The 55,599-nt window shown below is 69.5% G+C and carries 60 protein-coding genes and 1 rRNA gene (1 of these 61 only partly in view); 16 read left to right on the top strand and 45 right to left on the bottom strand.

The genetic code is table 11. The features are described 5' to 3' along the window. On the bottom strand, positions 1–1,242 hold the 5' portion of the coding sequence (locus tag ABZ863_RS17615; protein ID WP_358536516.1) for a methane monooxygenase. It extends 411 nt beyond the left edge of the window; only the first 1,242 of its 1,653 coding nucleotides appear in the window; the start codon lies at positions 1,240–1,242; its stop codon lies off the left edge, out of view. Positions 1,243–1,339: 97 nt separating this feature from the next. Continuing rightward, complete coding sequence (locus tag ABZ863_RS17610) at positions 1,340–1,576, bottom strand: hypothetical protein (RefSeq protein ID WP_358536512.1); 237 nt, start codon at positions 1,574–1,576, stop codon at positions 1,340–1,342. 130 nt (positions 1,577–1,706) lie between these two features. Between ABZ863_RS17610 and ABZ863_RS17605 the strand changes: the two genes are divergently transcribed. Both ABZ863_RS17605 and ABZ863_RS17600 read left to right on the top strand, forming a co-directional pair. Beyond that, positions 1,707–3,530 (top strand): helix-turn-helix domain-containing protein, encoded by a 1,824-nt coding sequence (locus tag ABZ863_RS17605; protein ID WP_358536509.1) that lies wholly within the window; start codon positions 1,707–1,709, stop codon positions 3,528–3,530. Positions 3,531–3,685: 155 nt separating this feature from the next. Then, a complete protein-coding gene (locus ABZ863_RS17600; RefSeq protein ID WP_358536507.1) occupies positions 3,686–4,891 on the top strand; it encodes a lytic transglycosylase domain-containing protein in 1,206 nt (401 codons plus the stop codon). Positions 4,892–4,964: 73 nt separating this feature from the next. Here ABZ863_RS17600 and ABZ863_RS17595 read toward each other — a convergent pair whose 3' ends face one another. Together ABZ863_RS17595 and ABZ863_RS17590 are read right to left on the bottom strand one after the other, a co-directional pair. Beyond that, on the bottom strand, positions 4,965–6,512 hold the full coding sequence (locus ABZ863_RS17595; protein WP_358536505.1) for a hypothetical protein: 1,548 nt from the start codon (positions 6,510–6,512) through the stop codon (positions 4,965–4,967). Then, a complete protein-coding gene (locus ABZ863_RS17590; protein WP_358536503.1) occupies positions 6,512–7,405 on the bottom strand; it encodes a septum formation family protein in 894 nt (297 codons plus the stop codon). The genes ABZ863_RS17595 and ABZ863_RS17590 overlap by 1 nt, the downstream gene beginning before the upstream one ends. Before the next feature lie 76 nt (positions 7,406–7,481). On the opposite strand from ABZ863_RS17590, the gene ABZ863_RS17585 reads away from it, so the two are divergent. Further along, positions 7,482–7,637, top strand: coding sequence for a hypothetical protein (locus ABZ863_RS17585; RefSeq protein ID WP_358536501.1), 156 nt, complete (start codon positions 7,482–7,484; stop codon positions 7,635–7,637). Positions 7,638–7,700: 63 nt separating this feature from the next. Here the strand turns inward: ABZ863_RS17585 and ABZ863_RS17580 are convergent, their stop codons facing one another. From ABZ863_RS17580 to ABZ863_RS17530, 11 genes are all read right to left on the bottom strand, one after another. Continuing rightward, a complete protein-coding gene (locus ABZ863_RS17580) occupies positions 7,701–8,282 on the bottom strand; it encodes an exosortase/archaeosortase family protein (protein ID WP_358536499.1) in 582 nt (193 codons plus the stop codon). A 1-nt stretch (position 8,283) separates the two neighbouring features. Beyond that, positions 8,284–9,627, bottom strand: a complete 1,344-nt coding sequence (locus tag ABZ863_RS17575) for a glycosyltransferase family 2 protein (RefSeq protein WP_358536497.1) — start codon at positions 9,625–9,627, stop codon at positions 8,284–8,286. Continuing rightward, a complete protein-coding gene (locus tag ABZ863_RS17570) occupies positions 9,627–10,547 on the bottom strand; it encodes a hypothetical protein (protein WP_358536494.1) in 921 nt (306 codons plus the stop codon). The genes ABZ863_RS17575 and ABZ863_RS17570 overlap by 1 nt, the downstream gene beginning before the upstream one ends. Positions 10,548–10,602: 55 nt before the next feature. Continuing rightward, entirely contained in the window at positions 10,603–11,136 is a 534-nt protein-coding gene (locus ABZ863_RS17565; RefSeq protein WP_358536492.1) for a hypothetical protein, read from the bottom strand. Then, positions 11,118–11,354 (bottom strand): twin-arginine translocation signal domain-containing protein, encoded by a 237-nt coding sequence (locus tag ABZ863_RS17560; protein WP_358536490.1) that lies wholly within the window; start codon positions 11,352–11,354, stop codon positions 11,118–11,120. Before ABZ863_RS17560 ends, ABZ863_RS17565 begins: the two co-directional genes overlap by 19 nt. 59 nt (positions 11,355–11,413) lie before the next feature. Beyond that, positions 11,414–12,181, bottom strand: a complete 768-nt coding sequence (locus ABZ863_RS17555) for a protein kinase (protein WP_358536486.1) — start codon at positions 12,179–12,181, stop codon at positions 11,414–11,416. Next, positions 12,174–12,776 carry a hypothetical protein gene (locus tag ABZ863_RS17550; RefSeq protein ID WP_358536483.1) on the bottom strand — a complete coding sequence of 201 codons (603 nt, stop codon included), beginning with the start codon at positions 12,774–12,776 and terminating at the stop codon, positions 12,174–12,176. Before ABZ863_RS17550 ends, ABZ863_RS17555 begins: the two co-directional genes overlap by 8 nt. Positions 12,777–12,837: 61 nt before the next feature. After that, complete coding sequence (locus ABZ863_RS17545) at positions 12,838–13,419, bottom strand: RNA polymerase sigma factor (protein WP_358536480.1); 582 nt, start codon at positions 13,417–13,419, stop codon at positions 12,838–12,840. Between the two features lie 432 nt (positions 13,420–13,851). Further along, a complete protein-coding gene (wecB, locus tag ABZ863_RS17540) occupies positions 13,852–14,985 on the bottom strand; it encodes a UDP-N-acetylglucosamine 2-epimerase (non-hydrolyzing) (protein WP_358536478.1) in 1,134 nt (377 codons plus the stop codon). Between the two features lie 83 nt (positions 14,986–15,068). Further along, positions 15,069–15,803 (bottom strand): class E sortase, encoded by a 735-nt coding sequence (locus tag ABZ863_RS17535; protein ID WP_358536475.1) that lies wholly within the window; start codon positions 15,801–15,803, stop codon positions 15,069–15,071. A gap of 94 nt (positions 15,804–15,897) precedes the next feature. Beyond that, positions 15,898–16,548, bottom strand: a complete 651-nt coding sequence (locus ABZ863_RS17530; protein ID WP_358536472.1) for a LuxR C-terminal-related transcriptional regulator — start codon at positions 16,546–16,548, stop codon at positions 15,898–15,900. 293 nt (positions 16,549–16,841) lie between these two features. Between ABZ863_RS17530 and ABZ863_RS17525 the strand changes: the two genes are divergently transcribed. From ABZ863_RS17525 to ABZ863_RS17515, 3 genes are all read left to right on the top strand, one after another. Beyond that, a complete protein-coding gene (locus ABZ863_RS17525) occupies positions 16,842–17,495 on the top strand; it encodes an NAD(P)-binding domain-containing protein (RefSeq protein WP_358536469.1) in 654 nt (217 codons plus the stop codon). 362 nt (positions 17,496–17,857) lie between these two features. After that, complete coding sequence (locus tag ABZ863_RS17520; RefSeq protein WP_358536466.1) at positions 17,858–18,625, top strand: hypothetical protein; 768 nt, start codon at positions 17,858–17,860, stop codon at positions 18,623–18,625. Between the two features lie 243 nt (positions 18,626–18,868). After that, on the top strand, positions 18,869–19,453 hold the full coding sequence (locus ABZ863_RS17515) for an RNA polymerase sigma factor (RefSeq protein WP_358536463.1): 585 nt from the start codon (positions 18,869–18,871) through the stop codon (positions 19,451–19,453). Here the strand turns inward: ABZ863_RS17515 and ABZ863_RS17510 are convergent. After that, a complete protein-coding gene (locus ABZ863_RS17510; RefSeq protein ID WP_358536461.1) occupies positions 19,450–19,599 on the bottom strand; it encodes a hypothetical protein in 150 nt (49 codons plus the stop codon). The genes ABZ863_RS17515 and ABZ863_RS17510 overlap by 4 nt on opposite strands. A 3-nt stretch (positions 19,600–19,602) precedes the next feature. Continuing rightward, complete coding sequence (locus ABZ863_RS17505) at positions 19,603–19,734, bottom strand: hypothetical protein (protein WP_358536458.1); 132 nt, start codon at positions 19,732–19,734, stop codon at positions 19,603–19,605. Between the two features lie 117 nt (positions 19,735–19,851). Here ABZ863_RS17505 and ABZ863_RS17500 point away from each other — a divergent pair, with 117 nt between their 5' ends. Both ABZ863_RS17500 and ABZ863_RS17495 read left to right on the top strand, forming a co-directional pair. Beyond that, a complete protein-coding gene (locus ABZ863_RS17500) occupies positions 19,852–20,955 on the top strand; it encodes a C40 family peptidase (RefSeq protein ID WP_358536455.1) in 1,104 nt (367 codons plus the stop codon). Positions 20,956–21,061: 106 nt separating this feature from the next. Beyond that, on the top strand, positions 21,062–22,663 hold the full coding sequence (locus ABZ863_RS17495; RefSeq protein WP_358536452.1) for a LuxR C-terminal-related transcriptional regulator: 1,602 nt from the start codon (positions 21,062–21,064) through the stop codon (positions 22,661–22,663). A 5-nt stretch (positions 22,664–22,668) separates the two neighbouring features. Here ABZ863_RS17495 and ABZ863_RS17490 read toward each other — a convergent pair whose 3' ends face one another. Then, positions 22,669–23,589, bottom strand: a complete 921-nt coding sequence (locus tag ABZ863_RS17490) for a PAC2 family protein (RefSeq protein ID WP_358536780.1) — start codon at positions 23,587–23,589, stop codon at positions 22,669–22,671. A 114-nt stretch (positions 23,590–23,703) separates the two neighbouring features. On the opposite strand from ABZ863_RS17490, the gene ABZ863_RS17485 reads away from it, so the two are divergent. Then, complete coding sequence (locus tag ABZ863_RS17485; RefSeq protein ID WP_358536450.1) at positions 23,704–25,014, top strand: ROK family protein; 1,311 nt, start codon at positions 23,704–23,706, stop codon at positions 25,012–25,014. A 9-nt stretch (positions 25,015–25,023) separates the two neighbouring features. After that, positions 25,024–25,647, top strand: coding sequence for a TetR/AcrR family transcriptional regulator (locus ABZ863_RS17480; RefSeq protein ID WP_358536448.1), 624 nt, complete (start codon positions 25,024–25,026; stop codon positions 25,645–25,647). 265 nt (positions 25,648–25,912) lie between these two features. Here ABZ863_RS17480 and der read toward each other — a convergent pair whose 3' ends face one another. From der to mbhE, 10 genes are all read right to left on the bottom strand, one after another. Further along, complete coding sequence (gene der / locus ABZ863_RS17475; RefSeq protein WP_358536445.1) at positions 25,913–27,331, bottom strand: ribosome biogenesis GTPase Der; 1,419 nt, start codon at positions 27,329–27,331, stop codon at positions 25,913–25,915. A 2-nt stretch (positions 27,332–27,333) separates the two neighbouring features. Next, positions 27,334–27,981 (bottom strand): lysophospholipid acyltransferase family protein, encoded by a 648-nt coding sequence (locus ABZ863_RS17470; RefSeq protein ID WP_358536442.1) that lies wholly within the window; start codon positions 27,979–27,981, stop codon positions 27,334–27,336. Then, positions 27,972–28,676: a (d)CMP kinase gene (cmk, locus tag ABZ863_RS17465; protein ID WP_358536777.1), complete on the bottom strand. Its 705-nt coding sequence runs from the start codon at positions 28,674–28,676 to the stop codon at positions 27,972–27,974. The genes ABZ863_RS17470 and cmk overlap by 10 nt, the downstream gene beginning before the upstream one ends. Positions 28,677–28,755: 79 nt before the next feature. After that, complete coding sequence (mnhG, locus tag ABZ863_RS17460) at positions 28,756–29,133, bottom strand: monovalent cation/H(+) antiporter subunit G (protein WP_358536439.1); 378 nt, start codon at positions 29,131–29,133, stop codon at positions 28,756–28,758. Continuing rightward, a complete protein-coding gene (locus ABZ863_RS17455; RefSeq protein ID WP_358536437.1) occupies positions 29,130–29,396 on the bottom strand; it encodes a monovalent cation/H+ antiporter complex subunit F in 267 nt (88 codons plus the stop codon). The genes mnhG and ABZ863_RS17455 overlap by 4 nt, the downstream gene beginning before the upstream one ends. Next, positions 29,393–29,965, bottom strand: a complete 573-nt coding sequence (locus ABZ863_RS17450) for a Na+/H+ antiporter subunit E (protein ID WP_358536434.1) — start codon at positions 29,963–29,965, stop codon at positions 29,393–29,395. Before ABZ863_RS17450 ends, ABZ863_RS17455 begins: the two co-directional genes overlap by 4 nt. Then, positions 29,965–31,500: a Na+/H+ antiporter subunit D gene (locus ABZ863_RS17445; RefSeq protein WP_358536431.1), complete on the bottom strand. Its 1,536-nt coding sequence runs from the start codon at positions 31,498–31,500 to the stop codon at positions 29,965–29,967. Before ABZ863_RS17445 ends, ABZ863_RS17450 begins: the two co-directional genes overlap by 1 nt. After that, the gene (locus ABZ863_RS17440) at positions 31,497–31,937 is read right to left on the bottom strand and encodes a Na(+)/H(+) antiporter subunit C (protein ID WP_358536428.1); all 441 of its coding nucleotides are present in this window, start codon (positions 31,935–31,937) and stop codon (positions 31,497–31,499) included. The genes ABZ863_RS17445 and ABZ863_RS17440 overlap by 4 nt, the downstream gene beginning before the upstream one ends. Next, positions 31,934–32,497, bottom strand: a complete 564-nt coding sequence (locus ABZ863_RS17435; protein ID WP_358536426.1) for an MnhB domain-containing protein — start codon at positions 32,495–32,497, stop codon at positions 31,934–31,936. Before ABZ863_RS17435 ends, ABZ863_RS17440 begins: the two co-directional genes overlap by 4 nt. Next, entirely contained in the window at positions 32,494–34,827 is a 2,334-nt protein-coding gene (gene mbhE, locus ABZ863_RS17430; protein ID WP_358536424.1) for a hydrogen gas-evolving membrane-bound hydrogenase subunit E, read from the bottom strand. The genes ABZ863_RS17435 and mbhE overlap by 4 nt, the downstream gene beginning before the upstream one ends. A 142-nt stretch (positions 34,828–34,969) precedes the next feature. Between mbhE and ABZ863_RS17425 the strand changes: the two genes are divergently transcribed. Together ABZ863_RS17425 and ABZ863_RS17420 are read left to right on the top strand one after the other, a co-directional pair. After that, positions 34,970–35,452: a cation:proton antiporter regulatory subunit gene (locus ABZ863_RS17425; RefSeq protein ID WP_358536422.1), complete on the top strand. Its 483-nt coding sequence runs from the start codon at positions 34,970–34,972 to the stop codon at positions 35,450–35,452. A gap of 5 nt (positions 35,453–35,457) precedes the next feature. Continuing rightward, on the top strand, positions 35,458–36,654 hold the full coding sequence (locus ABZ863_RS17420; RefSeq protein ID WP_358536420.1) for a cation:proton antiporter: 1,197 nt from the start codon (positions 35,458–35,460) through the stop codon (positions 36,652–36,654). A gap of 4 nt (positions 36,655–36,658) precedes the next feature. Here the strand turns inward: ABZ863_RS17420 and ABZ863_RS17415 are convergent, their stop codons facing one another. The 6 genes from ABZ863_RS17415 to xerD all read right to left on the bottom strand — a co-directional run bounded on the left by ABZ863_RS17415 (position 36,659) and on the right by xerD (position 41,395). Further along, positions 36,659–37,399, bottom strand: a complete 741-nt coding sequence (locus ABZ863_RS17415; protein ID WP_358536418.1) for a pseudouridine synthase — start codon at positions 37,397–37,399, stop codon at positions 36,659–36,661. Further along, on the bottom strand, positions 37,389–38,096 hold the full coding sequence (gene scpB, locus ABZ863_RS17410) for an SMC-Scp complex subunit ScpB (RefSeq protein WP_358536416.1): 708 nt from the start codon (positions 38,094–38,096) through the stop codon (positions 37,389–37,391). Before scpB ends, ABZ863_RS17415 begins: the two co-directional genes overlap by 11 nt. Continuing rightward, entirely contained in the window at positions 38,093–38,971 is an 879-nt protein-coding gene (locus tag ABZ863_RS17405; protein ID WP_358536414.1) for a segregation/condensation protein A, read from the bottom strand. Before ABZ863_RS17405 ends, scpB begins: the two co-directional genes overlap by 4 nt. Positions 38,972–39,000: 29 nt before the next feature. Beyond that, complete coding sequence (locus tag ABZ863_RS17400) at positions 39,001–39,426, bottom strand: cobyrinic acid a,c-diamide synthase (RefSeq protein ID WP_358536412.1); 426 nt, start codon at positions 39,424–39,426, stop codon at positions 39,001–39,003. Then, complete coding sequence (locus tag ABZ863_RS17395; RefSeq protein WP_358536409.1) at positions 39,423–40,388, bottom strand: AAA family ATPase; 966 nt, start codon at positions 40,386–40,388, stop codon at positions 39,423–39,425. The genes ABZ863_RS17400 and ABZ863_RS17395 overlap by 4 nt, the downstream gene beginning before the upstream one ends. Before the next feature lie 104 nt (positions 40,389–40,492). Further along, complete coding sequence (gene xerD / locus ABZ863_RS17390; RefSeq protein WP_358536775.1) at positions 40,493–41,395, bottom strand: site-specific tyrosine recombinase XerD; 903 nt, start codon at positions 41,393–41,395, stop codon at positions 40,493–40,495. 82 nt (positions 41,396–41,477) lie between these two features. Here xerD and ABZ863_RS17385 point away from each other — a divergent pair, with 82 nt between their 5' ends. Then, positions 41,478–41,975: a DUF1707 domain-containing protein gene (locus ABZ863_RS17385; RefSeq protein WP_358536406.1), complete on the top strand. Its 498-nt coding sequence runs from the start codon at positions 41,478–41,480 to the stop codon at positions 41,973–41,975. A gap of 9 nt (positions 41,976–41,984) precedes the next feature. Here the strand turns inward: ABZ863_RS17385 and ABZ863_RS17380 are convergent, their stop codons facing one another. Beyond that, positions 41,985–42,611 carry an NUDIX hydrolase gene (locus ABZ863_RS17380; protein WP_358536404.1) on the bottom strand — a complete coding sequence of 209 codons (627 nt, stop codon included), beginning with the start codon at positions 42,609–42,611 and terminating at the stop codon, positions 41,985–41,987. Then, a complete protein-coding gene (locus ABZ863_RS17375; RefSeq protein WP_358536401.1) occupies positions 42,608–44,308 on the bottom strand; it encodes a CTP synthase in 1,701 nt (566 codons plus the stop codon). The genes ABZ863_RS17380 and ABZ863_RS17375 overlap by 4 nt, the downstream gene beginning before the upstream one ends. An 86-nt stretch (positions 44,309–44,394) precedes the next feature. On the opposite strand from ABZ863_RS17375, the gene aroA reads away from it, so the two are divergent. From aroA to ABZ863_RS17360, 3 genes are read left to right on the top strand one after another with little or no spacing between them, the layout of a single operon-like run. Further along, positions 44,395–45,669, top strand: coding sequence for a 3-phosphoshikimate 1-carboxyvinyltransferase (gene aroA / locus ABZ863_RS17370; RefSeq protein ID WP_358536398.1), 1,275 nt, complete (start codon positions 44,395–44,397; stop codon positions 45,667–45,669). Positions 45,670–45,690: 21 nt separating this feature from the next. After that, on the top strand, positions 45,691–46,050 hold the full coding sequence (locus tag ABZ863_RS17365; RefSeq protein WP_358536395.1) for a metalloregulator ArsR/SmtB family transcription factor: 360 nt from the start codon (positions 45,691–45,693) through the stop codon (positions 46,048–46,050). Beyond that, positions 46,047–46,547: an SRPBCC family protein gene (locus ABZ863_RS17360; RefSeq protein WP_358536392.1), complete on the top strand. Its 501-nt coding sequence runs from the start codon at positions 46,047–46,049 to the stop codon at positions 46,545–46,547. Before ABZ863_RS17365 ends, ABZ863_RS17360 begins: the two co-directional genes overlap by 4 nt. A 15-nt stretch (positions 46,548–46,562) precedes the next feature. On the opposite strand, the gene ABZ863_RS17355 is transcribed toward ABZ863_RS17360, so the two are convergent. The 9 genes from ABZ863_RS17355 to rrf all read right to left on the bottom strand — a co-directional run. Then, a complete protein-coding gene (locus ABZ863_RS17355) occupies positions 46,563–47,510 on the bottom strand; it encodes a copper transporter (protein WP_358536388.1) in 948 nt (315 codons plus the stop codon). Further along, positions 47,507–48,691 carry a putative cytokinetic ring protein SteA gene (gene steA, locus ABZ863_RS17350; protein ID WP_358536385.1) on the bottom strand — a complete coding sequence of 395 codons (1,185 nt, stop codon included), beginning with the start codon at positions 48,689–48,691 and terminating at the stop codon, positions 47,507–47,509. Before steA ends, ABZ863_RS17355 begins: the two co-directional genes overlap by 4 nt. Before the next feature lie 97 nt (positions 48,692–48,788). Next, positions 48,789–50,597 carry a DNA repair protein RecN gene (recN, locus tag ABZ863_RS17345; protein ID WP_358536382.1) on the bottom strand — a complete coding sequence of 603 codons (1,809 nt, stop codon included), beginning with the start codon at positions 50,595–50,597 and terminating at the stop codon, positions 48,789–48,791. A gap of 46 nt (positions 50,598–50,643) precedes the next feature. Next, a complete protein-coding gene (locus tag ABZ863_RS17340) occupies positions 50,644–51,588 on the bottom strand; it encodes an NAD kinase (RefSeq protein WP_358536379.1) in 945 nt (314 codons plus the stop codon). After that, entirely contained in the window at positions 51,585–52,403 is an 819-nt protein-coding gene (locus tag ABZ863_RS17335; RefSeq protein ID WP_358536376.1) for a TlyA family RNA methyltransferase, read from the bottom strand. The genes ABZ863_RS17340 and ABZ863_RS17335 overlap by 4 nt, the downstream gene beginning before the upstream one ends. 2 nt (positions 52,404–52,405) lie before the next feature. Continuing rightward, positions 52,406–52,612: a hypothetical protein gene (locus ABZ863_RS17330; RefSeq protein WP_358536373.1), complete on the bottom strand. Its 207-nt coding sequence runs from the start codon at positions 52,610–52,612 to the stop codon at positions 52,406–52,408. 50 nt (positions 52,613–52,662) lie between these two features. After that, the gene (locus ABZ863_RS17325) at positions 52,663–53,661 is read right to left on the bottom strand and encodes an HAD-IIA family hydrolase (RefSeq protein ID WP_358536371.1); all 999 of its coding nucleotides are present in this window, start codon (positions 53,659–53,661) and stop codon (positions 52,663–52,665) included. Beyond that, positions 53,654–55,414: a hypothetical protein gene (locus ABZ863_RS17320; RefSeq protein ID WP_358536367.1), complete on the bottom strand. Its 1,761-nt coding sequence runs from the start codon at positions 55,412–55,414 to the stop codon at positions 53,654–53,656. Before ABZ863_RS17320 ends, ABZ863_RS17325 begins: the two co-directional genes overlap by 8 nt. A 97-nt stretch (positions 55,415–55,511) precedes the next feature. After that, positions 55,512–55,599: ribosomal RNA gene (gene rrf / locus ABZ863_RS17315) — 5S ribosomal RNA — on the bottom strand; the annotation flags it as partial.

Genomic DNA, 55,599 nt, shown 5'->3' with positions numbered 1-55,599 from the left:
GCGGATGAGGCACGGCACCATGCAGGTCCAGCAGCGGTGCGGGTACACGTAGTCGACGTCCTCGGCGACGATCGGGTGGTGCCCGTTCGGCCGCGACAGCCGCGCGTAGTTCTCCCACCACTTACCGTACTTGTCGTACCAGCCCGGGTACTTGTGCTCGAACCACTCGAAGTCCTCGTCGGTCATCGGGTCGATACGCCAGTAGTTGGCCAGCCAGCCGGTGGCGAAGAACTGCGCGACCTCATGCACGTAACCCTTGTTCCAGATGCGGTTCCACGCCTCCTCGATGAGGTCGTGCGGAATGACCAGCCCGTACTTCTCCAGTGGCACCAGGTAACTGCGGTAGTAGTCGTCGTAGATCCAACGGCGCCACATTTCCGCGTAGCTCTCCCGGTCCTTGCGGCGGTCCTTGGTGCCGTACTCGATGAACGTGCCGATGGCCGCGTCGACCACTGCGTGGTTGTTCCACCACGCGTAGCGAAGGTCGCGTTCGAGCAGCTGGTGGTTACGTTCGTCGGACAGCGCCATCAGCAGCGTCGCGTAGCCGTTGCTGATGTGCCGGGACTCATCGGACTGCACCGAGTGGAACACCGTCGGCAGCAGGTAATCGCCGTTCGCGGCCGCCTCGGCAGGCATGGCGACGAAAAGCGTGTTGGTGAAGGCCGTCTCCGCCACGATGGTGAGGTAAATGCTGGCGGCGGTGATGGCGTCACCGGTGATGAAACCTTCGGCGAACTGCCGGCCGATCGTGCCGCAGTAGTCGTTGTGGAACTGCCGCAAACTGGTGTTGAAGCCGGCGGGGTCGATGTAGTTGTGCATGTAGAGGCGCTTGAGGTTCTGCTGGATCGTCGAGTGCCGAACCTCGTCGATCATCTGGATCGCCTGCCCGTTGTGCAGCTCCGGGTTGGGTACCGTGCGGAACAGCAGCGGCATGGCACGGGCCGCCGAGATCTCCGGAAGCGGGATGATGCTCAGGAACAGCTTCTGCCATTCCAGCCAGCGTTCCTGTACCTGGCGGAACATATTGCCGCGGATCGCGCCGTCCTCGGCGCCGTATACGCGGTGGTCTTTTTCTTCCTGCATGGGGAAGTAGGAACGCAGGACCTGCTTGAGAGGGTCCTTTTTCTTGGCTTTACGGAACGTGTAGTCAGTTCCGTACTGCGAGACCGGCTCGTGATAAACCGGCTCCCAGGACAGTTCCTGGATCTTCTGGTGGGCTTTCGCCACGCTCTGACGGCTCATTGATCACTCCTTGCGTGGGCATGCGGTCTCTGCGCCGATTACACGCGCGTTACGCTTCGCCGCGGGTCTCAATATGAGACGCCGCTGACATGGGGTTTCAGGGGTCGTCGAGCATTCTCGACCGCAAGTCGGCGAGCTCGGCGCGAATGTCGTCGGTGATACGCGCATCTCCCTCGAGCCGGGGCGAGATTCCGAGCGCACGTAGTAACTCGGCGGCGGGTTCGCCCGGATGTCCGCTCTCACCGAGCACGGGATGCAGGCCCGCATCGACGAGATGCTGGAAGACGACGTTGACGATCGTCCACGGGTTGTATGACTCTGCAGGTTCCGGCATCGGCAACACCTCCCGCGCTCACCATGAGAACGCGATTCGCGCGCCAGGCGCGTCTCAATTTGAAACACCGGACCACAAGGGCGATGCTGGAAGCGGCGACACAACGACGTGCCGACGGCGGGAGGACATCGTGGTGGATATCGCCGACATATCGCGGCAGCGACCTGTCCAGCCCGACGATGTGCGACTCGCGCATACGCGCCTGCGCTTCCTCGCCCACGACGCCATCGAACCGGACGAGGTCAGGGAAGCGATCCTGGCCTCGTGGTGGCGCTCCCGCGAGTTCGAGGTGCCCGCCGACCGGATCGACCTGCCGTACACGCAGGATCGCGACCTGGACACGCCGTTTATTCACAGCGGGGAGCCGATCCTCGAACGCCTCGGCGACCAGCTCGCCGGCCAGCCCATCAGCCTCATCGTCACCGACCCCACCGGGCTCGTGCTCACGCAGCGCACCGGCGACACCGACCTGCACCGGCACCTGGAGTCGGTCGAGCTGGTTCCGGGTTTCAGTTACGGGGAGCGTTTCGTCGGCACCAACGGCATCGGCACGGCGCTGGAGGACGGCGGGCCGACCCACGTGTTCGGTCACGAGCACTACGCCGAGAACCTGGAGAACCTCGCGTGCGCCGGGGTTCCGATCCACCATCCGATCTCCGGCAAGACGATCGGCGCGGTCGACCTCACCTGCTGGCGCAAGGACGCGGGCGGGCTGCTCGTGGCACTCGCACGCTCGACGGCCGAACAGGTCCGCCAGGCCCTGCTCACCCACAGCAACGTGCGCGAGCTAGTACTGTTCCAGGCTTACCTGCAGGCGTGCCGGCGCACCACCGGCATTGTGCTCGCCTTCAACGACGACATCGTGATGATGAACGACTCCGGCCGGAAACTGCTGCAGCCGGCCGACCAGTCGATCCTGCTGAGCCACGCCAGCCAGGAGCTCGCCGACAACAGGCGCGCCACAGCCGTTCTCGAGCTGTCCACGGGCAGCAAGGTGCGGATGCACTGCCGTCAGGTGCCTGGCAGCAGGGAAGGCGATGTCGCGGGTGGCGTGCTGTCGGTGAAGCTCATCGACAACGACGAGGAGAGCCTGGGGGGCTCCGTGCCGATCCTGCCGATGTACCTGCCCGGCGTCGTCGGCTCGGCGCCGCAGTGGTTGCGTTGTGAGCACGAGGTCGACGCCGCCTACGCCAGGGGTGAGTGGATTGCGCTGGCCGGTGAGCCCGGAACGGGCCGCTGCACACTGGCGCGGGGCGTGCACCTGCGCCGGCACCCCGCCGGGCGGTTGCGCAGTCTCGACGCCGCGCAGGCGGGCGGGGACTGGGAGAGCGTGCTGCGCGGTGAACTCTTCGCCGACCACGTGGACACGGTGGTCATCCGCGACATCGACCGGCTCGATGAGCGCAAGGCCGCGAGCCTTGCGGCCTTGCTGGGCGAGCTTCGGCGGCACGACGGCGACCACGCTCCATGGGTGGCCATCACACTGGCACCCGACGCCGAGACCAACCCAGAGCTGGCCGAACTGATGGCGTTCGTCCCGCACACCGTGTCCGTGCCGCCCTTGCGCCGGCATGCCGAGGACCTCAACGAGCTGGTGCCGCTGTTCCTGAGCAGGCTCGCCCGTGACGGGACCCTGCGCTGCTCCCCCGCCGCGTTGCATCTGCTGATGCGCGCGACCTGGCCGGGAAACGTGGCCCAGCTGTACCGGGTGCTCAAGCAGGTGGCCAAGCACAGGCGCAGCGGCACCATCCAGCCGAAGGACCTGCCTGCGGAATACCAGACGATCGCCCGGCGAGCGCTGAACCGGTTCGAGGCGATGGAACGCGACGCGATCGTGCGCTGCCTCGCGGATGCCGAGGGCAACAAGGCTCGTGCTGCGAAGCTACTCGGCATCTCGCGCGCGACGATCTACCGCAAGATCCACGAGTACGGCATCGTCACCGCCGATCACTGACCGCCCAATACCCCAGACCGCTGGTCTTCGCCGGCTGCCATCAGATTGGCTCCTCGATACCGGTCTGCAGTACAGCAGCGCTCTGCGCGAGCGCCGCCTGTCCTGTCGATCGAGAGCCCGTGGGGGTCACCATGAGAATGCGCCGGTATCGCGAAGTGCGACATCGGAAGCATCGTTGCCGGACATCGCTGCGCCGCTCGGCCACGTTACTGACCGCAAGCCTCGCCACACTTGCGGCCGCGCCGGTGCTGGCCGATCTGGCGTTGCAGGAGCCACCCGGTCCGCTCGCGGCCAGCCGTGGCGCAGTCGTCACCGCGCTTCCGCCCGCCGAGACCATCATCAGCACACCGGCCTGGGTGGAGCACACCGTACCGTCGGTGCCGCTGCCCGAGATCAGCGCGCCGGAACGCGTTGCAGGCAACAGCCAGCCCGCGGGAGCGGTGTCCTATGCACTGGTCGGCGGCATTCCCGACGTCGCGCTGTCCGCGTACCGCAACGCCGCCGGCTCCCTTGCCCAGACGGCGCCCGGTTGCGGTCTGGAGTGGACGGTGATCGCCGCGATCGGACGCGTGGAGTCCAACCACGGACGCTACGGCGGAACACAGCTGTACGAGGACGGGAGTACCCACCCGGTGATTCGCGGGATCCCGCTCGACGGCCGGACCGGCGTCGCGTTGATCCGGGACAGCGACGGTGGCGCACTCGATCAGGACCCCGTTTTCGACCGCGCGGTCGGGCCCATGCAGTTCATCCCCGGTACGTGGCGCGCCTATGCCGTGGACGGCAACGGCGACGGCGAGGCCGATCCGGACAACATCCACGACGCCGCGCTCGCCGCGGGTACGTACCTCTGCGCTGGTGGCGGTGATACCCGTGATCCGGCTCAGCTGCGGGCGGCGGTCTATCGCTACAACCACTCAGAGTCCTATGTGGACATGGTGTTGACCATTGCGACAGCGTACGGTCGTGGGGAGGTTCCGGTGCTCCCGGCGCGACCGGGCGGGGCTCCATCGACCCCATCGACCACGCTGCCGCCAGCCACGAAAGACACCGTACCGCCGAGTGCCTCGGTCACCTCGACCCGGCCGGCACCGTCCACCGACGAGAGCCCCACTCCGTCCACTCCGGACACCACGACCACACCACCGGCCACGAGCACCACCGAATCCAGCCCGCCGAGCACCACCAGTACGACACCGCCACCGGACACGACCTCGACCGGGGTTCCGAGCAGCACGACGACCACAACAACCACACCGGCACCCGACGCTGAGCCCAGCACCACGACCACACCGAGCACCACTGAAGCACCGAGCACGACAGCGACAACGGAAACGACGAGCACGACTCCGGTCGGCTGAGACGGGCGAGCCGGTCCGGCTACGGACATCCGCAGCCGGACCGGCTCGTTCTCCCCCCTGGTATCCGCGAGGCCTAGACCGACGCCGCGGCGGGCACGGAGGCAGCGACGGGCTCCCGGTCGGCTTCGCCGCCGGTACGCTCCTGCTGCTCCTCCCCCTCCGTGCCACGCCGTTTGCGGTTGAGCCACGCGGCGAGCAGCAACGGCATCGTCAGCGCCGTGCACACGTTCACCACGATCATGTGTTTGACCAGGTCGGAGCGGCCATCGGAGAGCATGACCGCCCAGAACTGGATGAACGCCGCGGCGATCAGCGCAAGGCCGAGTTTGCCCACCGCCTGCACTCCCGGCTCGTCCGCCCGGTGGTAGGTGACGGTCAGGAACACGATCAGCGCGACCAGCCAGTAGCCGCCGAGCAACACCGCAGGCGCAACCTCGAATGCCGTGAAGGCGAAGGTGTAGGACTCCATGCGGTGGTCGATCTGTGTGGCCGGAAGGCCACTGCCGGCCAGGTTGCTGCCGGCGTAGTCGTCCGGGAGCCGGAACTCCGCCGCACCTTCCATTCCGGTACCGACGAGACCCGGTAGCCGCGCCGGATGTGTCAGGTAGAACAGGGCGATCTCGGCGGGCGTGACCTTCTCGGTGAACTCGGCGTAGGCCGGGTCGGTCGCCACGCTGTCCTCCGAGAGGATATGGGTGCCCGATCCACTGGCCAGTGCCGGATCCAGGCCGAACCATTCCAGATCGCCTGCGGGATCGGGACTCGTCGGCAGAATGGTGCCGAAGACCTGGTTGTAGGCATTGACCATGGTGAACCGCTGCGGCTGGCTGGTGAAGTACAGCCCACTTACCGCGGCAAGGCCCAGTGCCAGCATCACGGCGAAACCGCGGGTGAGCCGCTGGGCACGATGGGCACCTGCCGCACGGCGGTTCCAGAGCAGCGCCACCACGATCACCGGCAACAGGCTGATCATCTGCGTCTTGCTGGCGATGGCGAATGCCGCAATGCTCGCCACGAGCAGGTAATGGTGCCACTGCGGGCGATCGGCCCGGAAGAACATCAGCAGTGCCGGGCAGAGCAGGAGGACGGACAGCAGTGCGGCCGGCTCGGAGTAGGGCGAGATGAAGTACCCCGCGACACCGGGGTCGGCGAACAACAGGCCGATCGCCGAGACGACGACGAAGCGCAGCGCGACCCTGCCGGGCAGGACAGCCACCAGCCAGCCGAGCGCGAACGCGACGATCGCGATACAGATCACCGCCAGTGCTCGCAGATCCAGTGCGCCGGGCAGGCCGAGGACAGGCGTGAGCATCCTGGCCAGTCGCAGCAGCGCAAGGTGCGACGAGTAGTAGGCCTCACCGGTGCCGTTCGCGCCACAGGTCTCGCCGTAGTAGCGATGCTCCACCCACGTCGGGTAGACGAGCTCGTTGCCCGGTGCCTGCCACGGCCGGTCGTCCCGCAGGCCGAGCTCACAGAACAAGCGGTGGCCGTCATCCTGGTCACCGAGGCCGACCGGATGCGGCAGGAACACCCGCACCACCAGAATGGCCCCCCACAGCACCGTTGTGCCGACCGCGACCAGAAGCTGGTACCGGTCGATGGCGTCCAGGACCCGCCTCATCAGGCCTCACCCTCACGAATCGTTGTGGACAGTGAGCCGATGATCGGCTGCGCTCCCGCGGGCACCAGCAGCCGGCACTGGGCCACCGCCGGGGTGACGTCCGGGTAGGCCACCGCCTGTATGCGGTAGTCGGTTCGCCGCACGTCCCTGCCGAGGAACTCGCTGACGATCGGCGTGCACGAGCGTTCAGCCCACTCTTGTGGAATGGCAGCCGGATCGACGTCCCCCGGTATCGGGACCCAGCTTCGGACGGATTCGGCGACATGCTCGCGGCTGCACGGCACGGCCACGCCGACGGCGTCGAAGCAGCGCCGGAAATCGTCACCGGCTCTGGTGCGCAGGATGTCCTTCATCGACTGCGCCATCGTCGGCAGCTGACCTTCGGCGCTCGGCGACACGTCGCAGCGGTACATCCGCTCGCCACGGGCCCATTCCTGCGGCGTCGGCACCCGCGGCCAGGCCGCAACGAACCAGTGTTCGTCGTAGTACTCGGCACCGAGATACGCGGCGAGCTGGCTGCCGTCGCACAGCTCGCGCGTGAGCGCAACCGTCGCTTCGCGACCGGGCCGCTCCCCGTCCACTGTGCCCGCGTCCTCTGGCAGTTCGCCCACCAGATAGGTCTCTGTCTGATGTGGCTGATCGCACGGAACCGGCGGTGCCACATCACTGAGGCTGGAGGCTTCGAACTCCGTCTGGAACTCGTGGCAGGTCCCGACCTGCTGGCTGTCGCTTCGAACAGCACCCTCGTACGGGTCTTGGATGTCCCAGGCCACAACAGTGCCCCAGATCGCGAGAATCGCACCGGCCAACGCAATTATTCTTGCCACGCACCATGGACGCCGTCGCCATGACAAACATGTCGCGGAGGCTGTCGAATACCCCGTCCGAGCCATCGCGTGATGAACGAGGTGTCTCGCCGGTCCTTTTCGGTGACCCTGTCCGCTGACGACACTGTGAGGGAGTAAGCACTTGTACGGCTCCAAAGGAAGTGGGCCAACCATCACCGCGGGGGGAGCACTGGCCACAACGGGCCCCAACACCGTTTTCCTGGTGATGGGTGCGCTGGCCCTGCTGGTCATGGGGGCACTGCTGCTGCGCTCCGCCTATCTGGCCAAACAGGACTGAGGCAGCGGTGAAGAGCACCGGGCGAAGATCTCGCCCGGTGCTCTTCGCTGTTGGAACCCTCGGCTACGCGGCCGAGCGCTTGCGGTTCGTCCGGCTCGGATCCTTCGCGATGATCTTGGCGAGGATGAGGAAGGCCAGCGTGAAACCGATGATGGCGAGAACGGAGCCGACGAACTTGTGCGACACCTCGTAGCCCGGATCCATGCCCCATTCCTGCGTGGAGAACGCAATGAGGGCGATACGCAGCTGGTTCACCAGGATGGCGGCCAGAGCGCCGATCACGCCACCGGCGAGCAGCCGGATCATCGACACCCGGGAGAACATCAGCAGCAGGCTCACCACCACCCCGATGGGCACCACCATGATGATGACGGTGCATTCGGCCGTGATGCGCAGCCCGGTGGGATCGGAGGTACCGAGTCCAAACAGGATGACCTCGTTCAGCGTGCTGGTGTCGCCTGTGGTCACTGCCCGCACCAGCGGCTCGGCCAGTACGGCCTCGATCGCCCGAACCGCAAGCGCTTCGACGACCATCAGGCCGCAGAGCGCCAGCAGGGCGAGCCCCAGAAAGAACCGCAGGGACCGGACGGGCCATGACTGTCGCGGCGCGTCATGGCTGGCAGGTGGTTCGAGCACGGTCGTCATGTCATGCCTCCTTGGCAGTGGGCCCGACGGCGATTTCGGCATTCCTTCGGGTCTTGGCCCATCCGGCACGTCCGCGGATCAGGCGGACGACCGCACGCGTGGTGACGGCGTAGGTGTAGTAGACGTAGAGCCAGAAGCCGAAGCCCCACAGCACGCCTTTCCACCACGGTGCCTCCGGGCAGCATTGCTTGCGATAGATCGGTCCCCACATCGCGAACGGGGCGATCCCGAACAAGAAGAGCATCAGGAAGAACCACCACTGGTCGGCGAAACTTCCGTTGGTGTTCACGACATCGGCTGCGAGCAGGGACAGCGCCACCGGCCAGACCAGCACACCCACGAACTGCAGGTACGGCAGCACCAGGTAGTAGCACGCTTCGATGACGCCCGAGTTGGAGAAGTACTTCGACCGCACCACCTGCGGCACGTACCGCACACATTGCATGTTGCCCTGCGCCCAGCGTGTGCGCTGGGTGAGCAACCTCCGCAACCGAGGCAGCCCCTCCTGCGCGACATAGGTCTCGTGCACGTAACGATTTCGGTGCCCCGAAAGCAGAACATGGAGTCCCAGCTCATAGTCCTCGAGCAACGAGCCGTGCCACGGGCTGTGGAACTTCTCCGCGATCTCGTCCAGTACCGAAAGACGGGTGAACTGACCGTTGCCCCCAAGACCAACCGAGCCGGTGCGTTCCCGGAGGTGCTGCATGGCGGCGATCGTGGTGCGGAACTCGAGGTCCTGCATGCGAACGAGGTAGGAGGCACCGAAGTTGACCAGCCTGCCGTCCCCCGGCCGCGGATTCGGATCGTCCCGATTGTCCATCCACACCGCAATCTGCGCCGCGCCCACCTCCGGATCGCCGAAGCACTCCGGGCCTGCGACCTGAACCAGCGCGTTGGGCGCCATCACCCCATCGGCATCGAGTACGAAGACGATGATCCGCGAGCGATCCACGTCCGCAGGCAGGAACCGGTTCAGCTCCACGTAGGCGGCGTTGAGCGCGTCGCCCTTGCCGGTCCTCGCCTCAGGGCGCCTTCGCTGGACGAGGTGCACCATCGGATCCGATGCGGCACAGCGGAGCACGATGTCGGCGGTCTCGTCGTCACTGTCGTCGTCGACAACCCAGACATGACACTGCGGGAAGTCCCTGCGGAGCCTGGTCAGGGTGCCTTCGATCACCGCGGCCTCGTCCCGGCAGGGGATGAACGCATGCCATCCGTAGTCGTCCGGATTGCCAGGCCGCGTCGGCTTCCGCCGCAGAAAGGGCACCATGATCGACACCATGTAGCTGAGGAACATGACGACCAGGACCAGCGAAATCGACTCGAATGCGGAGAATCCGCCCATCAGCTCTCCCTCTCCGCCACGCGCCGCGCGGGCGCATGGTCCGTAGGTGTTTCGGTACCGCGCAACAGGTCCGCGCGCGCGAGCGCGTTACGCACGATGAGGCCGCCGGCGACGGTGAACAGACCGGCCAGCCCAGCCGAACCGGCGACGGCCAGTGCCGCGCTGAGCTCCCGCGCCGCCGCACCGGCCACCAACGCAACGAGGGCGCCCACCGCCGCCGTCGCCAGCAGCGCTGCCGCAGCGAGCGCCCAGCCGCGGACGAGCCAGCTGCGCCGGAGATCAACAGCAGGGGTGGCCAGCCTCCGCAGGTAACTTCCGTTGGTGACACACACGACGAGGGCTGCTGCGACACCGATGGCCGCGCCACCGACCACATCGGACGGCCGGTTCCACAGGCCGGCGCACAGCAGCACGGCGACCAGCGCCGGGCCCCAGGCGGCGAACTGGTGCGCACCCGCACGCGCGGCGGGTGCCACCACCTGCGGGGTCGCGACCGCGAGCCCTACCGACGCGGCCAGCAGCGGCGAGGGAAACGACGTACCGGTCCCCCACGCGAGGTCACCGGTAAACGCGGGCCGGGGCGCGGCGAGCAGGATCACGGCAGCCACCGCGAATGCGCTGAACGCGCTGAAGCCGACCACCCACACGGCCCGCCAGTCCCGGCTGTTGGCCAGTGGGAGCGCCACCGCCAGCACCGCCACCACGATCAGCCCGAGAGGCACCACAATGGCGGCCACCCGCACAACCGCCGAGATGGCCGGCAGCGCGTGCAGGCTCCCGACCAGACCTGCCTCGAGCGCTTGCCCCCATGGATTGAGTACCCCGAGCAGATAGGTGACCGCCGCGACGCCCAGCGCCACCGCGGCCGCGATGGCCGTGTTCCCCTCGACCGTTCTGGACACACCAGAGCGGATGTTCACCCGTTCTCCTCCTCATACATGGTGTTGCGCGTAGAGGACCGGAACTCACGTCGTTTCATGTCGCGTCCCGGTAACCCCGCTGCCGTTCGCGGGGAACCTCGCCCGCGGCCAGCAACAGCGCGACCAAAGCCAGCACCGTCGCGGCAGTCAGCAGCAGCCAGCTGACGATCCTCGCGAACCCCGTGGACTCGTGCCCCCACAGGCGGATCAAGGCCGCCGCCACGAGCAGCCTCACCTGGCTGGCCACGACGATCAGCGCGGCCGCGCGGGCGGCAGCAATCCGGAGCATCCGGATGTCCATTCGCGACCACGCCATCGTCGCGGCCAGCACGAGCAGCCACGGCACCAGGAGCGAGAGCACCGAGGCGACCGACGTGATACGTAGGCCAGCAGCATCCGCAGTCCCGAGACCGAAGTAGACAGTGTCCCCCGTTGCACTGGTCGGCCCCCAGCCGAGCAGCCAGAACACCAGCCGCAGGAGCGCCGCCTCCCCCGCGCGGATGCCGGTGTGCGCGACAACCAGTACCACCGCCACGCCGACCAGCACGAGTGCTCCGTCCCGCCCGCTGGTCACCGGTCGAGCGGCCACGGCCACCACAGCTCGCCCGGCTCGTCGTACACGTCGAACTGGGGCGCCGGCTCGATCGGCGCCACGAACTCGGGCCCACGGAATGCGGCCGGGCCGGCCACCAGTAACAGCAGCACCGCCAGGCAAGCGGTGAGCACCCCCGAGCGCACCAGCGCCTCGCGACGGCTCAGCCTCATCCCGGCCACACCGCGCGCACCTCGCCTGGCCGCTCCTGCCATGTGCCACCTCCAGTTCGCGGCTACCCCCGCGTGGGTAGACAGCACGCGGGCGCGCGGCATCACGGCCTGGCGAGTTTCTCACCTGTTGGGGCTACCGGACGGCTGGCGCGGCGGTCACGGGCCGAGCACCGCGCGGCCGCCTCGACGAGCAATCGCGCACAGCGACCCGCATCCGGTCTGCTGGCCGGGTTCGGCCGTGTCAAGTCCCGCAGCACGCGCTGCAGTGGCCGGACCGCTCCGCCCGGGATCGCTTGGTCCTCCAGACATCCGCTCAGCAGCAAGCCGAGCGTACCGACGTCGGCGGCGAACTCGCTACCGCCTGCTCCGTCGTACAGTCTCGCCTTACCGAAGCCGAGCAGCCAGGCCGCGCCGGCGGCGCCGACGACGACGTTGGCGGCACGCAGGTCACCATGCACCACCTGTCGCGAGTGGACGTGGGCCAGCACACCGGCGACCCGGGCACCCAGCATGGCGATGGTGGCGCCGTCGATCGGTTCCGCGGCGAGCAGCTGCGGTAGCGGGCGTCCAGGGACCAGCTGCATGACGAGGTAGGGCAAGCCGTCATGTGCGCCGACGTCATAGATTGCCGGGACACCGGGGTTGTTGAGCCGGGCCAGCAGCTGCGCCTCACGTTCGGCTCGATCCCGTGGCGAACCGCTGCCACTCGGACAGAACAGCTTCATCGCGACGTCGCGACGCAGGTTACGGTCCTGTGCCCGAAACACCTCGGCGGCGCCGGAGCGAGCGAGGGGTCCGAGCACCTGGTAACGGCCGTCCACAATGGTCCCCTCAGGCAGGCGCCGGTTCGGTTCGGCAGGCTCAGCCATTCGGCACCGCGGCCAGCACGCGGGATTCCACTCCGGACCCGCCGTCCCCGTCCTGCTCCGGCCTTGCCGGTACCGCCCTGCCCACAACGAATCCCGTACCCGCCGTGCAGGCGGCCAGGAAGGTGATGAAATGGTCGCCGAACGCCCGCGGATGTCCGACGTCGCGGCTGCGCGCCGCACGGTAGCCGTCCAGTGCCGACCCACATTCGGCACCGTCGACGATCCAGCCCAGCGCCGTGCTGAGCTTGTGCAGCGGGATGCCTGGCTGGCTTTCCGGAACATGCCTGCGCAGTGCGACCTGCCGTGCCGACTCGAACTCCGCGTGCCGCCGTCCACTCCACACTGTGTCGCCGTACTCGTCCCTGGTAGCGGTCAGGCCGTAGTCCTGAGGTCGTGGCAGACCGAACGCCGGCCGGTCCCGATCCTGCTCGAAGCTCGCGGCGTCGTAGGCCATCCCGAGCCGCAGGAGGGCGTCGCACAGCGCGGTCATCCGGTTGACCGACAGCCGCAGATAGTTGGCGGGCCGTGCGTACCAGTCGGGCCCGATCAGCACAAGGGTGGTCAGCGCGGCGCGGTTGTACAGGTCGAAACGCATAATGGACGATCCCTCGCAGGTCGTTCGTGCTGACTGGTCCGGCACCGGCGCCGGTGAAGCGTCATGGTGTCGGCTCGACCAGTTCGCCATAGCGCTGCCTGAGTGCCCTGCGCGCTCGCCAGAGCAACGAGCATGCGGCTGGCGGCGCGATCCCGAGCACCCGTGCGATGTCACCGGGGCTGTAGCCGAGCACCTCGACCATCCACAGCACCTCTCGCCAGCGCCGCGGCAACGAGGTGAACGCACTGTCCACCATGGCCTCTGCCTCGGTAGGCGCTGGATCGGGCCCGTTGGCCTGTGCCGGGACCCGGACGGCCACGATCTCCAAACCCACGGAGACGCTTCGCGCATTCTTCACTCCCATATCGATGGCCAGCCGCCGGATCGTCGTCCGCAGGTACGCCGCGACATTCGCGACCGGTCCGCGTCCCTGTTCCAACGCCAGCATCAGGCGCACCAGTGCATCGGCGGCCAGATCCTCGGCATCGACCCTCGTGGCGGCGATCGCGGTCGCGTACCGCAATGCGCGACCGTGGTGACGCGCGAACAACTCGCTGAACGCATTGCGGTCACCACCCCTCACCTGGCCGAGCAGATCCTCATCCGCCTGCTCGGCGAGGGCTGTAGCAGAAAGCCCGCTCATTTTCCCTCCCGGTCCTGCCTCCTGAGGCCAGGAATGAAACCACAGAATCCAAGCTCCGAAAGGGTGAAGCAATTCCACTGAAACACACGATGTTTTTCCAAACCTCACTCACGAAGGTGAAAGAAGTCGCTTCTCACCGGCTGGTCGTAACGGAATCACACGCTTGCCCGATAGGCGTCAGGACACGAAGGCGACCGATAACAGCGCGGTAACATTGCTCCAAAAATGGAACCGACACCGTCCTCGCCTGGGAATAGAAGTGCGCCGAATCACATGATTTGTTCGCGACAAGGAAGCCGAACTCCGGTATCCACTATGGACATGGCCCGCTCTCGAACGACGTCATTCGCCGCCGACGCTCGGCATGGTGGACAGCGATTCGCTGCTGGTGCCGGGCGCGGCGGCTCGGACGATCTCGGGTAAAGGGTGTACTCAGCCCCCGACGAACCTGCGTGCCAGCTCACGCACGATCCGCTCGGAGGCATGGCCGTCGCCGAACGGCGACGGCACCCCGGCCAGCTGCCGATGCAGCTCGGGGAGGTTCTCCAGCCACTCGCCCGCCGTCTTGCTGATCAGCGGCCCCGGTGAGACGAGGACAGCGAAGTGCCGCATGGATTCCGGCCGCTCAGTGGAACGCCGGACCACGATCAGTGGCCGCTTCAGCACCGTGGCCTCTTCCTGCAGCCCACCGGAGTCCGATACCAGCAGCGCCGCATTCGCAGCCAGTCCCAGGAAGTCGGCAGAACCGAGTGGCGAGGTCACCGTCAGCGCGTCGAGATACCGCGCGAGCCCGTGCCGCTCGACCGCCGCACGGGTTCGCGGATGCACGGGCAGGATCACCTGGCACGGAATCCTGTTCAGCTCTGCGAGAATCGCCTGCAGCGCAACGGGATCATCGGTGTTCTCGGGCCGGTGGATCGTGGCCAGCACGTAGCTGCCCGCCGTCAGCCTCCGATCGGCGAGCAGCTGCCGCTGGACGTTCTCGGGCGGAAGCTGTGCGTGCACCGCCTCGACGACTGTGTTCCCGGTCTGGATCACGGACTTGCCGGCGATACCTTCGTTGGCGAGGTTACGAACGTTCTCCGCCGTGGCCGCGCACAGCATGTCGGAGATGTGATCGGTGAGGATCCGGTTGTGCTCCTCCGGCATGTTCTTGTCGTAACTCCGCAGACCGGCCTCGACATGGACCACCGGAATGTTTGCGGCGTTACCAGCGAGCGCCCCGGCTACGGTCGTGTTCGTGTCGCCCTGCACGATGATCGCCAGGGGGCGCCGCTGCCGGAAATGCTCGTCCATCGATTGCAGTGCTGTGGCGATCTGGCTCCCCCGGCTCGAACCACCGACGGCCAGGCGCACCTGGGGTTGCGGCAAGCCCATCTCCGTGAAGAACACAGTGGACAGTGCATCGTCGTAATGCTGTCCGGTGTGGATGATGTAACCCTTGGGCCCCAGCGCCTTGATGATCCCGGCCAGCTTGATGATCTCCGGTCGGGTGCCGAGTACGACGGCGACCCCCTCATCCGGAATCCTGGCGATGCTTGCTTCGTCGCGCTCCGACAGGGTCATCTCATCCGCTCCTTCAGCCGAGAATCCGTTCACGGTAGGAGGACCTCGAAGGTAGCGGAAATATCACGCAGTCCAGCGGATCATCACGGCGGCGACGGCTTCGGCTCCGTGTTCACCAGCTCGGCATGGACGATGAGGCGCTGCCAGTTCCCCCACTGGGGATGGCAGGTCGTCAGCGTGAGCAGCCGGCGTTGCGGTGCCTGGTCGGGATTCTCGGGATCGGGTGCGATGACCCAGGTATCCGTCGGGCTCACGATGTGCACGGCGTAGACCCGGTAGGTGTACCTGGCCTGGCTGGTCTCCACCGAGATCGCGTCACCGTCGCCCAGCTCGTCCAGATCCCAGAAGGTGCCGTGGGACCGGTGCCCGGCGACGGCGAAGTTGCCCACTTCGCCCGGCTGCTGCGTGGCCGGATAGTGGCCGGGCCCCGAGCGAAGGTCGCTCAGTGACACACCTTCGACCACCACCCAGCTCAGCCCGAGCCGGGGAATGGCGAGCCGCGCAAAGGGCGCTCCATCCCCTACCACTGTGGACTGATCGGTCCCTACGGTGTCCGGGTTCGCTACGTCGGCCGGCCGGTCCTCGGCGGGCTGTGGTCCGGTCCTACCGTCCCATTGCGCCTGCAGCTCCCGCTCGAGCCGGTCCTGCTGCTCCCTGGTCTCCGCGGGCTTGCCCCACGTCTGGTAGGCGGCGAACAACAACACGACGAGCCCCAGGACTACACAGGTGTCCCCGGCGACGCGGATGAGGCCTCCACGCCCGCGCCGCTGTCGCGGCCCGGGGTGCACCGCCGTCCCCTCCGCCGCTTGCGTCACCATCGACCTCCGACTCGTAGAGCGCCTACGGTCAACAGACCGCAACGCGCGCGCGTTCATGACGCCGGTGGGGAAACGGAGCGACAACGACTGCGGGTCAGGAGATCCAGCCCGCCCGCAGCGCGATGGCGACGGCATTGGCGCGTGACCTCGCACCGAGCCGCTTACGGATCTTCACCATGAGCGCGCGGACCTCGGCTGCCTCCAGCCGCAGCTCCCGTGCTGTCAGCTCGGCCGTCAGGCCGGCAGCCGCACACTCCAGGACTGCTTTCTCGATGGGGCCAAGGACATCGGCGTGGATACGCTGCTGACGGTGCCGTGCGGTCTCGATGGCCCGGACCACCTGGTCGCTCACCGGCAGGATGCCGACCATCTCCGGCTCCCCGCAGTGACAGGAGATCACTCCGTCGACCAGCTCCCGCAGGCCCGCCCAGCCCTCCAGGTCCACCGGATGCTCGCGGCACAGCAACGTCAGCAGAACGGTGCGTGACGAGGCCGCGCGCACGGCGGCACATGCGGCAGGCGCGTCCGGCACGTCCAGGTCCACGACGACGAGGTCGGCACACCACTGCGCGAGCAACGGCCGCGATTCCCTTGGCATGGAGTCGATCCAGCGTAGCCGCCGGTCCGCATGGCAGACCGCCCGGATGAACGCGCCGTGCACCGGGTCGGAGCCCAGGTAGCCGAGCCGCTGTTCGGCCTCGACCGTACCGGCCAGCGGTACCGAGCCTGGCCACGTCATGCTCATCGTCGTCCTCCGCTCACGTCGCCGGAGCCGACCTGCTCCGTACCGGGTCCACACTCGACTCTTCTCATCCACTGGGATGGTCGTTCTGTTCCGGCGCAGGAAAGACCGGCTCCCCTGCCCGAATCTGACGGCACTCACCTAATCGCAGGACAACGGCCATCCGCGCTTTCACCACCTAGTTCACCAAGCAACCGGCTTGCTCCGCCCGGCGTGGATCGGTAGATCAACAAGAGGGGCCTGGTGCGGAGTCGGCTGGCGCCCCGTCCGCCAAAGGAAAATCAGAGGAGTGGTTGGTGCGCGTCGCTGTGCTCGGCGCCGGGATCGTCGGCAGGACACTGGCAACCCGGCTTACCGAGTTACGCCACCAGGTGATGCTGGGCACTCGCGCACCCGGTGATCCGAAGGCGGTCCGGTGGGCTCGACGGGCGGGCGACTACGGTGAGGTCGGGACCTACTCGACCGCGGTCGAGGCGGCCACCCTCGTGATCAACGCGACCGCCGGCACCGTCTCGGTGCAGGCGCTGCGCGCTGTCGGCTCGGATGCGCTCGCCGGCAAGGTGCTCGTCGACGTGGCCAACCCCGTTGTCGCACCAGATGCCGACCCACCGACGCTCGAGCCCGTCGGGCTCCACAGCCTCGGCGAGCAGATTCAGCAACAGTTCCCGCGGTCGCATGTCGTCAAGACGCTCAACACCGTGAGCCCGGCGATCATGGTGCAACCCAACCGGCTCCCAGGCCATCACGTCATGTTCGTCGCCGGGAACAACCGGCAGGCGAAATGGGTGGTCACCGGGCTTCTTCGTGAGTTCGGGTGGCCACAGGACAACATCATCGACCTCGGCGACATCTCCGGAGCGCGGAGTATGGAGATGCTCGTCCCGCTGCGCCAGCGGCTCAGCAGGTCACTCGGCCACACGAACTTCAACATCCACATTCAGCACACGTAGAGCGCGTCTGAGGATTGTCCTCCGTGCGAGCGGTGATCCAGATGGAGGTGTCCTGCGGGACACCCGCGCCCAGGATCAGCAAGGCGGAGGAGGGAGCCATGACGGAGTCATGGTGACTGACGACAACGCAGCGAGGCGCCATCTGGGCACCGCGCAGCCGGTACGCGATAGTCCTCAGACGCGCTCTGAGAATGTGACTGCCGTCACGCCCACCATTGCGGACTTTCGCACCTCACCGCGCTGGTCCACTATGGAGACCTGGTCAATGGCGCCTGTCGAGCTTTGCTCGACAGGGACTCACGGACCGACGGTCGGGGGACTGGCAAGTGACCGCTCGCGGTCACACGAGAGAGTGTCATGCGGTGACGAGTTCACAGGAGCAACAGCGCGGTGGGACGGACGGAGAGCGTGCGCGGGCGGAGGCCCTGCACGAGCGGTGGCGAGGTCAAACCCTGCATGACGGCTGGCCGCAGGACATGCGCTGGGAAGTCCCCGCCACCCAGCAGGTGGTCAACGCCTGCCTGACCGGCACGGGCCTGCACGCCGCGCTACGCACACTCGCGGACGAGCGGTTCGACGAGGCGACCTCCCCCGCGGAGTTCGAACGCGACATCGACTCCCTCGCGATCTGCCTAATAGGGCAAGACACCTCGACTGTCAACACTGGACAGTTACGTGACCTTGCGCACCGGGCGGCGCACTCGATCATCACCGAGGACAACGTCCTCGCCCAGCTGATCGATCCGACCACGGAGCTACGAACCCGCACAGCGTTCCTGTGCGACCTCACCGGCGCAGGCTACCGCCACGAGCGGGTATATGTCTGGACGGCACGCTGGCCGGCCGGCGCACCACCGTGGTCCGAAACCGCCACCCGGATAGCCGTTGCCGCACAAGTACTCGCCATACTCGGACCACGCGACTCGGCCAGTTATCTCGGTCCCCGCACCCTGTCAGCGTTGCTGACAGCACCGGAGCGCCGGCGGGAACTCGAACAATGCCTGCACGGTCTATCGCAACTCGGCACGTTCGAGACCACAATGGTGGAGTGCGCGCAAATGGACTGGCCGGTCTGGGCCCGCTGGATCGTCGAGGCCTTTCCGGAACTCATCGACGAGCCACTTCCGTGACGCCGCCAATTACCACAAATGGCCTAATGTAACCTCCTCGTTATCCACGCCGAAATTCGACCGCGCCATATCGTGACGGCAAACGCTCGTGTTAACCCGGCACCACAAAAGCCACCTGAACAGGTTCGGAAACCAACCTACAGTGGCCTTCCCGCACCACGAAGCCTGCTCAACTCACCCGAAAGATGCTCGTTTTCTGTAGTTCCATGTGGTCGGTAACTCAGAAAGTCGGGAGTCGATCACATGCAGCAGATCGTCAGCGAATGCACCGGTGCCGTCTCGGACGCACATCTCATCGAACAGGCCCGCGGCGGCAGCCGGGATGCATTGGCGACGGTCTTCGTGCGCCACCATCCGCCGACATTGCGTTACGCCCGCACGCTCACTCGGTGCGCGGCGGACGCGGAAGACGTGACCGCGGAGGCACTCCTGCGCATGATGTCGGCGCTCACCGCGGGAAAAGGTCCCACCACCAATGTCCCGGCGTACCTGCGCACGGCAGTGCGGCGGCTCTGGGTGGACATGGGGACCCAGGCCGTCCGCTCGATCGCGACCGGGCTCGACGTCGGTGACGGCTGGACCGTCGTGGCGGGATCCTTTGCCGACACCGACATCGAGCACGACAGCACGCTACGGCAGGCTTTCCTCGCGCTGCCTTCCCGGTGGCGCCACGCACTCTGGCTGGTCGACGTCCAGGGCTACCGGCCTGCCGAGCTCGCGACGGCGCTGGGGGTCACGCCACCCGCCGCCTGCTCGCTGCTCTGGCGCGCCCGCAAGGCCCTTCGGGCGCGGTTCGACGAACTCGACGGCGCCCGCGTCGACGGCTAGAGCGCGCCACCGCCGTAGAGCCAGGCATCAGCCACGGGAAAGAGCCAGAACCACAGCACCGCGAGGAACGCGCCCGCGAGCAGCACCGCACCGGTCAGCTTGACGGCTTTGCCTCCCGGGAGCAGTTGCCAGATCAGTAAGAACATCGGTCACGACGGCCTGCGCGGGCTGCCGGCCTGGCGCCGGGACTGTTCGGCTTTCCGCCGCGGCTCGTCGACCTCCTCCCGGACGATCCGCTCGATCTGTTTGCTCGCCTCGCGAAGCCGCCGCATGGGTCCCATCGCGTGTCCTCCTCCTCGATCCGGCGCAACCTTGCTGGAAGAGAAGACGGCTGCGGCACCGCCGGCATGTCGCGGCCCGAGCGACATGTTCGAGGTGACCCGGCGGTCAAACTAGGTATGGGGCCGACACGAATACGACCGCTCTCCGCCGCACTGCTGGCCGGGCTCGTGCTGCTGACCGGCCAGCAGGTGGCGGCCGCTGACCCGGTCACGGACAACGCGGTCGCGGAGTACCGCAGGCTCAGCCACGAGGCCGAAGTCGCCAACGAAGCGGCGGCGCAGGCACGCATGCGGCTCGCCGACCTGGAGTCCCAGCTCACCAGAAGTACTGCGACAGCACAGCAAGCGCAACGTGATGCGGACCGGGCGGCGGCCGACGCCGGGCGGGCGGAGCGAGCCGCGCGCGCGGCCACGGCGGCCACGGCACAGTGGCAGCGGGAGCTCGATTCGTTCGCGCAGGCCGCGTTGCAGGGCGGAGTGCGTTTCGACGGGCTGGCCGCGCTGCTCAACAGCGACTCGCCGGGCGAGTTGCTGTCCGCGAAGTCGATGCTCGACCTGATCGCGGCCGACAACAACGAGGCGCTGCGGCGCCTCGCGCGCGCCTCCGCCGACGCCAACGCGGCACGTGCCAGGGCCACAGCTCAGCGCGAGCGCGCCGCCGATTCCAGTGACCAGGCCTCCCGCCATCGCTCACAGGCACAGCGGCTGCGTGACGAAGCCGCCACGACACTGGCCGAAGCCGAAGAGCGGGAACGACTCCTGCGCCGGCAGATCGCGGGCGTGCGGCGCGCACTGGACGAGTTGTCGGCCGCGCAGCGCGCCGGGCTCGCCGACGTAGGTCCCACGGTCGAGCAGCCGACAGGGAACGGCCAGAGCGCGCAGGTTGTCCGCTTCGCGCTCGCACAGCTCGGCAAGGCCTACGCCTGGGGCGCGACCGGCCCCGATGCCTACGACTGCTCCGGGTTGGTCCTCGCCGCGTACAGCGCCGCGGGGATCGGCTTGCCGCGCACCAGTACCGCTCAGTCGTCCACCGGCGCCGAAATATCACGTGACGAGGTCCGCGCCGGGGACCTGATCTTCTACTATCGGCCCGTGAGTCACGTCGCCATCGCGATCGACGGTTCACGTGCCGTGCACGCCGCGACCTTCGGCGAACCGGTCAAGGTCGCCACGATCGACGCGATCGGGCCCGTCTCCGGCATCAGACGCATTTCCCAGTAACAGCACCGGATTTCGCCGTCAGCCCGGGCAGGTTCGGTCGTCAACCTCGTACCAGAGACGACTCCATCCCGCGCCGGTTCCCTTGACAGGAAAGGAGAACATCGCGTTGCCCCACGACGAAGCGGGCGCGGAGCCGCAAGATGTCGTCGCCGAGCTGGCGAAGATCGCAGCCACGCGGGACTGGGCGGCTCTCGAAGCCCTGTGTGATCGCCTCTGGCTCGCGTTGCCCGGGCACTACGGTGCCGAGTTCCTGGCCGCGTTCGACCAGGTTCCCGAGGAAGAGTTGCTCCAGCGGCCACGGCTGCTCGTCGGCTGGCTGCTCGCGAGCTACGTCACGCAGGACCCACACCCCAGGGAACTACGACCGTTGTTGCGCCAGTACATCGACTTCGGCCCCCGGCTCGCGACAATGGTCGATCCCGAGACCGAGACCTCGGCCGCGACGCTGACCGTCGCCGGGACACTGATCATGATCTCCACACGGTTGCGCGGGGACCTCGAGGACGCCGAGCGGCTGGGCAGGCAACTGACCGCCCGCATGGCACAGCTGGACGCGCGGCCCTCGACCGAAGGCCCGGTCCGTCCGGGTTGGATCGCCATGCAACGCGGACTCACCCTTTCCCTGCTTGGCGATCTACCCGGTGCCGTTGAACAGTACCGGGAGGCCCACGAGCTCGCCCGCACCGAGCCGGTCGCCAACTACGCCGGTGTCAATGCGGCGGCCAACCTGGCGATGATCTTCGCTCAGCTCGGCCATCTGGAGACCTCGCAACAGTGGCTCAGCACATTGGACTCATATCCGCCTCCCCCGCCCAACGTCGCCCACCTGCTCACGGTCGGCGGCACCATCGCGCGCGGCTGGCACGCGCTCGACCAGTACGACTGGCCCGGCCTCGACGCCGCGCTGGAGACCGTCGGGGACGGCACACAGCCGATCGAGCTGTGGCCATTCGGCACCGCGCTGGTGGGTACGCGCGCCCTGCACGCCGGGCGCGCGGTCGAGTACCTCGACACCTTGCACGTCGTCCAGCTCAGCCACCCGGCCACGGTGACCGCTCAGGGGACGGGCCTGCGCGCACTACAGCGCGCACGTGCGGACCTGCTCATCGCGGCGGGCGAGGCGAACCGCGCCCTGCGGTTGATCAACGACGCGGGAACCGGTGCCCACTGGCTGGCGGTGCCTGCCGCGCGGCTGCGTCTGCTCAACGGCGACTACGAGCTGGCCCGCGCGCTCGCCTCGCGCGGCCCGTGGCATCCGGTGGCGTCCCATCGCGACACCCGGCAACTGTTGCTCATCAAGGCATCCGCGGCACTGCGCATGGGCGAGCGCGACGAGGCGGTCAAGGCGATGAGCGCCGCGATGCGCCTGCGATCGCCCGACGAGGTGCTGTCCCTCACGACGGTTCCCACGCCGGAAAGGGAGGAACTGTTCGCCCTGACCACGGTGCCGCTGTCGGACACAGCCGCCGAGCGGCTCGCCGCGGCGCGACCGGTCTTTCCTGAGCACATCCGGCTGATCGATCTGACCGCCCGGGAACAGGCGGTACTCGCCGAGCTCACCACGGGCGCCACCGCCGTGCAGATCGCGCGCACCCTTGTCGTCTCGGTGAACACCGTGCGCACCCAGATCCAGAGCATCTACCGCAAGCTCGATGTGTCCACACGCGACACAGCGTTGATGCGCGCGTCCGAGCTGGGAATCCTGTAACGCTGTCAGGACTCGTTCTGGTCGTTTCGCCCCTGCTGCTCGGCAAGGAACTTCTCGAACTGGCTCGCCAGCTCGTCGGCGGTCGGCATCGGCATGTCCTCGGCGAGCAGGCTGCCACGTGCGTTCGCAGCGGTGAAGGCGTCGTACTGCCGTTCCAGCGCCCCCACGACCTCGGCGACCTCCGCCGACTCGCGCACCTGCCGGTCGACCTCGACGTCCACCTGGCGTGCGGCGTCACGGAGGGCGTCGGTCGGCAGCCTCAACCCGGTCGCGCGTTCGATCGAGTCGAGCAGTGTCAGGCCCGCTGAGGGATATCGCGCCTGCGCAAGGTAGTGCGGCACATGCGCCGCGAACCCGACGACATCGTGGCCTGCGCGGCCCAGGCGCAGCTCCAGCAGCGCGGCGACGCTGCCCGGAATCTGCGCCTCGTTGAACAACACCTGATAGTCGCCCACCAGGTCGGCGCGCGTGGCATGAGCCGTCACCCCGAGTGGCCGGGTGTGCGGCACCCCCATGGGGATCCCATGGAAGTTCACGCTCAGCCGCACCTGCCAGCGCTCCACCAGGTGGCGCACGGCCGTGACGAACCGTTCCCACTCGCGATCCGGCTCCGGTCCGGTGAGCAACAGGAACGGCGTCTCGTCGGCGTCGTGGAGCAGGCGCACCACGAGTTCCGGTGCCTCGTAGTCGTCCCAGCGGTCACCGGCGTAGGTCATCGTCGGCCGCCGCGACCGGTAGTCGATCAGCCGGTCCACGTCGAAGCGCGCGACGACCGGCCCGTCCAGAGCCTCGGTGAGATGGTCGGCGACCGACCGGCCTGCGGTTCCCGCGTCGATGAACCCGTCGAAGTGATACAGCAGCACCGCGCCGTCCACAACGGGGACGCCGGAGTCCACTTCGTACAACTCACCCGGATCCGCCACCACACGAACCTCCTGATCCTCACCCGTCGTCGTCAGCGAGTACCAACGCACGGCGGTCCTCGAACCATCCCACCACATGGGCCTGCTCACACGGCAGGCGTGGTGGAAGATGTTGGCGTGGAAGCCTCGCAGACAGCACGCCAGGCAGGGCCGACCCCGGAGCACATCGACAGCCTCGCGACTGTGCTCGACCTTGTGCGCTCCGGCGTCGCCAGGACGCGGCCGGAGATCAGCCGCCGGTCCGGGCTCGGGCGCACAGTGGTGACGCAGCGGGTCGGTCAGCTAGCTGAGTGTGGATTGCTGGAGGAAGGGGAACTCGGTCCCTCCAGCGGTGGTCGCGCCCCGCGTGAGCTGCGCTTTCGGGCCCGCGCCGGGATGGTGCTCGCCGCCGAGCTGGGTGCCACGAGCATCGGTGTTGGCGTGACCGACCTCGCCGGCACCGTGCTGGCCGAGCGCGAGGAGCCCACGGACATCGCGCTCGGCCCGGAACCGGTGCTGGAGCGTGTCGAGGCACTGTTCCACGAGCTGCTGGCCGAGATCCGCTCCGCCGACGCCGAGCTCGCCGTGTGGGGCATCGGCATCGGACTGCCGGGCCCGGTGGAGTTCGCCACCGGACGACCGAGCGCCCCGCCGATCATGCCCGGCTGGGACGGCTATCCGGTGCGCGACCGGCTGGCCACGCGCTTCGACGCACCGGTGTGGGTCGACAACGAGGTCAACGCCATGGCACTCGGCGAGCTACGCGCCGGGTCGGCAAGGGGGCAGCAGGACATCCTGTACGTCAAGATCGGTACCGGTATCGGTGCCGGGCTGGTGTCCGGCGGGCGGCTGCACCGCGGCAGCCAGGGCTGCGCGGGCGACATCGGGCATGCGGCCGTCGCCGATGAGGCGACGGTCGTGTGCCGGTGCGGCAACACCGGCTGTCTGGAGGCGTACGCGGGCGGGGCGGCGCTGGCGCGGGACGCCGTGGCCGCCGCGGAGGAAGGCCGGAGCGAGTTCCTTGCCGGTGTGCTGACTTCGGCGGGCACGATCACGGCGGCGGACGTGTCGCGGGCCGCGCAGAGCGGCGACCGCACTGCGGTGGAACTGGTCACCAGGGCGGGGCGGCTGATCGGCAGCCTGCTCGCCACGCTGGTCAGTTTTTACAATCCGGCGCTCGTCATCATCGGTGGCGGTGTGGCCGGGGCTGGGGATCTGCTGCTGGCGGCGCTACGGGAGTCCATTTACCGCCGTTCACTGCCGCTGGCCACGAGGGAGCTGCGCATCACGCGCTCGACGCTGAGTGACCGGGCGGGTCTCGTCGGTGCGGCGTTCACGGTCATCGACGAACTTTTCACACCGGAACGGCTGGCCCACTGGGTCGACTCCGGTTCTCCGGCCGGTGCCGCGGAACTCGTCAACGTCCCGCTGCGCGCTCCCCTGCTTTAGCCTTGGATGGTGCCCCCCGACCGCGTATACGGCGGGCGGACCGCCGCGGATCGTCGCGCCGAACGCAGGCAGCGGCTGCTGGACGCCGGGCTGGAGCTGTTCGGCACCGAGGGTTACACGGCCACCTCGATCGAGCGGCTGTGCGCGGGCGCCGGAGTGTCCACGCGCAACTTCTACGAGGAGTTCACCGGCCGCGAGGCGTTGCTGACAACGTTGCACGACCTGGTGATGGAGCGTGCACTGAAAGCCGTCGCCGCCGCGTTCGCCGCGGCCCAGGACGAGCCACTGGCGCGCCGAATCGAGCTGGCGGTGCGGGCCTACATCGCCACGACCGCGGAGGACACCCGCTGGGCACGAGTGTCCTATGTGGAGATAATCGGCGTCAGCGAGGCGGTCGAGCGCCACCGGCTGGCCTGGCGCGAGCGGTGGGCTGCCTTCCTCGCCGCGGAGGCGCAGCGCGCCGTCGAGCGTGGCGAAGCCATGTCCCGCGACTTCCACCTCAGCGCCGTCGCTCTCGTCGGTGCCCTCAACGAGCTCGTGTACCACTGGGCCGTCGGCGGCCACGTCATCCCGCTGGACGACATCATCTCCGAGATCGTGCGCATCGCCACTGCCGCGCTTACCGGGCCGTGACATCTGGGGACTGGACGGCGGGCCCGGAAGGGGCGGTCGCGGGCAGGAGCGGGGAACTCGCGTGCCGGAACGAGGAACTCACGCGCCAGAACGGGAGACTCGCCCGCCTGACGGGGCGACTCGCCAGTCGGAGCGGGCAACTCGCGCACCGGAACGAGCAACTCGCGGGTCCCAGCGGGCAACTCGCGTGCCGGAGCGGGGGACTCGCGTGCCGGAGCGGGGGACTCGCGCGGCGGGGCGGGGGACTCGCGCGGGGCGGAGTGGGTCAGCGTTGGTTGCGCGGCTTCTTCTCCCGTACCCGGACGTTGATGCGTACCGGGCTACCGGTGAAGCCGAAACGCTCGCGGAACTTGCGCTCGATGAACCGCCGGTAACTCGCCTCGAGGAAGCCGGTGGTGAACAGCACCAGCGTCGGCGGGCGGATGCCCGCCTGCGTGGCGAACAGCACCTTCGGCTGCTTGCCACCGCGCACGGGCGGCGGGGTCGCCGCGATGAGATCCGCCAGCCAGCCGTTGAGCTGCCCGGTCGGCACGCGCTGGTCCCACGACGTCAGCGCGGTGCGCAGCGCCGGGGCCAGCTTGCGCACCGCCCGGCCGGTCAGCGCGGAGACGTTGACGCGCTCGGCCCACGGCACCCGTACCAGGCCACGGTCGAGCTCCCTGTCGAGCTGGTGCCGCCGGTCCTCGTCGACGAGGTCCCACTTGTTGAACGCAAGCACGAGCGCCCGGCCCGCGTCGGAGACCATCGTCACCACTCGCAGGTCCTGTTCGGACACCGGTTCGCTGGCGTCCAGCAGCACGATGACCACCTCGGCGGCGTCGATCGCGGTCTTGGTACGCAACGACGCGTAGTACTCGGTGCCACTCGCGGTCTGCACCCGCTTGCGCAGGCCCGCCGTGTCGATGAAGCGCCACGGCTGCCCGTCCAGCTCCACCAGCGAGTCGACCGGGTCCACCGTGGTCCCGGCGACCGAGTCGACGACGGCACGTTCCTCGCCGGTGAGCTTGTTCAGCAGGCTGGACTTGCCGACGTTCGGTTTACCGACCAGCGCCACCCGGCGCGGTCCGGTGGCCACCTGCATGGTGTCCCGCGGTGCCTCCGGCAGCGCGGCGACGATCGCGTCGAGCAGGTCACCGGAGCTGCGGCCGTGCAGCGCGCTCACCGGGCGCGGCTCCCCCAGCCCCAGCGACCACAGCGATGCGGCCTCGGCGAGCAACCGCTCGTCGTCGACCTTGTTGGCGGCCAGCAGCACCGGACGCTTCGACCGGCGGAGCACCTTCGCCACCGCCTCATCGGTCGCCGTGGCGCCGACGGTGGCGTCCACAACGAGCAGTACAGCGTCCGAAGTAGACATTGCGAGCTCGGCCTGCGCCGCTACCGAGGCCTGCAGCCCGGTCGCACCAGGCTCCCAGCCGCCTGTGTCGACGACGGTGAACCGGCGGCCGCTCCACAGCGCGTCGTAGGCGACCCGGTCACGGGTCACACCGGGCACGTCCTGCACGACGGCCTCGCGACGGCCCAGGATCCGGTTCACCAGCGTGGACTTGCCCACGTTGGGCCTGCCCACGACGGCCAGCACCGGCTGCGCGGGCTCGGCGGCGTCGGTATCCGCCCCCTCGCCGGCCTGCTCGTCGAGCCGGAGGAACTCCGCCTCCTCGGACCACGTGCCGTCTGTTTCGGTCATTGTCACTGCTTCTCTTCTCGTTGCCTGTCAAGCTCTTCGACGAGCGCCGCGAGCGTGGTACGGATGCGCTCGGTGCCCTCGGCCAGCCCCGCGCGCCCGCGGCCGACGTCCAGTGTGAACGGTTCGTCCACCAGGATGTCGACCACCGGCCGGAACCGGCGCCCTCGCCCGGCGGGGCGCAGCGTGCCACGCACCGCCACCGGCAGCACGACCGCGCCGGAGTTGCGCACCAGCCAGGCCGCCCCCTGCTGAGCCGTCGCGACATCACCAGCGCCGCGCGTGCCCTCCGGGAACACCCCGATGAGCCCACCGCCGCGTAGTACCCGGGTCGCGGCGAGCAGCGCCGCCCGGTCAGGTGCCCCGCGCCGCACCGGGACCTGCCCGATCCAGCGCAGCCCCCAGCCCGCCGGCCCGGCGAACATCTCGTCCTTGACGAGGAACACCGAGCGGCGCGGCAACATTCCGAAGATCAGCTGCGGCTCGATCATCGAACTGTGGTTGGCGACGAGCACGACGGGACCGGTGCGCGGCACACGCGCGAGCCCGGCGACCCGGATGCGGTACGCGGGACGGTAGAGATACCGGGCGATCACCCGGCCCGCCTCGTGTAGCCACGGTACGGCACCGGGAGGCAGTCCCGTCACCGGCACGCCTCCGCGAACTCGCCGCCGAGCAGGCCGCGCTGGCTGGCCAGCTCGCTCAGTGCAACGAGGACCTGCTCGATGTTCAGGTCCGAGGTGTCGAACACCACCGCGTCCCCGGCAGGGCGCATCGGCGAGGCGGTGCGGGTGGAGTCCAGCTCGTCGCGCCGCTCCACGGAGGCCCGCGCGGCGGCGGTGGTGGACTTCCGGCCCGCCGCCGAGTCCTGGGCACTGCGCCGTGCGGCGCGCACCTCGGGTGAGGCGGTCAGGAAGACCTTCAGCGGGGCGTCCGGCGCGACGACGGTCCCGATGTCGCGCCCATCGACGACGATTCCGCCGACGGTGTCCAGGACGTGGGCGATGATCCGGCGCTGCCCCGCGACCAGAATCTCCCGCACCTCGGGGACTGCGGACACCGCGGAGACGGCCGCGTTGACGGGCTCGGTGCGGATCTCCTCGCCGACCTCCTGCCCGCCGAGCTGTGCGCGGGGGCGGGCCGGATCGGTGCCGACACCGACCTCGACCTCACTCGCGAGCGCGGCGACGGCACCTGGGTCCTGCGGGTCGATCCCGGCGCGCAGCACCGCGAGAGTGACAAGGCGGTACATCGCACCCGTGTCGAGATAGCCGGCACCGAGCGTGGCGGCCAGCTTGCGTGCCACGGTGGTCTTGCCGGTTCCCGATGGACCGTCCAGTGCGACCACGCCGCGTAGGGCTCCCGCCACCGACCGTTCTCCTCGCTGTCTCGCTCGCTTTCCTGCGAGATCCCATTCTGCCTGGCGCTCAGTGCTTGTCCGAAACGCGCCCGCCCGGATGGCCCTCGGGGCGTTCCGCACGCAGGCGCTCGTCCAGCTCGTCGATGACCAGGCTCGACCGGTCGATCGCGCCGGTGCGGTAGGCGGCCCGCCCGTACAGCTGTGACACCACCGGTGCGGTGATCACCTGGAACAGCCCGGCGAGCGCCAGGCCCACCGCGTACTGCGGCTCCAGCCGCACCGCCGTTCCTGCCAGGATCAGCAGCAGCCCCAGCGTCTGTGGCTTCGTCGCCGCCTGCAGCCTGCTCGGCACGTCCGGCAGGCGCAGCACGCCGTACGCCCCGATGACACAGAACAGCGCGCCGGAGAGCAGCAGCACCGCGCAGATCACATCACGCACGCTCATCGGTGTTCCTCCCGGCGTTCCACCAACCGCACCACCGAGATCGAGCCGACGAAACCGAGCAGTGCCACCGCGACGAGCAACGCGATGTAGATACCGCGCAGTGACATCGCCATGCCGACGGCGGTGCCGGCGACGATCAGCACCACCAGCACATCGATCGCGAGCACGCGGTCGAGCGTGCGCGGTCCGCGCACCAGCCGGACGAGTGTGAGCAACCCGGCGATCGCCAGCAGTCCGAACGTGATCGCGAAGACAGTACTCATCGGGCCTCACCCTCCACAGTGGCGTGGCGACGCCGCCGTTTCGCTTCCTCTGCCCGCTCGCGGACCGTGCGCGCCTCCTCGGCGGTGCCGTAGGCGTGGATCACCCGCACCTGCACGTCGAGCACGTCGTCGTGCACACGGTCGGCGGCCTCCCGGGTGCGCACGCCGAGCGCGTAGACGTACCAGATCCCGCCCGCACGGTCGATCTGCAGCACGAACTTCCCCGGACCGAGCGAGAGCACGTTCGCGGCAGCCGCGATCACATGGTCCACATCGGACAGCGAAGGTACGGCGACGATGGCGGCCCTGACCCGGCCGCCGTGCCGGAACTCGTCCCAGGCGAGGCCTACCGCCGAGACCACGAGGTCCACGACAACCCAGCAGGCGAGGCGCACCAGCCGCAGCGGGTGGACGAAGAAGTGCCAGCGATGCACCGGCAGCGGGAAGAGCATGAGAACCGCGAACGCGAGCAGCACACCGAACACCGCGACCGACAGGTCGAGCGTGCCCCACAGCATCAGCCACACCAGCACGAGCCAGAACAGCAGCGAGAACGAGAGCCGCCTCATCAGCCGCTCCCCTCGGCGCCGAGGACAGCCGCGCGGTAGGCGCTGCCGTCCAGCAGGTCCGCGGCCGCTCGCTCGCTCATCGCCGACAGCGGGCCCGCGAAGACCGCGATCAGCACGCTGACGGCCACCAGGCCACCGGTGGACACCAGCATGCCGGTGGAGGTCGAGCCGGTGCCGACGGTGACCTCGTCGTCGGGGTCGGGGTCCTGATGCGGCTCGCTGACCTTGCCCCAGAACGCGCCGACCCAGATCTTGGTCACCGCGAACAGCGTCAGCAGGCTGGTCAGCACAGCGGCGGCGGTCACCGCGTACGCCGCAGCGGTACCGACCTGAGCGCCCGCCTGCAGCAGCGCGATCTTGGCGACGAAACCGGAGAACGGCGGGATACCGGCCAGGCTCAGCGCGGGCAGCGCGAACAGCACGGCGATCACCGGGTAGGCCTTGGCGACACCGGACATCCCCTGCAGGGACACCGTTCCGGTATGTCGCGTGATCAGACCGCTGACGAGGAAGAGCGCGGCCTGCACGGTGATGTGGTGGACGACGTAGAGGATCACGCCGGCGAGCCCGAGCACGGTGAACAGCGCGAGCCCGAACAGCATGTAGCCGATGTGGCTGACGAGCAGGAACGACAGCATCCGGTTGAGGTCGTTCTGCGCGATCGCGCCGAGCACACCGATCAGCATCGTGAGCAGCGCGATCACGAGCAGCACGGTCCAGCCGACGTCGTGGACGAACACCAGCGTCTGGGTACGGATGAGCGCGTACACGCCGACCTTGGTGAGCAGGCCCGCGAACACCGCGGTGATCGGCGCGGGCGCGGTCGGGTAGCTGTCCGGCAACCAGAAGTGCAGTGGCACGAGCGCGGCCTTGATCCCGAACACCACCACCATGAGCAGGCCCAGGCTGGTCTGCACGCCGGGCGACAGCGCCGCGATCTTCTCCGGCAGTGCCGCCAGGTTGACCGTTCCCGTCGCCGCGTAGACCAGCGCGATCATCGTGATGAACAGCAGCGACGAGGCGAGGCTCACGATCACGTAGGTCATGCTCGCGCGCACCCGGTCCGCGGTGGTGCGGCGCGTGATCAGCACGTACGACGACGAGAGCATGATCTCGAAGGCGACGAACAGGTTGAACAGGTCGCCGGTCAGGTAGGCCAGCGACACCCCGGCACACAGCACCAGGTACATCGGGTGGAACGCGGTCGACGCCGTGTGCCTGCCGTAGTCGGTGATGCGCTGACCGATCGAGAAGATCAGCACAGCGAGCGTGACGAGCGCCGACACCAGGAGCAGCAGCGCGGCCAGCCGGTCGGCGACCAGCGTGATGCCGAACGGCGCCGCGTACCCGCCGAGCTGCAGCACAACCGGGCCGTGGTTGTCCGCCTCCTTCAGCAGTACACCGGCGATCACCGCGATCGCGGTCAGCACGAGCACACCGAGCGCGCGCTGGACGCGGGGAGCGCGCCCGGCGACCAGGGAGAGTGCGGCGGCGAGCAGCGGCAGCAGCACAGGCAGCGCGACGAGAACCGTCATCGGGGAACCTCCTCGCCGGCCTCCGGCGCCTCGAAGCTGGTGGTCGTCTCGCTCTCGGACTCCTCGCCGTCCTCGCGTTCACGTTCGGCCAGCCGGATCCGCCGGTCCTCGACGTCGTCCCGCACCTCGTCGTGGCCGAGTAGCGCCCACGACCGGTACGCCAGCGCGAGCAGGAACGTGGTCAGTGCGAACGTGATGACGATCGCGGTCAGCGCCAGCGCCTGCGGCAGCGGGTCGACCATCGTCTCGAGGACCGCCGAGCCGACGAACACCGGCTGCCCCGGCGGGCCACCCGCGACCTGGAGGAACAGGTTCGCGCCGTGCCCGACGATCACGATGCCGAGGATCACCCGCATCAGCGAGCGTTGCATGAGCAGGTATAAGCCGACCGTGTACAGCCCGGCCAGCACGATGGCCATGGTGATGTTGACGGTCACCCGTGGTCCTCCTGGTCCTCGTGCAGCCCGAGACCACCGCGTTCGGTTCCCGCGCCCACGGTGCGCAGCAGGTCCACCACGACGCCGATGATCAGCAGGTACACCCCGATGTCGAGGAACAGGTTGGTGGTGATCTTGAGCTCGCCGAGCACCGGCAGCGTCACCGGCCAGATCGCCGAGGCCAGCACCGGCTGGCCGAACAGCGCGGGCACGAGCGCGGTCACGACCGCGATGCTCAGCCCCGTGCCGATCACCACCGGCGGCCGGATGCGGATAGCGGCAGCGAGCTCCGCGCTGCCGCCCGCCACGTAACGCAGCACGAACGCCAGCCCGGCGACGAGGCCGCCGCTGAACCCGCCGCCCGCAGTGTGGTGCCCGGCGAACAACAGGTACACCGACACCATGAGCACCGTCGGGAAGACGATGCGCGCGCAGACTTCGAGCAGCAGCGAGCGCGGCCAGGTGTTGCAGTTGTGCTCGGCCATGAGCCAGCGCTCGCGTGGCCGGTCCCACTCGGTCCACGGCACCTGTTCGGCCGGGCGCTCGGATTCGGTGGTCATCGCAGCACCTCCTCCCGCTCGTCGGGCTCGACCCGCGGCCGCGATCTCTGCCGCGCGCGGGCGAGGATCAGGCTCGCCGCACCGGTCGCCGCGACGGCGAGCACCGCGATCTCGCCGACCGTGTCGAAGGCACGGAAGTCGACGATGATCGCGTTGACCACGTTGCTGGCGCCGGTCGCACTCTCGGAGTTCTCGATGTAGTACCTGCTGGCGTCGGGCATCCCCGGTTCGCGAGAGCCGGAGTACAGCACGGCCAGCACCGCGACGAACGTGCCCGCGACGGCCGCGATGCCGGCCTTGACCCAGCGGGCCTTGCGCACGTAGGGACGGTCCTCGACGAAGCGCGGCGGGAACCGGCGGATCACGAAGACGAACACGACCAGCGTGAGCGACTCCACCAGGAACTGCGCGAGCGCCAGGTCGGCACCGCCGTCGACCACGAAGAGCGCGCCGATGCCGTAGCCGACGGCACCCGTGAGCAACACCGCCGTGAGCCGCCTGCGAGCCAGCACCACCGTGCCTGCCGCGGCGAGAACGAGAACGGCGAGCGGCAGCTGCAGCCAGGAGTCCCACCAGCGCAGCGGCCCTGGCGAACCGAGCCCGGCCAGTAGCCCGCCCGCGGGCACGAGCACCATTGTGACGAGGATGATCCCGAGGTAGGTCGGCAGCGAACCGGCCTGCAGGCGGCCGGTGACGGCTTTGGCGAGGCCGTCAAGCCCGGTGATCGTGGCCTGGTAGCCGCGCTGGGCATGCAGCGACTCGGGCACCCACCCGGCCAACCGTGGTGCCAGCGCCGTGCGATGCAGCGCGTACCCCGCGGCGACGATCACCACAGTGAGCAGCAGCGGGGCCGTGATGCCGTGCCACAACGCCAGCTCGTACGGCGGCGGGTTCGCGGAGTAGGCGTCGGCGTAGCCCGCCACCAGGGGCTGGATCACACCCGGCACCACCGCCAGCACGAGCCCGGCAACGGCGGGCACGGCCACCAGCCCGGTGATGAGGGTGCCCGACGGCGGGACCGCCATGGGCTTGCCATCGGCCCGGTCGCCGAAGGCGCCGACGAGGAAGCGCAGGCTGTAGGCCACCGTGAAGACCGAGCCGAGAGCGACACCGGCGAGCAGCAGCCACTCCCGCGGACCGCCCTCCAACAGCGCCTCCAACGCGGCTTCCTTGCCGATGAAACCGAGCAGGGGCGGCAGCCCCGCCATCGACAGCACCGCCAGCGTCGCGAAGCCTGCCAGCGCGCGCCAGTGCCTGCCCAGCCCGGACAGCTGACGGATGTCCCGCGTGCCGGTGCGTTTGTCGATGATCCCGACCGTGAGGAACAGCGCCGACTTGAACAGCCCGTGCGCGAGCACGAGCGTGACGTCGGCCAGCGCCGAGAGCCACGTCCCGGTCCCGACGAGCACCATCAGGAAGCCGAGCTGGCTGATCGTGCCGTAGGCCAGCAGGGTCTTGAGGTCGTACTGGCGCAACGCGCGGAACCCGCCGAGCACCATCGTCCACAGGCCGAGCACGACGATCGGCACCCACCACGCAGGCAGATGGGCGAAGCCGGGGGCGAACCGCGCGACGAGGTACACACCCGCCTTGACCATCGCGGCGGCGTGCAGGTAGGCGCTGACCGGGGTCGGCGCGACCATGGCGCCTGGCAGCCAGGGGTGGAACGGCACCTGCGCCGACTTGGTGAACGCGCCGAGCAGGATCAGCAGCACCGCCACCGTGACGAGCGGCCCGCCCGGCGGGTCGGCGAGGATCTCGGAGATCCGGAAGGTGCCGGCGGCCGTGCCGAGCAGGATGAGGCCCAGCAGCATCGCAAGACCGCCGAGGCTGGTGACGAGCAGTGCCTGGGTTGCCGAGCGGCGCAGCTTCTTCGTGGCCCCGTCACCGCCGACGAGCAGGAAGGAGCAGATGGTGGTCAGCTCCCAGAACACGTACAGCGAGATGACGTCGTCGGCGAGCACCAGGCCGAGCATGGCGCCGGCGAACAGTACGAGCAGGGCGGAGTCGCGACCGGCAGCAGGATCACCGGGCTTGGCGTAGCAGGCGTAGAAACACAGCACCAGGGCGCCGATACCCGACACGAGCAGGATCATCAGCAGCGCGAGCTCGTCGAGCCGGGTCGTGAACTCCAGCCCGATGCCGGGAGCCCACGCCAGCGACTCGGTTGGGGGCCGGGCGCCTACTGCTCCGCCGGCCTGGCTGAGCGCGAGCACCAGTGTCGCTGCCGGGGCCAGCGCGCCGACGACGAAGGCGGCGCGTCCCCAGCGCCGCGCGATCCACGGCAGCACCGCAGCCAACGCCATGTGCGCCGCGATCGCGAACAGCACCCCACATCACCTGCCCCTCCTTGAGCCCCGACACGGCGATCCTACGGACCCGCATCTCAGCTGCCCGCACTGACCGAAATGGACAGACAGGACATATCATCCGAGGCGGTGATCGCGCCAGCCGATGGGTTACCGTGGGTATGTGAACGTCGAAGTAACTCCCCTGCCGGGAATCGGCGTCCGTAAGGACTTCGCTCTCGGCAATGGACGGCGTGTGGGTGTCGTCACGCACCGGGACGGCAAGATCGAACTGATCGTGTCCAAGTCCGATGATCCCGACGCCTGCCTTGCGTCGCTGCCGCTGACCGCCGACGAGGCGGGCGCGCTGGCGAACCTACTGGGGGCACCGCAGCTCGTCGCGCAGCTGAGGGAGGAGCACCGCGAGGTGCCCGGCATCAACACCAAGCAGATGCCGATCAAGAGCGCGTCGCCCTACAACGGCCGCACGCTCGGAGACACCGGCATGCGCACGCGCACCGGCGTCTCCGTCGTCGCCGTGATGCGTGCCGGCCAGGTGCATCCCTCGCCCTCCCCCGACTTCACCTTCACCGCGGGTGACGTGCTCGTGGTCGTCGGGACGGCGGAAGGTCTGGAGTCCGCCGTCAAGATCCTCCACCACGGCTGAGGCCTGTGGAACACACCGCACTGTCCCTCATCCAGCTGGGTGCTGTCTTCTTCGCGCTGGGTGTGCTCGGCAGGCTGGCCGGCAAGATCGGCATGTCACCGATCCCGCTGTACCTCATCGGCGGGCTGGCGTTCGGCCAGGGCGGGGTCATCCCTCTCGGTGACATCGACGGGTTCACCGAGCTCGCCAGCGAGATCGGCGTGGTCCTGCTGCTGTTGCTGCTCGGGCTGGAGTACTCGGCCGCCGAGCTCGTCACGGGGCTGCGCCGGTCCTGGATGGCCGGTCTGGTGGACGTCGTGCTCAACGCCCTGCCGGGCGCCGCGGTCGCGCTCATCCTCGGCTGGGGGCCCATCGGCGCGTTCGTGATGGCCGGCATCACCTACATCTCCTCGTCGGGCATCGTCGCGAAGGTCCTCGGGGACCTGGGCAGGCTCGGTAACCGGGAGACGCCGGTCGTGCTGTCGATCCTCGTGTTCGAGGACCTGATCATGGCGCTGTACCTGCCGATCCTCACGGCCGTTCTCGGCGGCATCAGCTTCCTCGGCGGGCTGGAAGCGGTCGGGATCTCACTGGCCGTGATCAGTGTCGTGCTCGTCGTCGCGGTGAAGTACGGCCGCTACGTCTCGGCCATCGTGGACAGTGAGGACCGGGAGGTCTTCCTGCTCAAGGTGTTCGGCGCGGCGCTGCTGGTGGCCGGGCTCGCCTCCGCCATGCAGGTGTCCGCCGCGGTGGGCGCGTTCCTGCTGGGCATCGCGATCTCCGGGTCCACAGCCGAGAACGCCACACGGCTACTCGAGCCGCTGCGCGACCTGTTCGCCGCCGTGTTCTTCGTCGTGTTCGGACTGAACACCGATCCCCGCTCCATCCCGCCGGTGCTCGGCTGGGCCATCGTGCTCGCGGTGGTCACCACGCTGACGAAGGTCGCGACCGGCTGGTGGGCCGCGCGCAGGGCGGGTATGGGCAAGCTCGGCCGGGCACGAGCGGGCGCCGCACTGGTCGCCCGTGGTGAGTTCTCGATCGTCATCGCCGGACTGGCCGTCTCCGCAGGGGCGGTCGAAGGCGAGCTCGCCGCACTGGCCACCGCCTACGTGCTGTTGATGGCGGTACTGGGCCCGGTCGCGGCGCGCGTCGTGGAGCCGGTCGCGCGCACGCTGCAGCGCAGGGCGAGCCGGGTGCCCCGCGCTGCCGACGGCACCTACTGACCGATCACAGGTCGACCGCGCGGTAGAGCGCCCCGATCTCCTTGCGGTTCAGCGGGCGCAGCGCACCCGGCTTGGTGTTGGCGAGCTGGACATCGCCGACAGCGGTGCGCACGAGCTTGCGCACCGGATGCCCGACCTCGGCGAGCAGGCGGCGCACGATGTGCTTGCGCCCCTCGTGCAGGACGATCTCGACCAGGGTCCGGCCAGGGCGGACGTCCTTGACCCGGAACTCGTCGGCCCGCGCGGGGCCGTCCTCGAGCTTCACACCCTCACGCAGCCGCTTGCCGAGGCCGCGCGGCACCGTGCCCTCGACCTCCGCGAGGTAGGTCTTCGGCACATGGAACGACGGGTGCATGAGCCGGTGCGCGAGGTCGCCGTCGTTGGTCAGCAGCAGCAGGCCCTCGGTCTCGGCATCGAGCCTGCCGACATGGAACAGCCGCTCCCGCCGGTCGCGGACGTAGTCGCCGACACACGGCCTGCCCTGGTCGTCGTCCATCGTGCTGTGCACGCCGCGTGGCTTGTTGAGCGCGAAGTAGACCTGGTCGTCGCGCAGGATCACGCGCAGGCCGTCCACGTGGATCACCGCGGTGTCGGGGTCGACGCGGCGGCCGAGTTCGCGCACGACGCTGCCGTCGACGCTCACCCGGCCCCGCGCGATGAGGTCCTCGGACGCGCGGCGGGAGGCCACCCCGGCTTGCGCCAGGACTTTCTGCAGGCGCACGCCTTCGGGTTGGTCAGATGTCATCGATCGAGTCCACCTCGGGTAGCAGTGGTGCGATCGGCGGCAGGTCGTTCAACGACGCCAGGCCGAGTCGCTCCAGGAACAGTTCCGTCGTTACGTACAGCGTGCCACCGGTCTCCGGGTCGGTGCCGCTCTCCTCGATCAACCCGCGCGCCACGAGCGTGCGGATCACACCGTCCACGTTCACCCCGCGCACGGCCGCGACCCGCGACCGCGTGACCGGCTGCCGGTAGGCGATGACGGCGAGGGTCTCCAGCGCCGCCCGCGTCAGCTTGGCGCGCTGACCGTCCAAAAGCAGCTTCTCCACGAACGGCGCGTAGGTGTCGCGCGTGTAGAAACGCCAGCCCTCGCCGACCCGCCGCAGGTCGATCCCGCTGCCGCGGTCGGTGTAGTCCTCGGCCATGGACCGCAGCGTCTCGGTGACCCGGTCGACGGGTTGCTCGAGCGCACCGGCCAGCACCTCCTCGCCGACGGGGGCGTCCACGACGAGCAGCAGGGCCTCCAGCGCCGACTGGAGCGCCTCGTAGGAGCTCAGGTCCGGCAGCGCACGCTCCGGGGCGACCGCGACCAGGCCGCCGTCCTCGGCGGCGCCGGCCTCCGTACCGTCATCGGCCTCGTCCTCGACAGCAACATCGACGTCGGTGCCAGGCTCGTCGCGTGCCAGGTCCCCGTGTTCCGGCCGCGTCTCCGGCTCGCTCACCCGTACTCCTCATCCTCTGCATCGCTCGCGCGGTCGCGTGCGGCATCCGCGGCGGCCTCGTCAGCCGATCCGCCGGTCCAGCGCACGTGCAGCTCCGCGAGCGCCTCGAGCTGGTCGAACTGCACGGCCGACTCCCGGTACAGCTCCAGCAACGCCAGGAACCGGGCGACCACCTCGATGGTGTGGTCGCAATCGGACACCAGCTCACCGAACGTCGCGCGCCCGGCATCGGCCAGCCGCACCCGCAGGAGAGCCGCATGCTCCCGCACCGAGATCTTGCCCGCATGGATGTGGTCCAGCGAGACGGTCGGCGGTGGCTTCGGCCGGAACACCTCGGTCGCGAGACCGGCGAACTTCTCCGGTGTCACGCCGAGCATGACCTCCGGCAGCAGTCCGAGGTAGCGCTCCTCGAGCGTCACCGACCGCGGATACCGCCGCAGTGCTCCGGCCTCCAGCTCCGCGAACAACGCGGCCACCTGCTTGTACGCCCGGTACTGCAGCACCCTGGCGAACAGCAGGTCCCTGGCCTCCAGCAACGCGAGGTCCTCGCTGTCCTCGACATCGGCCGCGGGCAGCAACCTGGCCGCCTTCAGGTCGAGCAGGGTCGCGGCGATGACCAGGAACTCGGTGGTCTCGTCGAGATCCCATTCCGAGCCGAGTGCGTGCGTGTAGGCGATGAAGTCGTCCGTCACCTGGTGCAGGGCGACTTCGGTGACGTCGAGCTGGTGCTGGGAGATCAGCTGCAGCAGCAGGTCGAACGGTCCCTCGAAGTTGGCAAGGCGCACCTTGAACCGTTGCGCCGAAACGCCCTCCGCGGCGGGCGTCTCGTGCTCGGGTACCTCGTTCTCGGGCCGGGGCGATGCCCCTTCGTCCATCAGTGCTTCTTCCCGAACGCGCTGCGCTGTCAGTTCCTGATGTCCTCGGCGTCGACGCCGCCGTCACGCAGCCGCCGTACCAGCACCGAGTCCTCGCCGTGCTGGTCGAAGTCGGCCAGCAGCACCGCGACGGCCTCGCGCACGATCCGGCCACGGTCGACGATCAGGTCGTGCCCACCGCGCAGCGTCAGCCGCGCATGCTCCATCGCCAGCAGCTCGTCGCCGGACACGTAGACCGTGATCTTGGCGTCGTGCTTCTGCCTGCCCGAACCACGGCGGTCGGCGTTGGCCCGCGCGAGCTGCCGCTCGTTGTGCCCGTTGCCGTTCTCCACGGCGGCGCCGGTGCCATTGCCCGCCGGTGCCGCGTCCTCGACGGTCGTGGACGGCACCAGGACAGGGCTGCTGGTTCGGCGGAAGAGCTCTGACGCACCCGGCAGGGATGCTCGCCTGCTCACCGAGCAATCACCTCTCGCGCCAGCGCGCGATATGCCGCCGCGCCGGCTGACCGCGGTGCCCAGCGAGTGATCGGCTCGCCGGCCACGGTGGTCTCAGGGAATCGCACAGTGCGGTTGATCACCGTATCGAACACGGTGTCCCCGAATGCCTCGACCACGCGCGCCATGACCTCCTTCGAGTGCAGGGTTCTCGGATCGAACATGGTGGCGAGAATCCCGGTGATATCAAGTTTGGGGTTGAGCCGCTCGCGCACCTTGTCGATGGTGTCGATCAGCAACGCCACGCCACGCAGACTGAAGAACTCGCACTCCAGCGGGATGATCACGCCGTCAGCCGCGGTGAGCGCGTTGACGGTGAGCAGCCCGAGCGACGGCTGGCAGTCGACTAGAACATAGTCGTAGTGGTCGATCACCGGTCGCAGGACCCTCAGCAACGTGTGCTCACGCCCGACTTCGGCGACGAGCTGCACCTCGGCGGCGGAGAGGTCGATGTTGCTCGGCAGCAGGGCGACGTTCTCGACGGAGGTCTGCCGGATGACGCCCTCGATGTCCACCGAGCGTTCCATGATCACGTTGTAGACGGTCTGATCCAGCTCGTGCGGCTGCACCCCGAGACCAACGGACAGCGCGCCCTGGGGGTCGAAGTCGACGAGCAGCACCCTGCGGCCATACTCGGCGAGCGCGGCCCCGAGGTTGATGGTGGAGGTGGTCTTGCCGACGCCGCCCTTCTGGTTGCACATCGCGAGCACCTGGGCGGGTCCGTGCCGATTGACGAGTGGCGGCTCCGGGATCTCCCGGCGCGGGCGGCCGGTCGGGCCGAGCTTCACCTTGCCGTCGCTGCCGGCCTTCTCCTCCGCCGCGGTCACGTCGTACTCCCCACTATCGCCGCCGGTTTCGGTTGCGATGCTCACCCGGCTCAGGCTGTCTGGAACGCGCCGTGCCGGTCGCTGGAAAGTCGACATGTGGCGAAAGCTCCTCGTTCGGCCATGGACGGGCGCCAGCCTATTCGGGCACGTCAAGCGGCAGCAATGCGGCTCGCCGGGCGCGAACGAGTACTTTCGACCCCTCAGCCGACCGCCCGGGGATGGGCCGTCGCGTACATCTCACGCAGAGTGTGCATCGTTATCAAAGTGTAAACCTGGGTTGTCGTGACCGAGGCGTGCCCCAGTAGTTCCTGCACCACCCGGACGTCCGCACCACCCTCGATCAGGTGGGTGGCGAAGGAATGCCGCAACGTGTGGGGCGAGACGCTCGCGGTGAGACCCGCGCGCTCGGCGGTGTCCTTGAGGACCTGCCACGCGCTCTGCCGCGACAGCCGCCCGCCCCGCACGTTGAGGAACACCGCGGGCGTACCACGGCCGCGTGCCGCGAGGTCGGGGCGCGCCCGCACCAGGTAGGCATGCACCGCGTCGAGCGCGGGCCGCCCGATCGGCACCAGCCGCTGCCGCCCGCCCTTACCGTCGAGCAGCACCGTCCGCTCGGTGTTGCCGATGTCGTCCAGATCCAGACCGACCGCCTCGGAGATCCGGGCGCCGGTGGAGTACAGCAGTTCCAGCAACGCGCGGTCGCGCAGGGGCCGCACACCGTCGGCCGCCGGCATGTCCAGCAACCGGAGCACATCCTGCACGGGCAACGCCTTGGGCAGGCGCCTGGCCGGGGCGGGCGGCCGGACCTCACGGGCCGGATCGTTCTCGGTGATGCCGTCGGCGTGGGCGAAGCGGTGCAGACCCCGCACGGCCACCAGCGCCCGCGCCGCCGACGAGGAGGCCAGCGGCCGGTGCTCGGCATCGCCTTCACGCAGTGCCACCCCGAACGCGGTGATGTGCTCGGGCCCGATGGCGGTGAAGTCGCCGACCCACGCCCCCTGCAGGTGTGCGGTGTAGCGCCGCAAATCGCGCGCGTAGCTGTCGAGCGTGTTGGCCGCCGTACCGCGCTCGACCATCAGATGGTCGAGATAGGCCGCCACCACCTGGCCCACCGGCACACGCGCCGCGCTCTCCACGCCCGACACTGTAGACGCCGCTGGCCACACATTTGGGTACCGTTGAGCCATGGCGAGCGATCCTGATCCGGAGCGGCTGCGCATCGGCACCGGCGAGCGGGAGGAAGCCTGCCGGGTGCTCAGCGATCACTTCGCCGAGGGCCGGCTCACGGCGGCCGAGTACGAGGAACGGGTGTCCAGCGCGCTGGCGGCGCAGACCCGGGCCGATGTCCGCCCGCTGTTCGAGGATCTGCCCGGCCCGCGGCCCACCTACCTGCTACCGCCCATCGAGCCGCGCCCCCACGTGCTGCCTGCGGCACCCGAGACAGCGCTGGCCGCGCCTGCCGGCGAATGGTCCGACCGCTCGAAGGTGGTCGCCGGGGTACTGCAGCTCGTCGTGCCGTTCGGGGTGGGCCGGTTCTACACCGGACACACCGGCATGGCCGTGGCGCAGCTCCTGGTCACCCTCTTCACGTTCGGCGTCGGCGCGCTCTGGTCCTGGATCGACGGGATCCTGTTACTAGTCAACGGCGGCCAGGACCGCGACGGCCGCCCCCTACGCGACTAGCGACCCGGCCTAGCGGGCGCGCGAGGCGAACGTGGTGGGGCGGTCGCGCCATGGCGCGTCGGCAGGCCGTGGCGTCGTTGTGCCGGTGAGCACGGCGTGCGCGGCGAGCACCCCGGCGACGGTCGCGCCGTTGACGATCTCGCCGGCGAACACCATCCGCACCGCCTCGGCGAGCGGCACGGTCGCGATCACCAGGTCGGCCTCCTCGTCGCCATGCGCCTGCCTGTCCACCGCGGTGAGGTCGCGCGCGAGGTACACACGCACCACCTCGTCGGTGAATCCTGGCGAGGCCGCGACATCGACCAGCGTGTCCCAGCGCCGCGCGGTCAGCCCGGCCTCCTCGACGAGCTCCCGGCGCGCGGTGTCCACCGGGTCCTCGCCGTCCTTGTCGAGCAGCCCGGCAGGCAGCTCCCACAGCCGGTCCCGCAGGGGGTGCCGGTACTGGTGGATGAGTGTGACGCCACCGCCGTCACCGACAGCGCACACCGCGACCGCACCCAGGTGCTCGACCACCTCGCGCCGCGCGATGTGACCGCCCGGCATCACGATCTCGTCGATCCGCAGCCCGACGACGCGTCCGATGTGGATGTCCTCAGAGGACACCACGGTGAAGTCATGGGTACCGGGCTCGCTCACCGGGCGCCCACCGGAGTTTCCGGCAGCTCGACGGGAAGGCGCTCAGCCGTGCGGTACAACACGGCGGCGCGCACGAACGCGTCGAACAACGGGTGCGGGCGGGTCGGCCTGCTCTTGAGCTCCGGGTGCGCCTGCGTGCCGACGAAGAACGGGTGGGCGTCCTTGGGCAGCTCGACGAACTCCACCAGCCGGTCGTCCGGCGAGGTGCCGGAGAACACCAGCCCCGCCGCGGCGAGCCGCTTGCGGTAGGCGTTGTTGACCTCATAGCGATGCCGGTGCCGTTCGGACACCTCGCGCGTGCCGTACGCCTCGGCCACCCGCGAGCCGGGCAGCAGCTTCGCCGGGTAGGCCCCGAGCCGCATGGTGCCGCCCATGTCCCGGTCCCCTGCGACGACGTCCTTCTGGTCGGCCATCGTGGAGATCACCGGGTTCGGCGTGGTCTCGTCGAACTCGGCCGAGTTGGCGTCGGTGATGTCAGCGAGACCGCGAGCGGCCTCGATCACCATGCACTGCAGGCCGAGGCACAGGCCCAGCACGGGTATCTTGCGGGTACGCGCGTAGTTGATGGCGCCGATCTTGCCTTCGATCCCGCGCACCCCGAATCCACCTGGGATCAGCACACCGTCCACACCGGACAGTGCGGCCGCGGCTCCGGCCGGGGTGGTGGCCTCGTCCGAGGCTACCCAGACGATGTCGACCTTGGCGCGGTGGGCGAACCCGCCTGCGCGCAGCGCCTCGGTCACCGACAGGTACGCGTCGGGCAGGTCGATGTACTTGCCCACGAGGGCAATGCGCACCGTCTCGGTGGGGTTGTGCACCCGGTCCAGCAGATCGCCCCACACTGTCCAGTCGACGTCGCGGAAGGGCAGCCCGAGCCTGCGCACCACGTAGGCGTCGAGCGCCTCGCGGTGGAGCACCTTCGGGATGTCGTAGATCGACGGTGCGTCGGGGCAGGCGACAACGGCCTCGGTGTCGACATCGCACATCAGCCCGATCTTGCGCTTGAGCTCCTCCGGCAGCTCGCGGTCGGCCCGGCACACCAGCGCGTCGGGCTGGATACCGATGTTGCGCAGTGCGGCGACGGAGTGCTGCGTGGGCTTGGTCTTCAGCTCACCCGACGGCGCGAGATAGGGCACCAGCGACACGTGCAGGAAGAAGCAGTTGTCCCGGCCGACGTCATGGCGGACCTGCCGGCACGCCTCGAGGAAGGGCAGCGACTCGATGTCGCCGACGGTCCCGCCGACCTCGGTGATCACCACGTCGGGACGCAGCCCGGTGCCGTCGGACTCGGCGACGGCCATGATGCGGGACTTGATCTCGTCGGTGATGTGCGGGATGACCTGCACGGTGTCGCCGAGGTACTCGCCGCGCCGCTCCTTGGCGATCACCGAGGAGTACACCTGCCCGGTGGTGACGTTCGCCGAGCCGGAGAGGTCGCGGTCGAGGAACCGCTCGTAGTGACCGATGTCGAGGTCGGTCTCAGCGCCGTCGTCGGTGACGAAGACCTCGCCGTGCTGGAACGGGTTCATCGTGCCAGGGTCGACGTTGAGATAGGGGTCGAGCTTCTGCATCGTGACCCGGAGTCCACGAGCGGTGAGGAGCTGCCCCAGGCTGGACGCCGTGAGCCCCTTACCCAGAGAGGAGGCGACGCCTCCGGTGACAAAGACGTACTTGGTTGTCCGCGGCTGAAGTCCCACGGGCTTCCACCTTATCCCACCTGTCCGCGATCGCGCCGCACGCCTCTGCACGCCCGCGTGGCGGCGACTGTGCGACAGTGAGTGCCGTGCCCGAGCAGAACTCCTGGACAGCACCCGTCGCCACGGACAAGGTCGAGGCCGTGGTCCGGGTTCCGGGGTCCAAGTCGATCACCAATCGCGCGTACGTGCTGGCCGCGCTGTCGGCGGGGCCGACATTGGTGCGCGAACCGCTCGACTCCCGCGACGCCCGGCTCATGCTGGCCGCACTCGCGGAGTTCGGGGCGACGTCGGAACACACCGGCGACGGCGTTCTGGTGCGCCCGCTGACGCAGGGTTCCGGCGAGGTGACGGTCGCGCTCGGCAACGCAGGCACCGTCGCCCGCTTCACCCCGCCGCTGGCCGCGCTGGGCGGCCGCACGGTCCACTTCGACGGCGACCCGGCCATCCGCCGCCGCCCGCTCGCTCCCCTCCTCGGTGCGCTGCGCGACCTGGGTGCGGACATCGACGACGCCGGACGCGGCGCCCCGCCGTTCACCGTGCGTGGGCAGGGCGGCCTGCGCGGCGGCGCGGTGGAGCTGGACTCCTCGGCGTCGAGCCAGTTCCTCTCGGCGCTGTTGCTGGCCGCGCCCGCCTTCGCGACGGGCGTCACCGTGCGGCTCACCGGGACACCGCCGAGTGAGCCGCACATCGCGATGACGCTGGACATGCTGCGCCGCTTCGGCGCCGCGCCGCAGCGGCACGGGGACGAGTTCCACGTGCCGCACACCGCACTGGAGCTTGGCGAGTACACCGTCGAGCCGGACCTGTCGACGGCGGCGCCGTTCGTCGTCGCACCGCTGGTGACGGGCGGCACCGTGCGGATCGCAGGCTGGCCGCGGGAGACGACACAGCCCGGCGACTGGTTGCGCAGCCTCGTCCGCGAGCTCGGCGGCGGCGTGATGCTCGACGACGCCGGCCTCACGGTCACCGGTACCGGCCAGGTGCGCGCCGCCACGCTGGACCTGCACGAGGTCGGCGAGCTGACCCCGGTGATCGCGGCGCTGCTGTGTCTCGCGGACGGCCCCTCGGTGATCTCCGGTGTCGCGCACCTGCGCGGGCACGAGACCGACCGGCTGGCAGCACTGGCCACCGAGCTCACCGCACTCGGCGGTGACGTCACCGAGACCGAGGACGGTCTGCGGATCCGGCCCTCGCCCCTGGATGCCGGCACCTTCCACACCTACGACGACCACCGGCTCGTGATGGCCGGTGCCGTGCTGGGCCTGCGGGTGCCGGGCGTCGAGGTGGAGAACCCGGCGACCGTGGGCAAGACGTTCCCCGGTTTCGTCGCGGCCTGGCAGGAGATGCTGGCGAACGCGTAACTCATCGGTTACGCTTTTGCCGTGGAAGCCGCCGCGGCCATCGCCGACCCCGTGCGCAGGGAGATCCTGATCCTGCTGCGCGAGACCGGCCGCACGGCGGGCGAGATCGCGGCGCACTTCGACATCAGCCGCCCCGCCATCAGTCGTCACCTGCGGGTGCTGCGGGAGGCCGGCCTGGTTCGCGCCGAACCCAGTGGGCGGGAACGGTTCTACGTACTCGACCCGGCACCGCTGGCCGAGCTCGCCGGCTGGCTGGCCCAGTTCGACAGCTCCGGCGGCTGGGAGCAGCGGCTGGACGCACTCGAAACCGAGGTCTACCGCACCCGCCGGGAGCGGCGCGGGCAGGCACCGATCCGGCAACCGAGGAAGGACACTGCATGACCCCGAATCCCACAGGCAGGCTCCTCCGCACGTCCGGCGGCTACGACCTGGTGCTCACCCGCACGTTCCGCGCCCCCATCGAGGACGTGTGGGCGAGCGTCACCGAGTCCGAGCGCACGGCCCGCTGGTTCGGCCCGTGGAAGGGTGCGGCCGCACCGGGCAACACCATCCAGGTCCAGCAGGTGTTCGAGGAGGGCACGCCGTGGTCCGACATGCGCATCGACGCCTGCGAGCCCCCGCGGCGCCTGGCCCTGTCGACGACCGACGATGCCGGCGCCTGGCGGATCGAGCTGCAGTTGGCCGAACAGGACGGCACGACGGAACTGCGGTTCGTGCAACACCGCGAGTCGACCGAGGGCGTCGGCGAGATCGGCCCCGGCTGGGAGTACTACCTCGATCTGCTCGTCGCCGCACGCGAGGGAACGGCGCTGCCGGACTTCGACGACTACTACCCGGCTCAGAAGCCCTACTACGAGGCGCTGCCGCCGCAGGATTGAGAACCGGTGGGGTCGTCAGCCGCCCTGCTGGTTCACACCGGGCGCGGGGCCCTGGGCATTGCCGGCGACCCCGTACCGGCCCGCGTCGCCCTCGAGCTGTTCACGCAGCGCCAGGACCGTGACAATGCGGCCCGCCTCCGTGTCGACATTGTCCACAGTAGACAAGACGGAGGTGATCGAGGTGTCCGAGCGTGCGACACCGATCGCCCCGCTTCCCTCGGCCGACGACGGGGCACCGGCGAGCACCACACCGGCGCCGGAACGGTCGAACTGCGCGGCGAACCGCGCCAGGGTCGCGGCCCTGTCCCCCGCGCCATCACCGCTGGCCTTGCCGCCGGTCAGGACCACGGCGAGCTGGGCAGGCCGCACGTCCTGGCTCGGCTTCACGAAACCGCCATCGGCGAGGCCGGCGATCGCGGCGGTCAGCTCGGCCGACGACGACTGCGGCTGCGCGTCGTCCCTGTCCAACAGCAGCACGGATCCCAGCAGCGCACCTGCCAGCGTGCCAGGGTCTCCCGCGGTCGGGAACTGCGCACCGGCCGGTTGCAGCCGGGTCACCACCTCGCGCAGCTGGTCGGCTCTGGCCGGGTCGGCGAATGCCTCGGTCAGCTGGAGCTCACCGGTCACCGACGCGCCGGCCCTGCCGATCAGGTCCTTGAGCGTGTCCCGGTCGGCGGGCCGGGCGTCCTCGGTGGTGACGAGCACGACCGAGCGCCGGTCGAGCAGACCGGCCACCACCGTGTCGCCCACGGACCCGGCGAAGGCGTCCGCGTCGGACAACCGTGCCGACAGCGCGTTGCGCTCGGCCTCGAGGTCGGACACCTGCCGGGCCAGCTCGCCCCTCTCGTCGGACAGCCCGGACAGCAACGTCCCGTTCAGTGCCGTGGAGCCGAGTACGACACCGATCGCGAGCGCGAGGAAGGCCGCCGCGATGGAGACGATGTGGTACCTCAGAGAGATCACGTGAAGAGCCCCTTGACCCAGTCGACAAAGGAATTCCAGGCGTCCCGGATCCCGTCGAGGTAGACCTCGCCGACATCGGACACCAGCAGAGCCGCGGCCACAACGGCGAGCGCGGCGAGCACGAGCAGCACCACCGCACCGAGCGAGACGCGGCTGCGGTGCAGTGTGGCGACGGCCTTGCCGTCGACCAGCTTGGTCCCGAGCTTGAGCCGGGTGAGAAACGTGGAGGGGTTCGACCCGGAGCGGCCGTGGTCGAGGAACTCGCGCAGGGTGGCCTGGAAACCCACCGTGACGACCAGGCTCGCGTCATGCGCGTCGGCGAGCAGCAGGGCGAGGTCCTCGGCGTTGCCCGACGCGGGGAACGTCACCGCGCCGATGCCGAGGTCCTGGATGCGCTCGACGCCGGGAGCGTGCCCGTCCGGCTGCGCGGGCACGACCACCTCGGCACCCGCCTTCAGGGTGTCGGCCTGGACTCCGCTGGGGTCTCCGACGATCACATCGGGGGTGTAGCCCTGCGCCCGCAGGGTGTCGGCGGCGGCATCCACCCCGATGAGCACCGGGCGATGTTCGGCGATGTACTTCTTGAGCTTGCGCAGATCCTCGGCGTGCCCGTTGCCGGGAGCCACGACGAGGACGTGACGGTCACGCAGCGGGATCCGCAGCTCGGGCACGCCGACGCCGTCGAGGATGAGCGTGCGCTCGCGGCGCAGGAACTCGATGGTGTTGGCCGAGAACGCTTCGAGCTGCGTCGACATGCCGGCCTTGGCCTCGATCATCTGGTCGGCGATGGTCTCCGGGGTCTGCACGGTCCCCGAGGCGATCTTGTTCTCGCCGAGGTAGACGACTCCGTCGAGCACGCGCATCCGGCTGCCGTCCTTGACCCGCCGCAGCACCTCGTTGCCCACGTTGTCGATGAGCGGGATACCCGCGCCGACAAGGATTTCCGGACCGAGATTGGGAAACCTGCCCGAAATGGACGGTGCCGCGTTGACGACCGCGACGACCTCGGCCTGCACGAGCGCGTCGGCTGTCGACCGGTCCAGGTCGATCTGGTCGAGCACAGCGATGTCACCGGGCCCCACCCTGCGCAGCAACTCCCGGGTGCGCCGATCGACCCGGGCGATTCCGTTCACCCCGGGCAGCTCCTCCTTGGTTCGCGCGAGTAGGCCGGTGAGCTTCATGAGCCGATACTGACAAACGGGCGCGCGAAAAATCCCGCGCCACGCCGGAGGGGGCCGGGCGAATAGCGTCCGCTGTGCCGGGCTCCACAGCAGACGGTCACGATTGCTTGCGGTTCCCCGACTTTTTCTTGCTACCGCGACGAGATGTCACCTTTTCGGGTGCTTTCTTGAATTCTTCGGCGGCGCCCAGTAGCTCCTCGGCATGCGCGCGGCCTGTTTCGGTGCCGTCGAGCCCGGCGAGCATCCTGGCCAGCTCCGCCACCCGCTCGGACTGGGCGAGCACGGTCACACCACTGCGGGTGATCCCGGCGGACGTGCCCTTGTCGACGACCAGATGGCGGTCGGCGAATGCGGCCACCTGCGGCAGGTGGGTCACGACCAGCACCTGGTGGCTGCGCGCGAGCGTGGCGAGCCGCTTGCCGATCTCCACCGCCGCCCGGCCACCCACTCCGGCGTCGACCTCGTCGAACACCAGCGTCTGCACGGTGTCGGCGTGCGCGAGCACGACCTCGATGGCGAGCATGACCCGGGAGAGCTCACCACCGGAGGCGGCCTTGTGCACCGGCAGCGGCTGCGCGCCAGGGTGCGCTTTCAGCAGCAACTCCACCTCGTCGACGCCGTCGGCGCCTGCGTGCACGAGTGTGCCGTCGACCCGCAGCGCATGCGGATCGCCCTGCTCCGCCGGACGGCTGCCGACGGTGAGCTCGATCTGGGCCTGTCCCATGGCGAGCCCCGCGAGCTCGGCGGTGATCTCCCCGGCCAGGGTGGTGGCCGCCGCGGACCGTGCGGCCGACACGCCTGCGGCGTGCCCGGCCAGTTCCGCGGCCAGCTCGTCGCGGCGCGCGGCGAGCTCGGCCAGTGCCTCGTCGGAGGTGTCCATGGTGGCCAGCCGCTCGCGCGCGTCCTCGGCCCACGCGAGCACACCATCGACGTCCGCGGCGTACTTGCGGGTGAGCTTCTTCAGCTCGGCCTGCCGCGCGAGGATCTGTTCGAGACGTTCCGGGTCGGCGTCGAGCGTCTCCAGATACCCGGCGAGCTCGGTACCGACGTCACCGAGCAGCACCTCGGCCTCGGCCAGCCGCGGTGCGAGCTCCCGCAGTGCGCCGTCCTCGGCGCCGGAAAGCCGCCTGCGCGCCTCCGCGATCAGGCCGAGCGCACCCGGCTGGTCGGGATCGCCCTCGGCGGACCCGGTGACGGCCGCGCTCGCGACGCTGGCCGCGGAACGCAGTTCGTCGACCGCGGCGAGCCGTTTGATCTGTTCGGTGAGCTCGGCGTCCTCGCCGGGCTCCGGTGCGACGGCCTCGATCTCGGTGAGCCCGTGCCGCATGAGGTCGGCCTGCTGCGCCAGTTCGCGGGAACGGCTGGAGCGTTCCGCCAGCTCGGTGGCCACGGCAAGCCACTCCTGCCGCACGCGGCGGTATTCGGTGAGCGGCGCCGCGACCGCCGCACCGGCGAACCGGTCGAGCACGGCCCGCTGCTCGGCGGGCCGCAACAGGCGCAGCTGATCGTTCTGCCCGTGCACGGCCAGCAGTTGTTCGGACAACTCGGCCAGGACACCGACGGGCACCGAGCGCCCTCCGAGGTGGGCACGCGAGCGCCCGTCCGCGCTCACCGAGCGCAGGGCGATGACGCTGCCGTCCTCGTCGATGTCGGCTCCGGCGTCGGTGACGATCCGGATGGCCTGCTCACCGGTGACGCTGTCGAAACGCCCCTCGACGGTCGCCTTCGCGGTGCCGGTCCGGACCTTGGACGCCTCCGACCGGCCACCCGACAGCAGGTGCAGACCGGTGACGACCATGGTTTTGCCCGCGCCGGTCTCCCCGGTGACCACGGTGAATCCCGGGTGCAGTTCGAGCAGGGCGTCGTCGATGACCCCGAGGCCCTGAATGCGCATCTCGGCCAGCACGCCACCACCGTAGCGGCACCCGCCGACACTCTGCGGGCGCCTCGCGTCAGGAAGGTTCGGCGCGCCGGGTACCACGCCGGTCGTGGCGTTCCCGCCAGCTCTTCACCGGCAGGGAGAACTTGTGGACGAGGCGGTCGGTGAACGGCCCGTCCGACAGGCGGGCCAGCCTGACCGGGATCCGCCCGGCGACAACGGTGACCCGCGCGCCGGGGACGAGTTCGATGTGCCGCAACCCGTCGCAGGTCAGCACCGCGGGCGAGCCATCCGGATCGACCTGCACGGTGATCACCGAGTTCCGCGACACCACCAGCGGCCGGGAGAACATCGCGTGCGCGTTGCTCGGCACGACCAGCAGCGCCTCGACCTCCGGCCACACCACGGGCCCGCCTGCGGAGAAGGCGTACGCCGTCGAGCCGGTCGGCGTCGAGCACAGCACCCCGTCGCAGCCGAACGACGACACCGGCCTGCCGTCGACCTCGATCAGCGCGTCGAGGATCCGCTCGCGAGAGGACTTCTCGACGCTCGCCTCGTTCAACGCCCACGTCTCGGCGATGACTCTGTCGCCGAGAGTCACGGTGACGTCGACGGTCATCCGCTCCTCGATGCGGTAGCGGCCCTGCACGACCCGTTCGACGGTCTCCGCGAGCGCGTCGGAGTCGGCCTCGGTGAGGAAGCCGACCCTGCCCAGGTTCACGCCGAGCACCGGCACGCCCGCGGGCCTGGCCAGCTCGGCGGCCCGCAACAGGGTGCCGTCGCCACCGAGGACGAGCAGGAGCTCCGCGCCCTTGGCCGGATCCGACTCGGGTGCCACGATCGTGCAAGGCATGTCGTCGTTCGGTGCGATGAGCTCGCGGACCTCACCGTCGATGACGCGCAGCCAGATGCCGGCCGCGGCCAGCCGGGCGGCGACCGCTCTGGCGGCACCCCGGGTGGCGTCCCGGTCCGGATGAACCACGAGGAGCACTTCTCGCGTGTCGCAGGGTTCGGTCACGACGGCCCTTCCTGGACGGCGGTGCGCACCAGTTCCTCGACGTCGACATCAGCGGTGCCGGCGGTGGTGTCCCGCCGGAGCCACGCGAAGTACTCGACGTTGCCCGATGGCCCTGGCAGGGGGCTCGCCACCACACCCGACGTGTGCAGCCCGAGCGTGGCGGCCTCGGCGAGCACGTCGAGGACGGCCTGCGCCCGCAGCTCGGGATCGCGAACGACCCCGCCGCTGCCAAGGCGTTCTTTGCCGACCTCGAACTGCGGTTTGACCATCGGCAGCAGATCGGCCCCCTCGGCCGCGCAGGCGGCCAGTGCGGGCAGTACGAGCCGCAGCGAAATGAACGACAGGTCCGCCACCACGAGGTCGACCTGCCCGCCGATCTGGTCTGGCGTCAGGTTGCGAACGTTGGTCTTGTCGAGCACGACCACCCGGTCGTCGGTCTGCAGCCGCCAGTCGAGCAGCCCGCGCCCCACGTCGGCGGCGACCACCGTGCTCGCGCCTTCCCGGAGGAGGACGTCGGTGAAGCCCCCGGTGGAGGCACCCGCATCGAGACAACGCTTGCCACGGACGGACAAACCGCGTCGGCCGAACTCCTGCAGCGCCCCGAGCAGCTTGTGCGCTCCACGCGAGGCCCAGCCCGGGTCGTCGCCGGTGCGCACCACGATCGCGACATCCGATTCGACCCCGCTGGCGGGTTTGCTGGCCACCATCCCGCGCACGGTTACCTTGCCCTCGCTGATGAGCGAGCTGGCGTGGTCCCTTGACCGCGCCAGTCCGCGGCGCACGAGTTCGGCATCCAGGCGCGCCCTGCGCGGCATCGCTAGACCTTGTCGATGCTGGACAGCGCGACGGCCAGCTCGGTGTGCACCGCGTCGAACCGTTCGACGTGCTCGGCCGGTGGCAGGTCGTCGAGTGCGTCGAGTCCGACGATCGCCTCGTCGATCCCTGCGCGCGGGTCGGTGACCTGCGACGAAGGGCCGGGCAGGCCAGGCGGTGGCCCAGGAACCGGCCGCGGTGCGGAGTTCATGTGTTCGTGCACCCCACAACGCTATCCGATCTGTCCGGGTGGCGTGACTGTCAGCTCAGGCCGAGCTCCGCGAGCGCACCGGCGGTCGGCTCGTCCGCTGCCCGCACGGCTGTCACGCCGTGCCGCCACGCGGCGTCGCAGAGGGCCCGGAGCAGCTCGATCCCGTCGCGTCCCCCGTCACTCGCAGCGATCAGGCCCGTCCCGGCCGGCTCGACCCGCCAGCCCGGCCGTGGCCCGATCTCGAGCTCGTCGGCCTTACCGGTGAGCATGCTGAGGTCCGCGGCGACGTACCGCGGTCGTTCGGCCGGCACGGCGTGGAGCAGGTCCGCGGGGGTCGAGACCCCGGTCAGCACCAGCAGTGCGTCCATGCCTGCGGCCACGGCTCCGGCGATGTCGGTGTCGAGGCGGTCGCCCACGACCAGCGGGCTCCGCGCCTGCGCCGACGCGGCGGCGGCACGGAAAAGCGGGGGCTGCGGTTTGCCCGCGACGATCGGTTCGCGGTCGGTCGCCGCGCGCAGCGCCGCGACCATCGCGCCGTTGCCCGGCAGCAGCCCCCGTTCGGTCGGGAGGGTGACGTCGTTGTTGCACGCCACCCATATCGCGCCGGAGCGGATGGCGATACAGGCCTCGGCGAGATCCGCCCATCCGGTCTTCGGGGAGTGCCCCTGAACGACCGCGACCACCTCGTCGCCGATCTTGCGGACCGAGCGCAGCCCGGCACCGTCCACCTCGGCCGCCAGCGAGCCGGTGCCGACGACGAGGACGTTCGCCCCAGCAGACAGCCGTTCCCGCAGCACGTGCGCCGCCGCCTGTGCGCTCGTGCTGACCTCCGCCGGCGCGGCGGGCACGCCGACCGTGCGCAGGTGCTCGGCGACGGCATCGGGAGCCTTGGACGCGTTGTTGGTGACGAACCGGACGGGCGTGCTGCGCTCCCTGGCGCGGCCGATCGCCTCGGCGGCGCCGGGGATGGGCCGTGCGCCGTGGTAGACGGTGCCGTCGAGGTCGAACAGGAGGGCGTCGTGCCGGTCCAGCAGCGCGGCGTCACTCACCGGCCAGCTCCGCCGCTCGCTCGGCCGCGTCCGTCTCCTCCTCGGTGTCGGCCTCTGTGGCGTGCAGGAACCAGCGCACTGCCTCGTCCTTGCGGTCGGCGGCCGCGAGGTTGTCGGCGTAGGCGTAGAACAGTCGCGCGCTCCACGGCTCGCGGCGTTTCGGGTCCAGGTCGTCACTCTGCAGCGCCACGACGGCCGCGTCCAGCTGACCGAGGTCGCGCCGGGCTCCTGCCGCCACGATCCGCAGCTCCACGGCGACATCCTTCGGCAGGCTCGCCATGTCGGTTTCCTTGGCGATGTCCAGTGCCCGCTCCGGACGGCCCACAGCGCGTTCCGCATCGGCGATGACGGCCACGTGAGCATCGGTGCGGGTCATCCGGCGAACCGCGCGCAGTTCCGTCAGCGCCTCGGACCACTTGCCGGCGTGGTACGCGACGAGCCCCACTGCCTCGCGGATGATCGGAATCCGGGATGCCATCGATTTCGCATACTTCGCGTGGGCGAGCGCTGCTTCCGGGTCTTCGTCGATGAGCATGCCGGCCGCCACGAGGTGCCTGCCGATCCGCTCGGCGAGGTCCTTCGGCAGTGACCGCAGCTCACGGCGCGCGTCGGCGTCGAGGTCGTCGAACTGGATGTCCTCTGGCAGTTCGGGTGCTTCCAGCAGTTCCCGCGCGACGGCTTCGTCGCTGCGGTCCGGCCGCGGCTTGTGCCGCGGCTTGTCGTCCCCGGGGCGGTCGTAGCTGCGCGAGCGGCCCTCGCCGGAGGGACGGTCACGCTGCGGGCGATCGTCCTGCCGGGGCCGGTCATCGCGCGATTGCCGATCGTGCCGCGGACGGTCGTCACGCCGGGGGCGATCGTGACCACGGGAGCGGTCCTCGCCCGAGGAACGGTCGTACCGTGGACGATCGTCACGCTGCGGCTTGTCGTCGCGCCGAGGGCGGTCATAACGCGGGCGGTCATCCCGCTTGGAACGGTCATCGCGCTGGCCGCGGTCGTCTCGGCGGGGCCGGTCGTCACGCCAGGAATGATCGTGCCGCGGGCGGTCGTCCCGCCGGCCACCGCCAGCACGGTGGGGCCGACCCTCATCGCGGGCACGGTCGTCGCGCCTAGGCCGGTCATAACCGCTGGAGCGGCCCTCACCGGAGGAACGGTCGTAACGCGGGCGATCGTCCCGCCGGGGGCGGTCCTGACCGTGGGAGCGGCCCTCGCCCGAGGAGCGGTCGTAACGCGGCCGGTCATCGCGTCGTGAGCGGTCGTCGCGCCCGGGCCGGTCATAACCGCGGGAACGGCTTTCCCCGGAGGAACGCGGGCGATCGTCCCGTCCGGAGCGGTCATCGCGCCATGGCCGATCCTGGCCCCGCGAGCGGTCGTCGCGCGAGGGGCGGTCGTAACGTGGCCGGTCATCGCGTCGCGGCCGGTCATCATGCTGGCCGCGGTCGTCTCGGCGCGGCCGGTCGTCCCGCCAGCCACCCCCGGGACGGTCGGACCCACCCTCATCCCGGCGCGGCCGGTCGTCGCGGCGCTCGAACGGCCTGCCATCACGACCCGTCTTCTTCCCGCCCCACGAACGATCGTCCCGGGACGCGCCGCGGCCGCCGGACGAACCGGTACGCCTGTCGTCGAACCGGCCACTGCCCCGCTTACCGCTCGGGTCACGGCCGTGGCTGCCGGCCCCGCTCTTACCGGAGTTCCGGTGTTGCGGTCGAGCGGACTCGCCGTTCTTACCGGAGTCCCGCCGACCGAACTCGGACACGTGTCCTCCCACTGTGCTGCTGTTATTGATGTAGACATGACGAAGGCCCGTTAGAGCCGGTCAACAGACCAACTCTAACGGGCCTCCCCGAAGTTTTGTTCGGCGGTGTCCTACTCTCCCACACCCCCACGGGTGCAGTACCATCGGCGCTGGCAGGCTTAGCTTCCGGGTTCGGAATGGGACCG

It is taken from the genome of Saccharomonospora sp. NPDC046836, assembly GCF_040645195.1.
Taxonomy (GTDB): Bacteria; Actinomycetota; Actinomycetes; order Mycobacteriales; family Pseudonocardiaceae; genus Prauserella_A.
This window is presented reverse-complemented; position numbering and strand designations above follow the sequence as displayed.

Excerpts from the sequence above, each read along its gene's own strand:
- ABZ863_RS17575 (WP_358536497.1), bottom strand. The coding sequence starts at position 9,627 with ATGGGCGGATTCTCCGCATTCGAGTCGATTTCGCTGGTCCTGGTCGTC.
- ABZ863_RS17360 (WP_358536392.1), top strand. The coding sequence starts at position 46,047 with ATGACCCCGAATCCCACAGGCAGGCTCCTCCGCACGTCCGGCGGCTAC.
- ABZ863_RS17595 (WP_358536505.1), bottom strand. The coding sequence starts at position 6,512 with ATGAGGCGGGTCCTGGACGCCATCGACCGGTACCAGCTTCTGGTCGCG.
- mnhG (WP_358536439.1), bottom strand. The coding sequence starts at position 29,133 with ATGAGCGTGCGTGATGTGATCTGCGCGGTGCTGCTGCTCTCCGGCGCG.
- ABZ863_RS17335 (WP_358536376.1), bottom strand. The coding sequence starts at position 52,403 with ATGCCGCGCAGGGCGCGCCTGGATGCCGAACTCGTGCGCCGCGGACTG.
- ABZ863_RS17580 (WP_358536499.1), bottom strand. The coding sequence starts at position 8,282 with ATGACGACCGTGCTCGAACCACCTGCCAGCCATGACGCGCCGCGACAG.
- ABZ863_RS17550 (WP_358536483.1), bottom strand. The coding sequence starts at position 12,776 with ATGCGTTTCGACCTGTACAACCGCGCCGCGCTGACCACCCTTGTGCTG.
- ABZ863_RS17610 (WP_358536512.1), bottom strand. The coding sequence starts at position 1,576 with ATGCCGGAACCTGCAGAGTCATACAACCCGTGGACGATCGTCAACGTC.
- ABZ863_RS17515 (WP_358536463.1), top strand. The coding sequence starts at position 18,869 with ATGCAGCAGATCGTCAGCGAATGCACCGGTGCCGTCTCGGACGCACAT.
- ABZ863_RS17435 (WP_358536426.1), bottom strand. The coding sequence starts at position 32,497 with ATGACCACCGAATCCGAGCGCCCGGCCGAACAGGTGCCGTGGACCGAG.
- der (WP_358536445.1), bottom strand. The coding sequence starts at position 27,331 with ATGACCGAAACAGACGGCACGTGGTCCGAGGAGGCGGAGTTCCTCCGG.
- ABZ863_RS17455 (WP_358536437.1), bottom strand. The coding sequence starts at position 29,396 with ATGAGTACTGTCTTCGCGATCACGTTCGGACTGCTGGCGATCGCCGGG.
- ABZ863_RS17450 (WP_358536434.1), bottom strand. The coding sequence starts at position 29,965 with ATGAGGCGGCTCTCGTTCTCGCTGCTGTTCTGGCTCGTGCTGGTGTGG.
- ABZ863_RS17505 (WP_358536458.1), bottom strand. The coding sequence starts at position 19,734 with ATGGGACCCATGCGGCGGCTTCGCGAGGCGAGCAAACAGATCGAGCGG.
- ABZ863_RS17395 (WP_358536409.1), bottom strand. The coding sequence starts at position 40,388 with ATGTCGACTTTCCAGCGACCGGCACGGCGCGTTCCAGACAGCCTGAGC.
- ABZ863_RS17535 (WP_358536475.1), bottom strand. The coding sequence starts at position 15,803 with ATGGTGACGCAAGCGGCGGAGGGGACGGCGGTGCACCCCGGGCCGCGA.
- ABZ863_RS17545 (WP_358536480.1), bottom strand. The coding sequence starts at position 13,419 with ATGAGCGGGCTTTCTGCTACAGCCCTCGCCGAGCAGGCGGATGAGGAT.
- ABZ863_RS17415 (WP_358536418.1), bottom strand. The coding sequence starts at position 37,399 with ATGACATCTGACCAACCCGAAGGCGTGCGCCTGCAGAAAGTCCTGGCG.
- ABZ863_RS17500 (WP_358536455.1), top strand. The coding sequence starts at position 19,852 with ATGGGGCCGACACGAATACGACCGCTCTCCGCCGCACTGCTGGCCGGG.
- steA (WP_358536385.1), bottom strand. The coding sequence starts at position 48,691 with ATGAAGCTCACCGGCCTACTCGCGCGAACCAAGGAGGAGCTGCCCGGG.
- ABZ863_RS17510 (WP_358536461.1), bottom strand. The coding sequence starts at position 19,599 with ATGTTCTTACTGATCTGGCAACTGCTCCCGGGAGGCAAAGCCGTCAAG.
- ABZ863_RS17405 (WP_358536414.1), bottom strand. The coding sequence starts at position 38,971 with ATGGACGAAGGGGCATCGCCCCGGCCCGAGAACGAGGTACCCGAGCAC.
- wecB (WP_358536478.1), bottom strand. The coding sequence starts at position 14,985 with ATGACCCTGTCGGAGCGCGACGAAGCAAGCATCGCCAGGATTCCGGAT.
- ABZ863_RS17590 (WP_358536503.1), bottom strand. The coding sequence starts at position 7,405 with ATGGCTCGGACGGGGTATTCGACAGCCTCCGCGACATGTTTGTCATGG.
- ABZ863_RS17555 (WP_358536486.1), bottom strand. The coding sequence starts at position 12,181 with ATGGCTGAGCCTGCCGAACCGAACCGGCGCCTGCCTGAGGGGACCATT.
- ABZ863_RS17330 (WP_358536373.1), bottom strand. The coding sequence starts at position 52,612 with ATGAACTCCGCACCGCGGCCGGTTCCTGGGCCACCGCCTGGCCTGCCC.
- ABZ863_RS17530 (WP_358536472.1), bottom strand. The coding sequence starts at position 16,548 with ATGAGCATGACGTGGCCAGGCTCGGTACCGCTGGCCGGTACGGTCGAG.
- ABZ863_RS17445 (WP_358536431.1), bottom strand. The coding sequence starts at position 31,500 with ATGACGGTTCTCGTCGCGCTGCCTGTGCTGCTGCCGCTGCTCGCCGCC.
- ABZ863_RS17560 (WP_358536490.1), bottom strand. The coding sequence starts at position 11,354 with ATGGCAGGAGCGGCCAGGCGAGGTGCGCGCGGTGTGGCCGGGATGAGG.
- ABZ863_RS17385 (WP_358536406.1), top strand. The coding sequence starts at position 41,478 with ATGGCGAGCGATCCTGATCCGGAGCGGCTGCGCATCGGCACCGGCGAG.